Genomic DNA, 57,671 nt, shown 5'->3' with positions numbered 1-57,671 from the left:
CTATCCGCAGAGTGCCGGTGGGCCGGGTACGCCGCCGTCGGCGCCCGCGCCGGGTGCTACGCCGCCTCCTCCGCCTGGGCCGGGTGCGCCGTCCTACGGTTACCCGCAGGGTGGGCCCGCCGATGGGGCGGGGGTGCCGCAGGCTCCGGGTACTCCGGGGGCTCCCGGTACGCCGGGGCGGTCGCTCGCGCCGAACGCCGGGGACATCGCCGATGCCGCGACGAGCAAGGCGGCGCCTCCGCCACGCGCGCGGGGCGGGGCCACGCCGCCTCCTCCGCCGGGTGCTCCGGGGGTGCCGGGGGCGGGTGCGGGGAGCAGCGCGGGGAGTACGCCTCCTCCGCCGGCTGCTCCGGGCACGCCGGCTGCTCCGGGTGCGCCTGGCGCTCAGGGTGCTCCGGGTACGCCTGCGGGTGGGTATGTTCCGACGCAGCTCGTGTCGGCGCTCGGGCCCGATGGGCCTCAGGGTGCCGCCGGTCCGGGTGCGCCGCAGCCGCCCGGTCCTCCGGGTGCCCCTGGAGCGCCCAGTGCGCCCGGTGCGCCGAACCCGCCCGGTGTGCACCATGCCGCCACGGTGTTCGCCGACCCGAACCAGATGGGCGGCCCGCCGCCGCCGGGCGCTCCTGGCATGCCCGGTGCTCCGGGTGCGCCGAACCCGCCCGGCGCCCCCAACCCGCCCGGCCCTCCGGGTGCGCCCGGCATGCCTGGCGTTCCGCAGCCCCCGGGTGCTCCGGGTGCTCCCGGCGTTCCTGGTGCTCCGCAGCCTCCCGGCACGCCGGGTGGACCCGGCGCTCAGGGTGGCGTTCACCACGCGGAGACGGTGCTGGCCGCGCCCCCGGTGGGCGGCCCCGGGGTGCCTCCGCCGCCACCGGCGCCGGGTGCTCCCGGCGCCCCTGGCGCTCCCGGCGTTGCGGGCGGGCCCGCTGCTCCCGGCATGCCCGGTGTCCCTGGCGCATCTGCCGCTCCCGGTGCTCCTGCCGCTCCCGGAATGCCCGGTGCCCCCGGCATGCCCCCGGGTGCCCCGCAGCCCCCGATGCCGCCCGGTGCCGTACCGCCGCCTCCCGGCCAGCCCGGTCCGGGGCAACCGGGGCAGCCCGGTCCGGGGCAGGCCGGCTCCGGTCAGCCTCCGGCCTACGGCTACCCCCAGCAGCCCCCGGCCCAGCCCACCGTCGGCCCCGGATACCAGGCCGTCCTCCGCTATCGCGCCCAGGACGGCTCGGAGCAGCAGCTGATCCGGCGTTCCGCGCCGGGGACGCCGCACCCGGAGTGGCAGATCTTCCATGAGCTGCGGGGCATGAACGTGCCGCCGGACCAGGTGCTGGAGCTGCACACGGAGTTGGAGTCGTGCGAGCTGCCGGGTGCGTACTGTGCGCGGATGATCCGGGAGCAGTGGCCGCAGGCACGCATCACGTCGATCGCTCCGTACGGCACGGATCACGCGAGCCGGCAGCAGGGCATGCAGCAACTGATCGCCCATCAGGGCGAGTTGCACCAGGTGGCCGACGGGCCCGCCCGCCCGGCACCCGTGCGTGCCCCGCTTCCGCAGGTGCAGGCGGCGCCGCCGATCCCGCCGGAGGGGGTCGCGCAGGAGCTGGCGGCGGCGTTCGGACCCGGCATCTTCCGGTTCGAGCAGGCCGCCGTGTCGCGGCAGGGCGTACCGCCGGTCGTGGCGCACAGCCTGGTCGTCGGCGGGCTGCCGATGGACATGGGCCCGTTCTTCTGGGCGCAGGCCCAGCCGGGGCGGCCCGTTCCGACGCTGGCGGAGCTGGCGCAGGAGCGCGGGGTGCAGCCGGCGTCGGACGCGGGCTCGTACCTCGTCATGGGCAGCGACTTCGGCAGGGCCCTCTGTGTGCAGTACGGGACGGCGAGCATCGTCGCCGTGCCGGTGGAGGCGGGCCCGGGCGGTGCTCCCGTACCGCCGCAGTTCGTGAACACCGGCCTGCCCGAGTTCCAGCGCTGCCTGGCGCTGCTCGGCCGGATGTGGCGGCTGCGCTTCGGTCTGAACCAGGAGCAGGCGGGCCGCTGGACCGTCGACTTCCAGGCTCAGCTCGCCGCCCTCGACCCGGCGGCGCTCGGTTCGCCGGAGAGCTGGTGGTCGGTGCTGCTGGAGCAGATGTGGGACGGCCTGCTGTGACCCCGTCCCCCAGCTGCTTGTCGTGATGTGACATCACCCGGCTGCCGCTGACAGCGGCGTGCGGGGGTGAAAGGGCCGGCTCTCGGTTGTGCGACCGGGGCCGGCCCTTTCGTATGCGCCCGTACGCGCTTTTTGTGGGGGTCTCAGTGCCTCCACCCGTGTCCCATGAGCGGAGTGTCGCGTTATGAACGCTTCCGCCCGATACATCAAGATGTGCGCTAAATCATCATTTTCACATCCGTACCGCGGAGAGGGGCTCCTGGATGAGCGGCGCACCGGTCTCGCTCTACGACTTCGTGGTCGTACGAGGACGCGGCTACCGTCCCGAACAGGTCGACGCCTTCGTCGACGCCCTGTTCCACGACCGTGACGCCGCCTGGGAGCGGGCCGCCCGGCTCACCGTGCTCGCCAAGGAGATGGAGGCGCAGGCGGTGGAGCTGCGGGAAACCGTGGCGGAGCTGGCCCCGCAGACGTACGAGACGCTGGGGGATCGGGCGCGCCGGCTCTTCGAGCTGGTGCAGGAGGAGGCAGAGGCCGTGCGCGAGGCGGCGCGGGAGGAGGCACGGCACACGGCCGAGGAGGCCCAGTCGTACGCCGACGACGTGCGGGACGCGGCCCAGGCCTACGCCGACACCCTGAGTGCCTCGGCCGACGAATGGGCCCGTCAGCGGCTGCTCGCGGCACGCGGCGAGGCGGGCGAGATCCGGATCACCGCCAAGCGTGCCCTGAAGGAGCGGCGCGGGGAGGTGCTCGGCCCGTTGCGCCAGGTGCGGCACCGCACCGACGGGCTGCTCACCGGGCAGGCCAAGGAACAGGCCGAGCGGTGGGCCGAGGTGGAGCGGGAGGCCGAGGAGGGGCTGGCCGCGCTGAACGTGTCGGAGGCGGAGGGCGTCGCGCGCGCCGAGGCCTCGCTGGCCGAGGCGAAACAGGTGCTCGTGGACGCGGAGGCCTCGGCGAAGCGGTTGCAGGCGGAGGCGCAGACGCACGCGACGCAGCTGGTCGAGGCGGCCCGGCAGCGGGCGGTCGAGATCGACCGCGAGACGGAGCAGGTGCTGCGCGAGCACGGGGAGAAGTGGGACGAGGTCCGCACGCACATGGACCAGATGCGCAACAGCCTGACTCTGCTGACGCGTCAGGTGGCCCTTGAGGGCGAGCTGGCGGCCGAGCTTGAGCTGGAGAGCGGCGGCGAAGCCGACAGCGCGACCGGGAGTGATACCGAGCCCGACACCGAGATGCAGGCCACGAAGGGTGAGTGACCCGACCCTTCCCGGGCCGCACCCTTCCCGCCACTCACCGTCGCCCCGGCCCCCCTTGCGCCCGGCCGCTGCCCCGCCTCTCAGTTCCCCCTTCGCACCGCCCCCGCCAGAATCCACCCCTCCACGGACTCGTACTCCCGCCGCTGCTCGTCCGTCTTCCCCCGCCCCGACACGACCGTCCCCAGCCAGCCGAGCAGGAACCCGGCCGGCACCGACACCAGACCGGGTGTCGTGAACGGGAACCAGTTGAAGTCGGCGTCGGGGAAGGCCGCGGCCGGTGAGCCGGACACCAGGTTGGTCCCCGGCATCAGCACGAGCACCACCGCCGAACCGCCGATCAGCGTCCACAGCAGCCCGGCCCTGGTGTACCGGCGCCAGAAGAGGCTGTAGATGAGGGCCGGGGCGATGGCGGAGGCGCCCAGCGTGAAGGACAGGGTCACCAGTGGCTGCAGGCTGCGGTGCTGGACCATCGTCGCCAGCAGGATCGCCGGGACGCCGACCGCCAGCGCCGACAGCCGTGCCAGCGCCATCTCACGGTGTCCGGACAACTCCCGTACCCGCGCGGCGAACAGATCGTGGGCGAGGGAGTTCGCGCAGGCGAGGATCATGCCCGCGACCGAGGCCAGCACGGTCAGGAAGATCGCCGTCGTGACCGCCGTGAACAGGAGGCTCTCCGCGGTCGAGATGTCCGCGCCGAAGGCGGCCCGCGACCCCAGGAGATACGCCGTGTTGCCCCGCGGGTCTTCCCCGGCGATCGCCTCGCGCCCGATCAGCGCCGTCGCGCCGAAGCCGACCACCGTGATCACCAGCACGAACAGCGCCACGCTCGACACCGCCCACGACATGGACCTGCGCACCTGACGCGCCCCGGTCGCCGTGTACATGCGCATCGTGATGTGCGGCAGCACCCCGCCGCCGAGGACGATCGCGAGCTGGGAGGCGATCATGTCGAGGCGCGGATACGGACTGCCCGCGAACTGCAGCCCCGACTGCAGGAACGCCGAACCGACGCCGCTCTGCTGCGCCGCCGTGTCGAACAGCGCGCCCGGGTCCCAGTCGAACCGCCGCAGCATCATCAGGGCGACCACGGCGCCCGATCCGAGCAGCATCACCATCTTCAGCATCTGGATGAGGGCCGTGCCCTTCATCCCGCCGATCGCCGCGTAGCTGATCATCAGCACACCCAGCCCGATGACGCAGCCCGTCTTGAGGGAGTCGCTGGAGAACCCCAGGATGAACGCCAGCAACTGCCCGGTCCCCGCCAGCTGCACCAGCATCAGCGGCACCAGCGCGGCCAGCGTCACCGCGCACGCCGCGACGCGCACGCCCCGCCCCGGCATACGGCGCGCCAGCACGTCGCCCATCGTGAACCGGCCCGCGTTGCGCAGGGGTTCGGCCAGCAGGAACATCAGCAGCATCAGTGACAGGACCGTGCTCAGCGCCAGCACGATGCCGTCGTAGCCGCACAGCGCGACCACCCCGGTCGTGCCCAGCACGGTCGCCGCGCTGATGTAGTCGCCCGCGATCGCCAGGCCGTTGCGCATGGGGGACAGCGAGCTGTAGCCCGTGTAGAACTCGTCCAGGTCGTCCCGGTCCGGGCCCGTCATCACACACAGCAGCAGCGTGATCGTGGCGACGGCAGAGAACGCGACCAGCGACATCGACTGCGCGTTTCCGCTGAAGTCCGTCATCGCCCCGTCCCCCTCTTCCCGGCCTCGCGCTTGGCGTCCACCTCGGACTCCCGTCGGATGCGGTCCGCGAGGGGGTCGACGTAGCGGCCGGCCGTGTACTCGTACAGCCATATCGCCAGACAGGTGACCGGCAGTTGGAGCAGCGCGAGCAGCAGTCCGGCGGGCAGCCCGTCGGCGACGGTGCTCGTCATGAACCCGGGTGCGAAGGCGGACAGGATCAGGAACAGGGTGAAGTACCCGAGCGCGGTGAGCGTCGCCACGCGCCGCTGCCAGCGGTAGGCGGTACGCAGGATCCGCAGATCGCTGTGGTGTCCCAGGGGCGGGTGGTCCGGGGTTCGATGGCGTGGGGGCGTGGGTGGTTCCGGCGGTATGGGGGGTTGCCAGGGGTATGTGGCGGAAGCCGGAGACGTATACGGAGGTGAGGGATACGTCGGCGTGGGGGCCGACGAGTACGGGTCCTGCGGGCGGTACGGGTCGCGCGGGTCGTAGGGGTCGTACGGGGAGGACATCCCGGTGCTCCTTGCGTGGCTCGGGTCCGGTGCGGCGGACCGCAGGGAGGTGGGGGGCGGGCGAGCCATGCACGTTACTTGGGGGTACCGGGAGTGCGCGAGGGTTTCACCAAACTGATCAGTCGGTATGCGCTTACTACGGCATACCCTGCCTGACCTGGGGTGTTACCCCGGTTAACTCGGACTTATGAAGCGGCTGTTGCGCCACGAGAGGCAACCGGCGGTCACGGCGCTACTTGAGGTGAACCAGCGCCACACTCGCGGGCACCTCGCCCCCACCTTCCAGCCTCCCCCTGAACCTGAGCCGACGATCCGTCCGCCGGCTCACCGACCGGCCCGCGACGACCACGAACTCCACGCCGACCCGCCCTCCCACCGGCACCCACACCCGTGTGCCCGCCACCGGCAGCACCGACCACCCCGCCCCCATCGCTTCCGCGGTGACGGTCACATGCCGCCCCGAGTCACCGAAGTTGTAGACATCGACGGTCATGCGCGTACGGCGGCCGAGGCGGTAGCCGTGCGGTGGGGGCGCGTCGCCGTCCTGCTTGCCGGGCGCGGCGCTGCGGGCGGCGTAACGCTGGCTGAGGACGATGTGTTCGGCGGGGGAGAGACGGCGCCGCCCGGAGTGCCCGGTCGCCGGTACGGGAGGCCGATTGCCGGGGGTGCCGGGGGAGACGAGGTAGAGGGGGTCGCGAGAGGCGGTCACGGCCCGGTCGGGCAGCCGACGGCCCATGATGTCGTACGCCCCATCCGTCACCTTGATGCGTACCGGCCGCGTCGCCCACACCACGGTGACCAGCTCACCCCGCCCGCTGTCGAAGACGAACCCCTCGGCACCGGAGGGGAGTCGGGCGGCCCGCCCGACGAACCGGGCCGCACCCAGCAGTGACGTGAGAGCGGCGAAGGCGCTGTACGCGGGCAGCGGGCCGAACTCCCTGTCCATGAGCCCGAAGTACACACCGTCGTCGAGCAGCGGCGGTCCCGCGAACCAGAACTGGCGGGCGTTCCCGGCGGCCAGCCCCTCCACCATCGACCGCACCAAGTACCGGGCTTGGACGCGCTCCTGTGCCGGAGCGAGGTCGCGCGCCTGCCCCGATGCCGTCAGGAAGGCTCCGCACTCCGTCATCCACAGTGGCACGTCATCCGCTCCATGGCGCCGGGCAAGCGCGTGCTGTTCCTCTGCCGCGCCGGGGAACCCGGGGTCGTCCTGGTCGGCCGGATCCGGGTAGCCGTGGAAGGCCCACGCGTCGGCATACCGGACGACGTCGTTCGCGAGCATCAGGTCCTGGAAGGGGCCGGACTGCGCGATGCCGGGGAGGACGACGAGCGGCGGTTCGTCACCGGCGTCCCTGATGCCGAGTGCGGCTGCCTTCACGTACGCGGCGTGGGCGTCGCCGGTGCTACGGGTCGTGTCGACGTCGGGCTCGTTGGAGAGCTGGAGTGCCTCCGGTGCGGCCAGGGCGAGGTGGCGGGCGTAGCGGTAGGCGTGGCGCAGGTCGGCCGGTAGGGGGAGCGAGGCGTCGGTCATCGCCCACTCGGGGGCGGGGGAGAGGACGTCCAGGACCGCGAGGCCGTGGGCGCGCAGGGTGCGGACCGTGCGGTCGTGGCGGGCGGTGTCGTACTCGCCCGGGGCCGACTCCGCCACCGGCCAGGACTGGCCGTCGCGCACCCATCCGGCGCCCATGTCCCGTATGGCGGCGGCGAATTCGGCCAGACGGGAGGGCGGGACGAGGGAGGACGACCAGACGTTGACGCCGAAGCGGTTGCCGGCCGGGGCGGCGACCGCGGGGCGGGCGGGCAGACGCGCGAAGGTGCTGGTCGTGCCGTCGTCGGTGTGGATGCGGTAGTGGCCGGGCGGTAGGTCGGCCGGGAGGGCGACGGTCGTGGTGGTGTGGCCTGCGCGGATGGTCGTACTGCCGTCGGCGACCTGGTGGCCGAAGTAGTCGGTGACGGTGTAGCGGACTGGGTGCGGGCGGGCGGCGTGTCCGTCGAGGGTCAGACGGAGGTGGGCTGGGTCGCCGACGCGATGGCGGCGGACATGGGCCTCGCGGAGAGCCGGGCCGGGCATGGGGCGCAGGGCGAAGTGGTCCAGGGACAGGACATACGCAGTGCTGTTGTCAAGGATCGCGGGCTCGATGACCCGAAACGTGAACGCGTTGTCCCCGCCGCGGAGTTCCCACTCGCCGAGATCCAATTCGGAAAGATCTCCCCAGGCTCGTGACGAGCCGTACCAGTGCGGCTGGGAGCGGGCCAGGTCCGTGAACGGGCCGCCGTTGACGGACAGTTGGAGATACGAGGCGACGGCCTCAGTGTGCGGTGTCTCCACGGGCGCGGTCGCCACGGCGGTGAGCGTGTACACGCCCTCGTGGGGGACATGGACCCGGTAGGTCGCGAACCAGCCGGTGTCCGGCGGGGGCTGCTCGGTCGTGAGCAGCGCGAGATAGCGGCCGCCCGAGGCGCGGCGATCCCGGGCGACCGGGATGTTCGTGCGGGTCGGGGACTCGCCGGGCACGCTGACAACTTCCGGGCCGGCCGCCCGGGCTGTGCGTGTGCCGCCGCCCGTCGTCGCCACCGCCACCGCCGCGCCCACGCCCGCCGCCATCGCCGTACGCCTGTTGAGATCCACGACTCCAGCAGACGCGAACGGACGGCGACGTGGCGTCCTCCCGGAGGGCGGTCCGTCCCGGAACAGGAGGTGGGGGACCTGCCCTAGGTGGTGGGTCGGCGGTCAGCGCGTCGGGTGGGGGAGGAGAGGTGAGCGGAGAAAGCGGATCCCGGGGCGTCCGCCGACGGTGAGGTGCTCCACGGCGGTGAAGGCGTTGCGCTCCAGGACGGCCCGGGACGCGAGGTTGTCCAAGGTGGTGTCCGCGACCAGGGACGTCAGCCCGTACGCCGTACCGGCCACCCGGCACACCTCGGCGACCGCCGCCGTGGCGACGCCCTTGCCCGCCGCTCGTTCGCCGATCCGGTATCCCAGCTCGGCCGATGCGTCGGCCACGTCGACCAGGTTGACCCGCCCGAGAAGGCGGCCGTCGCCGTCCAGTACGACGTGGAAGTGGCAGATCCCGGCGTCCTGTTCGGCCAGCAACGCCTCGTGCCGGGCGGCGAACCCGGCAGGGGTGAAGTAGGCGTCCCCGCGATCCGGCACCGTACGCGCGAAGTACTCCCGGTTCTCCCGCTCGAACGCCACCAGCGCATCCGCGTGATCGGCCCGCAGCCGCTCCAACGTCACCATGAGCCGCAGGATAGGGACACGGACGTGCCCATCCGAACCGATTTACCCGGCAGATCGTCTTGGCAGGCGTGACGTCGACGGTGAGAGCGGTAGCGCCCTGGTGGGCACGGGGGCGGGTGCTCGCCGCGCTCGCCGTGCTGACGGCCGGGCTGCTGGCGTTCCACCGGGTGGTGCCCAACGCCGTGGGGCGGGTGGGGAGCCTGGTGGAAGCCTTCCTGCCGTGGCTCGGCCTGGTGGTCGTAGCGCTGCTGGGGTCGGCCCTGCTGCACCGCTCGGCGCTCGCACTCCTGGCCCTGCTCATGCCGGTGGCGGTCTGGACGTACGACTTCGGCGGGCTGCTTCTGCCCGAGCCGCAGCCACGCGCGCGTGACCTGGTCGTGGTGCAGCACAACGTCAGCGACGAGAACACCGACCCGGCGGGCACGGCCCGCGCCCTGGCCGACGCCGAGCCCGATCTCATCGCGCTGGAGGAGTTGGTGCCGTCGGCGCTGCCGGAGTACGAGAAGGCGCTCGCTCCGGAGTTCCCGTACCACGAGGTCCGCGGCACCGTCGGGCTGTGGTCGAAGCATCCGCTCACCGGTGCTCGGCCGGTGGACATCAAGCCCCGGGGGATCGCGGAGGCCTGGAGCCGTGGGTTGCGGGCCGAGGTCGACACGCCGTACGGCGACCTCGCGGCGTATGTCGCGCACCTGCCCTCGGTCCGGGTGCGGGCGAGCGGCCTCGCGTCCTCCTGGCGCGACGAGAGCGCAGGCCTGCTGGGCGAGGCCGTCGCCGTCGAGAAACTGGGAACGGTGATCCTGCTCGGCGACCTCAACGGCACGGTCGACGACCGTGGGCTGGACCCGCTGACCTCACGGATGAACGTGGCGGAGCGGGGCTTCGCGTTCAGCTTCCCGGCCGCCCTGCCGTTGGCCCGGATCGACCAGGTCATGGCCCGCGAGGCGACGGTCGGCCACATCCGCACGCTGCCCGCCACCGGCAGCGACCATCTGCCGGTCGCCGCGCGCCTCACGCTGGACTGAGGCACACGCGTGTGCCGCGACCTGGGCGGCACACGCGTGTGCCGCCGCGACCGGAGTGCTCGCAGTCAGCTTCCGTCCTCCTTGAGAGCGCCTTCCTTGAGGGCGTCTTCCTTGAGGGCGTCTTCTTTGACGGCAAGGGCCTCGTCCGTGAGTACCGGGAACCGCCTCGGCGCCAGCAGCAACAGCACCAGGAAGGCCAGCGCCGCCGCGCACGACGCGCCCAGATACACGGCGTGCACCGCGTCGGCGATGGCACGCCGCGTGGCCTCCGGTGCCGTACCGCCGGAATCCAGTGCCCGCGTCACCGAGTCCAGGTCGTTCGCGCCGCCGAGCCGCGCCGCCAGCACGCCGTTCGCCACCGCGCCGAAGACGGCGGCGCCCACCGTCTGCCCTGTCTGACGGCAGAACAGCACCGACGCCGTCGCGGTCCCCCGCTCCGACCAGCCCACCGTCGACTGCACGCCCACGATCAGCGGCAGTTGGAACAGCCCCAGCGCCGCCCCCAGCAACAGCATCAGCAACGCCGGCTGCCAGGCCGCCCCGGGATACGGCAGGAAGGGAAACGCCAGCAGGATCAGCGAGGCCGACCCGATGCCCAGCATGGCGGTGTTCCGGAACCCGATCCTTCGGTACACGTGCTGACTCAGCGCGGCCGACACCGGCCAGCTCAACGTCCAGACGGACAGCACGAATCCGGCCGCCACCGGGGCCAGGCCGAGCACCGACTGGGCGTACGTGGGGAGGAAGACCGCGGGCGCCACCATCAGCAGACCCAGCGCGCCCAGCGCCAGGTTCACCGCCGCGATCGTCCGGCGGCGCCACACCCAGCCCGGGATGATCGGGTCGGCCGCCCGGCGCTCCACGGCCACCACGACCGCCGCGAGCGCAAGTCCCGTACCGAACAGCGCGATCGACGGCACCGACAGCCACGGCCACGCCACCCCGCCCTGCACCAGCGCCGTCAGCAGCACGCCCCCGCAGGCGAACACCGCCAGCGCGCCCGCCCAGTCGACACGGGCACGCGTACGCGTACCCGTCGTGTCCGCGGTGTCCGCGGCGCTCGCGTCCCTGTCGGTTTCCCGCCCCGGCTCGTGCAGATGACGCACGATCAGCCACAGCGCCACCGCCCCGATCGGCAGGTTGATGAGGAAGATCCAGCGCCAGTCGGCGTACGCGGCCAGGACCCCGCCCAGCCCCGGGCCGGCGACCGCCGAAACCGCCCACACCGTGGACAACTTGGCCTGGATCTTCGGGCGTTCCTTGAGCGGGTACAGATCGGCGGCCAGGGTCTGGACGGTGCCCTGGAGGGCCCCGCCGCCCAGCCCCTGCACGATCCGGAACGCGATCAGCGCCGCCATGTTCCAGGCCACCGCGCACAGCAGCGAGCCCAGCAGGAACAACGCCGCGCCCGCGATCAGCACCGGCTTGCGGCCGAAGGTGTCGGAGAGCCTGCCGTAGACCGGGAGGGTCACGGTCACGGCCAGCAGGTAGCCGGAGAACAGCCAGGAGAAGACCGAGAAGCCGCCCAGGTCACCGACGATCTGCGGTACGGCCGTGGAGACGATGGTGGAGTCGAGTGCCGCCAGCGCCATCGCGAGCATCAGGGCCGCGACCACGGCTGCTCGCTTCTCTGATCCGGTGTGCTGTGCGGTGTCGCGTATCGCGGGTGTCGTACTGCCCACCGGGTTCCTTCCCCTCGATTTCCCGTGTTGGTGTCCCGTGTCGTTTTCCGTGCCGGTATCCCCGTATTGGTTTCCCCGTGCATCTATCTGCCGCGAACAGCTTCCCACTTGACCCTCACGTCGCGGGAGGGTGGAGCCTGGATGCGTCCGACGGGGGAGACAACCCCTAGAAGTCCTCCACCGGAGGGAGGACAGCCCTTAGGGGTACCTCCGTACTAGGGCTCGGGGAGGCTTCGTACCGGCGGAGGATGAGACATGACCCGGCTCGTCCTTAGCCTGGCTGTACGCCGCTGGGGGGCGGCTGACCGAACCCGCGGGGGTGGGGTTTTCCCCCGCACAAGACGGGGCTGAGCACCAGCGCGCCGGCCCCTCTCCCGCCGCGAGACTGACCGTCGTATCAGTTCTCGTGATTCACCCGCTGAACGACGGATCCACCTGTTGGACCACCCGATTCATTCATTGATCGAAATAGGAGACATACCGTGACATCGGCTGTGACCATTCCCAGGCACGGGGGCACTGGAGGGCGTACGGCCGTTGCCGCGCGGGCGCGGCAGGTCGTCAAGGCGTACGGGTCGGGGGAGACCCGGGTCGTCGCTCTCGACCATGTCGACGTGGACATCGCGCGTGGGCAGTTCACCGCGATCATGGGCCCCTCGGGGTCCGGCAAGTCCACCCTGATGCACTGCCTCGCCGGGCTCGACACCGTCACCAGCGGGCAGATCTATCTCGACGAGACCGAGATCACCGGCCTGAAGGACAAGAAGCTCACGCAACTGCGCCGGGACCGGATCGGCTTCATCTTCCAGGCGTTCAACCTGCTGCCGACGCTCAACGCCCTGGAGAACATCACGCTGCCCATGGACATCGCCGGCCGCAAGCCCGACAAGCAGTGGCTCGCGCGCGTGGTCGACACAGTTGGACTTTCCGACCGACTCAAGCACCGGCCCACCCAGCTCTCCGGCGGTCAGCAGCAGCGCGTCGCCGTCGCCCGTGCCCTGGCCGCCCGTCCGGAGATCATCTTCGGTGACGAGCCGACCGGAAACCTCGACTCGCGCGCGGGCGCCGAGGTACTGAGCTTCCTGCGCAGGTCGGTGGACGAGCTCGGGCAGACCATCGTGATGGTCACCCACGACCCCGTCGCCGCCTCGTACGCGGACCGTGTGCTGTACCTCGCCGACGGCCGCATAGTCGACGAGATGTACAAGCCGACCGCCGACACCGTCCTGGACCGCATGAAGGACTTCGACGCGCGGGGGCGTACGTCATGACCGTCCTGAAGACCTCGATGCGCAACTTCTTCGCGCACAAGGGGCGGATGGCCCTGTCGGCCGTGGCGGTGCTGCTGTCGGTGGCCTTCGTGTGCGGCACGCTCGTGTTCACGGACACGATGAACACCACCTTCGACAAGCTCTTCGCCGTCACCTCCTCCGACGTCACCGTCAGCCCGAAGGGCGCCGAGGACGAGGACGACGGCGCCGGTACGGGCCGGCCGGTCTCGCTGCCCGCCTCCACCGTCGAGCAGGTCGCGGCCGTCGACGGCGTCAAGAAGGCGGAAGGCGCGGTCGGTTCGACGAACGTCACGGTCGTCAACTCCGAGAACAAGAACATGGGTTCCTCCAACGGCGCGCCCACCTTCGCCGGCAACTGGACCCGCAACGACCTGAAGTCTATGGAGATCACCTCCGGGCACGCCCCGCGCGGGCCCACCGAGGTCATGGTCGACGCGGACACCGCCGACAAGCACGACCTCAAGCTCGGCGACGAACTGCGCACCATCGCCGCCACCGGCGACATCCGCGCGCGGATCGTCGGCATCGCCTCCTGGAAGGTGACCAACCCGGGCGCGGCCGTCGTCTACTTCGACACCGAGACCGCCCAGCGCACCCTGCTCGGCGCCACCGGCCGCTTCACCCAGGTCGCCGTCACGGCGGCGGCCGGCGTGAGCGACGCGCAGCTGAAGCGGAACGTCGCCGAGGCACTGGACGGCGCGTCCAGCGGGGCGTCCAACGCGGCGTACAAGATCCAGACGGCCAAGGAGACCGCCGACGAGAACCGCAAGGACGTCGGCGAGTTCATGGACATCATCAAGTACGCCATGCTCGGCTTCGCCGGGATCGCGTTCCTGGTCGGCATCTTCCTGATCATCAACACCTTCTCGATGCTGGTCGCCCAGCGCACCCGCGAGATCGGTCTGATGCGGGCGATCGGTTCCTCGCGCCGCCAGGTCAACCGTTCCGTGCTGATAGAGGCACTGCTGCTCGGCTTCGTCGGATCGGTGCTGGGCGTGGGCGCCGGTGTCGGTATCGCCGTCGGCCTGATGAAGCTGATGTCGATGGCCGGCATGAACCTCTCCACCGACGACCTCACGGTGAAGGTGACGACCCCCGTGGTCGGCCTGATCCTCGGCGTCGTGGTGACGGTGCTGGCGGCCTACCTGCCCGCCCGCCGCGCCGGCAAGGTCTCCCCGATGGCCGCCCTGCGCGACGCCGGAACACCGGCCGACGGCAAGGCCGGCTGGATCCGCGGTCTGATCGGACTCGTCCTGACGGGCGCGGGCGCCTTCGCCCTCTACACGGCCGCCACGGCCGACAAGGCGAGCGACGGCGCGCTGATGCTGGGCGGCGGCGTGGTGCTGTCCCTGATCGGCTTCGTGATCATCGGCCCGCTGCTCGCGGGCGGCGTGGTCCGGGTGATCAGCGCGGTCCTGCTGCGGGCCTTCGGCCCGGTCGGCCGCATGGCGGAACGCAACGCCCTGCGCAACCCGCGCCGCACCGGCGCCACGGGCGCCGCCCTGATGATCGGCCTCGCACTGGTGGCCTGTCTGTCGGTGGTCGGCTCCTCGATGGTCGCCTCGGCGACGAGCGAGCTGGACAAGTCGGTGGGCGCGGACTTCATCGTCATGCGCGGTCAGCAGGGGATCGTCCCGGACGCCGAGAAGGCGATGCGGCAGACGCCGGGCCTGGAGCACGTCAGCCGCTCCAAGGACATCAAGGCGACGCTGACCTCGCCGGACGGCAAGGCCGACGACACGGGGCTCACGGCCGCCGACCCGACGTACGCCGAGGACCTGCGCCGCAAGACGACGGAGGGCACCCTGTCCGCCGCCTACGGCAAGGACGCCATGTCGGTCGGCTCCGACTACGCCACCAAGCACGGCGTGCACGTCGGTGACACCATCTCCGTCGCCTTCAAGGGCGGCGAGACGGCGAAGCTGAAGGTCGCGGCCGTCACGGACGACGACACCTCCTTCGACCAGGGCGCGCGCTACATCAGCATCGAGACGCTGCAGAAGTACCTCCCCGCCGACCGGATCCCGCAGAGCGACATGCTGCTCGGCAAGGCGAAGGACGGCCAGGAGACGGCGGCGTACGCGGCCCTGAAGAAGTCGCTGCACGACTACCCGCAGTACCCGGTCCGCGACCAGACCGACTACAAGGAGGAGCTCAAGGACCAGATGGGCCAGCTCCTGAACATGATCTACGGCCTGCTGGCCCTGGCGATCATCGTGGCGGTCCTGGGCGTCGTGAACACCCTGGCCCTGTCGGTGGTCGAGCGGACGAGGGAGATCGGCCTGATGCGCGCGATCGGCCTCTCCCGCCGCCAGCTGCGCCGCATGATCCGCATGGAGTCGGTGGTGATCGCCCTGTTCGGCGCCCTGCTCGGCCTGGGTCTGGGAATGGGCTGGGGCGCGACGGCCCAGCGGCTCCTGGCCCTGGAGGGCCTGAACGTCCTGGACATCCCGTGGCCGACGATCATCGGGGTCTTCATCGGTTCGGCGTTCGTGGGACTGTTCGCGGCGCTGGTCCCGGCGTTCAGGGCGGGCCGGATGAACGTACTGAACGCGATAGCGACCGAATAGCCACCGCACACGGGGGTTGCGGGGGACGGGCCCGGTCCGGAGGGATTGCCTTCCGGACCGGGCCCAAGGCCGTCACCGCCGCTTGAGGAGTACGACTCCGTAGACGTTGCCCTCGACGGTGTACCGGGCCTCGGGGTGGAGGGAGGCGGCGTAGGCCTCGACGTCGCGGTAGCGCTTGCGGGAGTTGTCGAGGGCGATGAAGTCGGGGTTGATGCCGCGCGTAGTGGTGATCCAGAAGACGCGGCAACGTGAGGTGAGCCGGCTGATCGGCGCGATGTTCGCCTCGACGGAGGCGCCGTCCGGAATCTCGGCCAGCAGTCGTTCGATCGCGGTCACGCGCGCGGGCTTGCGATAGATCTCGCTCTCGGCCAGCGAGGCCAGCGGCAGCGAGGTCGTGAGCGCGAGGGAGGCGGCGGTGACGGCGGCGGGCAGGTGCTGGGCGTAGGAACGCAGCCACGCGCGTGTGCTGTCGCGGGTGCGGTCGAGAGCGTCGACGAGAGCGAGGGACACGACGGGCATCAGGACGGCGCTGTAGTGCCAGTCGATGCCCCAGTACTGCGGATAGGAGGAGACGAAACGCCAGCCGATGGTGGGCAGGGCGACGAGGAGGAGCGGGGACCGCAGGGCGAGCAGTCCGGTCGTGGGGATCAGCAGCCACCCGACCGTGCGGAGCTTGGTGTCGAGCCCGTCGAGCGGCCCGCCGCCCCCCGACTCGTTGACCTTGTTCCAGTAGTCATAGGTGCCGGCGCTGTTGAAGCTCGGTATGACCAGCAGGAGGGTGGCGGCGACCGCCACCACGCCGAGGACGGCGACGCCGGTCGCGTACCGGGCAGCGCGCGGGGAGTCACCGCGTGCGCGCAGGGCGACGACCACGGCGATGGCGGCCAGCGTCATCCCCAGGTCCTCCTTCACGAGGACGAGGGGAAGCGCCCAGAGCAGAGCCGCACGCCAGCGCCGGGCGAGCAGCGCCTCAAGGCTGAAGGCGATGAGCGGTACGGCGAAACAGATCTCGTGGAAGTCGAAGTCGACGGCCTGCTGCAACCCCCAGGACAGCCCGTACGCGACACCGAGCGCCAGCCCGCGCGCCCGCCCGAGCAGCCGGGCGGCGGCACGGGCGACGGGCACGGCGGACAGGGCGAAGAGCGCGGCCTGGGCGACGAGGAGGGTGACGGGCGAGGGGAAGACCCGGTACAGGGGCGCGAGGAGGACGGTGACCGGGCTGAAGTGATCGCCCAGGATGTTGAACCCGGGGCCCTTTAGATCGGCGATGGGCGCCTGGAGATGCGCGTAGGCCCGTATGACCTGCTCGAATATGCCGAGATCCCACGACTTCTGGCCCAGATGCCGGTACCGCCCCACGGAGACGATCGCGTACCCGACGAACAGCGCCGCGGCCAGCAGCCATGGATCACGCCGGCCACCGTCGGGCCGCTCGGTTCCCGAGGAGCGGGACGTGTCCTGCGCCGGTATATGGGGCTCCGTGGAGGTGTCCTTGGTCGTGGACGTGGCGGAGGTGGGCATGAGGGGACCTTACGCGGTGTACATCCGTGGCCTTGACTCGCAGGGGGGACTTCGTCCCGGACCCGGGACGCCGTACCACCGCCATACAGCGCGGTACCGACGCCATACAGCGCGGTCCGGGCGCCATACAGCAGAGAACCGGCGTTATCCACAGGCCCCGCGCCCGCCCGCGCAGCGACGTACGCTGGAAGACCCCGGCCCGTTACCCGCGTCGGGCCCTTCGTGTTGCCCACCCCGGACGGAAGCGCCCCCGAATGAGCCTGCACGGTCTGCTCGACGCCGTAGTCAAGGACACCGCCCTCGCGGAAGCGATCACGGCGGCCGCAGACGGCAACCGCATGCACGTCGACCTGGTCGGCCCCCCGGCGGCCCGTCCGTTCACGATCGCCGCCCTGGCCCGTGAGACCGACCGTCCGCTCCTCGCGGTGACGGCGACGGGGCGGGAGGCCGAGGACCTGGCGGCAGCCCTGCGCTCCCTCCTCCCCGCGGAGGGCGTCGTGGAGTACCCGTCCTGGGAGACCCTTCCGCACGAGCGCCTCAGCCCCCGCAGCGACACCGTCGGCCGCCGCCTCGCGGTGCTCCGCCGGCTCGCCCACCCTCGTACGGACGACCCCGAGACGGGCCCGGTCTCGGTCGTCGTGGCACCCGTCCGCTCGGTCCTCCAGCCCCAGGTCAAGGGTCTCGGCGACCTCGAACCGGTGGCTCTGAAGACCGGCCAGACCGCCGACCTGAACGCGATCGTGGACGCCCTCGCGGCCGCCGCGTACGCGCGCGTGGAGCTCGTCGAGAAGCGCGGCGAGTTCGCCGTACGAGGCGGCATCCTGGACATGTTCCCGCCCACCGAGGAACACCCCCTGCGCATCGAGTTCTGGGGCGACGACGTAGAGGAGATCCGCTACTTCAAGGTCGCCGACCAGCGCTCCCTCGAAGTCGCCGAGCACGGCCTGTGGGCCCCGCCCTGCCGTGAACTCCTCCTCACCGACGAGGTGCGCGCACGCGCGCGTGCCCTCGCCGAGCAGCACCCGGAGCTGGGCGAACTGCTCGGCAAGATCGCCGAGGGCATCGCGGTCGAGGGCATGGAGTCCCTGGCGCCGGTGCTGGTCGACGACATGGAGCTGCTGCTCGACGTCCTGCCCAAGGGCGCCATGGCCGTCGTATGCGATCCGGAACGGGTACGCACGCGTGCCAGCGATCTCGTGGCGACCAGTCAGGAGTTCCTGCAGGCGTCCTGGGCCGCCACGGCCGGCGGCGGCGAGGCGCCCATCGACGTCGGCGCGGCCTCCCTGTGGTCCATCGCGGACGTACGCGACCGCGCGCGCGAGCTGGACATGATGTGGTGGTCGGTCTCGCCCTTCGCGGCCGACGACGAGCTCACGGAGACATTTGCCGCTGACGCGGCGGGGGACACCCTGAAGCTCGGCATGCACGCGCCCGAGTCGTACCGCGGTGACACCGCGAAGGCGCTCGCCGACACCAAGGGCTGGCTCGCCGACGGCTGGCGCACGGTCTTCGTGACCGAGGCCCACGGCCCGGCGGCCCGCACGGTCGAAGTGCTCGGCGGTGAGGGCGTCGCGGCGCGCCTGGAGGCGGACCTGGGGGAGATCTCCCCGTCTGTCGTCCATGTCGCCTGCGGATCGATCGACTACGGCTTCGTGGACCCGGTGCTCAAGCTGGCCGTCCTGACCGAGACCGACCTGTCCGGACAGAAGGCGGCCGGCAAGGACGGCGCCCGCATGCCGGCCCGCCGCCGCAAGACCATCGACCCGCTCAGCCTGGAGACCGGCGACTACATCGTCCACGAGCAGCACGGTGTGGGCCGCTACATCGAGATGGTGCAGCGGACCGTACAGGGCGCCACGCGCGAGTACCTCGTCGTCGAGTACGCCCCCGCCAAGCGCGGCCAGCCCGGCGACCGGCTCTACATCCCCACCGACCAGCTGGAGCAGATCACCAAGTACGTCGGCGGCGAGGCGCCCACTCTGCACCGCCTGGGCGGCGCCGACTGGACGAAGACCAAGGCGCGGGCCAAGAAGGCCGTCAAGGAGATCGCCGCCGACCTGATCAAGCTCTACAGCGCGCGTATGGCGGCGCCCGGGCACGCCTTCGGCGGGGACACTCCCTGGCAGCGCGAGCTGGAGGACGCCTTCCCGTACGCCGAGACGCCCGACCAGCTGACGACCATCGCCGAGGTCAAGGAGGACATGGAGAAGTCGGTCCCGATGGACCGTCTGATCTGCGGCGACGTCGGCTACGGCAAGACGGAGATCGCGGTCCGCGCCGCCTTCAAGGCCGTCCAGGACGGCAAGCAGGTGGCCGTACTGGTCCCCACGACCCTGCTGGTGCAGCAGCACTTCGGGACGTTCTCCGAGCGCTACTCGCAGTTCCCGGTCAATGTGCGCGCCCTGTCCCGCTTCCAGACCGACACCGAGGCGAAGGCCGCCCTGGAGGGCCTGCGCGAGGGCTCGGTCGACATCGTCATCGGCACGCACCGGCTGTTCTCGTCCGAGACCAAGTTCAAGGACCTGGGCCTGGTCATCGTGGACGAGGAGCAGCGCTTCGGCGTCGAGCACAAGGAACAGCTGAAGAAGCTGCGCGCGAACGTCGACGTGCTGACGATGTCCGCGACCCCGATCCCCAGAACCCTGGAGATGGCGGTCACCGGCATCCGCGAGATGTCGACGATCACCACTCCGCCCGAGGAGCGCCACCCGGTCCTGACCTTCGTCGGCCCGTACGAGGAGAAGCAGATCGGCGCCGCGATCCGCCGCGAACTGCTGCGCGAGGGCCAGGTCTTCTACATCCACAACCGGGTCGAGTCCATCGACCGCGCGGCCGCCCGCCTGCGCGAGATCGTCCCCGAGGCGCGCATCGCCACGGCGCACGGTCAGATGTCGGAACAGGCCCTGGAACAGGTCGTCGTCGACTTCTGGGAGAAGAAGTTCGACGTCCTGGTGTCGACCACGATCGTCGAGTCCGGCATCGACATCTCCAACGCCAACACCCTGATCGTGGAGCGCGGCGACAACTTCGGCCTGTCCCAGCTGCACCAGCTGCGCGGCCGGGTGGGGCGGGGAAGGGAGCGCGGATACGCCTACTTCCTGTACCCGCCGGAGAAGCCGCTCACCGAGACCGCCCACGAGCGCCTCGCCACCATCGCCCAGCACACGGAGATGGGCGCGGGCATGTACGTCGCCATGAAGGACCTGGAGATCCGGGGCGCCGGCAACCTGCTGGGCGGCGAGCAGTCCGGCCATATCGCGGGCGTCGGCTTCGACCTGTACGTCCGGATGGTCGGCGAGGCGGTCGCGGACTACCGGGCCTCGCTGGAGGGCGGGGTCGAGGAGGAGCCGCCCCTTGAGGTCAAGATCGAGCTCCCGGTGGACGCCCATGTCCCGCACGACTACGCGCCGGGCGAGCGGCTCAGGCTGCAGGCCTACCGCTCCATCGCCTCCGCCAACACGGAGGAGGACATCAAGGCCGTACGAGAGGAACTCACCGACCGCTACGGCAAGTTGCCCGAGCCGGTGGAGAACCTCCTCCTGGTGGCGGGTCTGCGGATGCTGGCACGCGCGTGTGGCGTCGGCGAGATCGTCCTGCAGGGCAACAACATCCGCTTCGCGCCGGTGGAGTTGCGTGAGTCCCAGGAGCTGAGGGTCAAGCGGCTGTACCCGGGCACCGTCATCAAGCCGGCGGTGCATCAGGTGCTGGTGCCGCGTCCGAAGACGGCGAAGGTGGGCGGGAAGCCGTTGGTCGGGCGGGAGCTGCTCGGGTGGGTCGGGGAGTTCCTGGCGTCGATTCTGGGGTCGTGAGGTCGGCGGGCTCTGCGGGGCCTGCGGTGCCCGCGGCTCCTGCGGCTTCTGTGGTGTCAGCCGTTTCTGTGGTGCCGGTCGTTTCTGGTCGGGCTTTCTAGTCGGCCCGCACCTCGGTGTTCTGGCAGGCGTGCAGCAGCCACCGTCCGTCGTCCTGCCTGGTCATGACGTACAGCGGGGCGCCCTCGGTGTCGCCCTGCGGTGAGTGGTAGACCTGCCGGACCTTGACGGCCGCCACGTCGGGCCGCAGGAACTGCGTGTGCACCACCTCGTAGGTGACCTCGCCGTCCCAGGTCGCGGCGGGCAGTACGGCGCGGGTGAACTCGGCGATCGCGTCGAGGCCGATGAGGACCTTGCCGTGGCCGGTGGTCCAGAGCGCGTCGGGGTGGAAGAGGGCGAGGAAGCCCTCGGGGTCCTTGGCGCGCTGGGTGCTCTCGACGGTGGCGACGACGTCCTCGATGGCCTTCAAGTCCGCCTGTCCGGTGATGCTTTCCGCTTCGGTGTTCATGCGGATCACTCTGGGACCTCAAGCGGACTTGAGGTCAAGCCCCGTCTCGGGGCTCGCTCCGGAACAGCGTCGCCGCCAGTGCCCGGAACACCTCCTCGGGGTCCTTGTCGCCGACGGGACCGTCGAGGTTGTGGCTGAGGAGCAGCGTGGCGAAGCCGTGGGCCAGGGACCAGGCGGCAACGCCGGCCAGGCGGCTGTCGATGCCGAGGCCCTCGGGCCGTACGGCGGAGACGGCGCCGCGCAGTGCGTCGCCGGCGAGGGCGCGGGCCGTGGTCAGTTCGAGGTCGTCGGCGCGCAGCAGCTCGGGTGTGAACATCACCTGGAAGTGGGCGGGGTGCTCGCGTGCGAAGCGGACGTAGCGGACGCCCGCGTCCTTGAGGTCCCCGGCTTCGTGGAGGGTGCCCGCGAGCAGGCCGAACCCTTCGGCGGCGATCGCCGTGAGCAGTCCGGTGCGGTCCTTGAAGTGATGCGCCGGCGCCGCGTGCGAGACGCCTGCCCGGCGGGCGAGGTCGCGCAGGCTGAGAGCGGAGGGGCCGTCGGCGGCGATGACGTCCAGGGCCGCGGTGAGGATGGCGCGGCGCAGGTCGCCGTGGTGGTAGGGGCGGCTGGAGGACGGCTTCTGGGCGGCGGACGGCTGCCTCTGGGCGGGCGGTTGTTGTGCGGGGGCCATGTCATCAGCGTACGCGGAATCTAGGCATTGACAAGTTCGGCGGTGCCGGGCAATCTTGTCGGTGTCAAGTTCTGAGACTCGGGCCCGGGCTTCGGGTCTCGTGATGTCGAACTGGGGGAGTTGCGTCATGGTGAAGCACGAAGGCGGTCTGGATTCGGGTCGGGTACGTCAGCTCTGGCACCTGCTGGAACCGCTGCATGCGGTGCTGTACTACGCGCCGGAGGTCTTCGAGGAGGCGGCCGCGCTCGGTTACGGCACGGCGGAGCGCTGGCCGACTTACTTCCCCTACCGGGCTGCGCCGTTGGGGGCGGTCGGTGCGGAACAGGTCACGTCGGCCTTCTACAGCTTCAGCCCGCGCATGGTCGCCGAGCACATCGGCCCCGCGTGGAAGATCGCGAGCCCCGAGGCCCTGTTGCGGGCGAGGGTGAGGGGCATGGATCGTGCGTACCGCGCGATATTCGGTGACCGGGTGGACAGCCCCGAGTTGGCGGAAGCCGCGGCGCTCGCCCGCCGCGCCGCCGAGGCGGCCGACACCGCGGGCCGCCCGCTCGCCGCGGCCAACGCCGCCCTGGACTGGCCGCAGGCCCCGCACCTCCAGTTCTGGCATGCGGCGACCGTCCTGCGGGAGCACCGCGGGGACGGCCACATAGCGGCCCTGCAGGTGGCCGGCCTCGACCCCGTCGAATCGCTCGTGTCCTTCGCCGCGATAGGCGCCGCATCCGTCGAACGCTTCGAGAGCCGGGGCTGGAACCCCGAGGAATGGACGGCCGCCCGCGACCGCCTGGCCGCCCGTGGTCTGGTCGACGCCGCCGACGGTACGGCGACGGAGGCGGGCCGCGAACTGCGCCGCACCGTCGAGGAGCACACCGACCGACTCGCAGCCGCGCCCTGGCGGGCCCTGACGCTTGAGGAGGTCGACCGCCTGGTGGAACTGCTGGGCGAGTTCTGGGTGGCGGTGCTGTCTTCCGGTCTGCTGCCTTCGGAGACGACGTTGGGGATCGGGAAGGTGTGAGGAGAGGCCTGTCTGGTTGAGGGTTGCCGACGGCGCGAAGCCGCCCGCAAGAGGTGGGCCTCCGCGGACGGCCTCTGTTCGCAAGGTGGTTCAGTGAAAGCTTGGCTGTGACCCCGACTGTGAGTCGTGCTCCTCCGTGGGTCTGAGGTCCTATGGCTGCTCGGGCTTGTCGCGGTCCATGCCGAGTCCGCGCTCCATCCGCTGCTGCGCGTCGTCGACCTGGCGCTCGTACTTGTTGCCCGTCTTCTCGTTGACCTTGCGTTCCGCGGCGTCGGACATGTCCCTGGCCTTGTCCTGTGAATGCCGGTTCTTGAACCTGTCGAAGATGCCCATGCAGAGCTCCTTCCGCTCCTCCCGGAGGTGATTCCCCACCGACGATACGCCCGGGTTGCGAGGTATGCGCGACAGGCTCGTTGTGGTCTGTACCTCCGGTCTGAACCCTCGGTCCGAACCTCTTGAATGCCGCCGTGCGCCGGGTCGCTACCGTGTTCGCGACGGTGTACGAGGGAAGACCGCCTGTGCGGGGCGGAACGGGCTAGCAGGGGAGGGGCGCACAGTGATGCGTCTGAGGGGCGGGGCGGCGAGCGCCGCGGCGATGCTCGGCATGGTGCTGGTACTGACGGGCTGCGAGAACGTCGACCTGTCCGTGGACGACGAGGCCTCCGGCTCCGCGGCCCCGGGCGCCGGCTCCGGCCGCGCGGTGAGCCCACTCGACAACCCCGACGGCACGAAACCAGGACTGGCACCGCTCACCTCGGACGCCGACCGGGCCGAGGGGCGGGCCCTCATCGAGAAGGTGGCGACGAAGGGACGCGGCCCCAAGACGGGTTACGACCGGGACAAGTTCGGCTACGCGTGGATGGACTCGGCTCCGGGCGGCATCCCGTTCGCCCGCAACGGCTGCGACACCCGCAACGACCTCCTGAAGCGCGACGGCGAGGACGTCCGTTTCCGCTCCGGCTCGGACTGCGTGGTGGCCTCCATGACGCTGGACGACCCGTACACGGGCCGGACGATCGACTGGACCAAGTCCCGCGCCACGACCGTACAGATCGACCACGTCATGCCGCTGTCGTACGACTGGCAGATGGGAGCCTCCCGCTGGTCGAAGGGCAAACGCCAGGACATCGCCAACGACCCCCTGAACCTCATACCCGTCGACGGTCCCACCAACAGCTCCAAGGGCGACTCAGGCCCCGCGTCCTGGCTCCCCCCGAACAAGAAGATCCGCTGCTCGTACGCGGTGCGCTTCGCCCAGGTGTCGCTGAAGTACGAACTGCCGGTGACGGCTGCCGACAAGGAGATGATGCTCGGCCAGTGCGGCGGGTGACGGGCGCCCCGGGGCGTGCCGGGCTGTCGGGCGGTGCGTGGAAAACGGCTTTCCGGCGCCGTCGCCCGCGCCTACGGTGACGCGCATGGAGTTGAAGGTATCGAGCCTCGCCGAGCGTCCCGAGATGCTGGAGCGGGTCGTCGACATGGCGGACACATGGCCGGAGTTCATGGTTCAGGACCTCGTGGGCAACGCCCACTACGGCCGGATCGCCCGTGAACTCCCGGAGTACGTGCTGTTCGCCGAGGACGAGACGGGTGAGGTCGTCGCCCATGCCTACAGCGTGCCGTTCGTCCTCGCTGCCGAGGGGCGCGGACGGCTGCCCGCCCGGGGCTGGGACGAGGTGCTGGTGTGGGCCTTCGCCGACCAGCGCGCCGGGGTCCGCCCCGACACGGTCAGCGCCATCTCCGTAGTCATCGCCCCGCACGCCCAGGGCGCCGGCCTGTCCGCCCGGATGCTCTCCGCGATGCGCGACAACGCCCGAGCCCACGGCTTCAGCGAGGTCGTCGCCCCGGTCCGCCCCAGCGCCAAGCACCTCGAACCGCACACCCCCATCGAGGAGTACGCCCACCGCGTACGCCCCGACGGCCTCCTCCACGACCCGTGGCTGCGCGTCCACGCCCGCGCCGGCGCCACCATCGACTCCATCGCCCCGGCCTCCATGACCGTCGCCGGCTCACTGGACCAGTGGCGCGACTGGACCGGCCTGCCCTTCGACACCCAGGGCGACATCGAGGTGCCCGGCGCGCTGGTACCGGTGCGGTGCGAGCCGGAGCGGGGCTACGCGGTGTACGTCGAGCCCAATGTGTGGATGCGGCACCCGCTGTGAGCCGGCCCCGCGGCGTACGTCGGCCTGAGGGACGGGACCGGCGCGCCCGCTGATCCGGAGGCGGAGCCTCCGCGACCTGGGATGTCGTGCGGAGTGATCAGCACGACAACGGTTCGGTACAACCGGTGACCGTATGTCGGTGTCGACCTATACGCTCGAACCGACAATCGCACGAGCGAGGTTGCCGCGCACCGGGCAGGGGCGGTCGATCTCGTCGCTCACTTCAGGCATCAGGAGCAGCCATGCAAGGCCACGGCTATACGCAGCCGGTGAAGCAGCCGCCGCCGACGGGGTTGCTGGTCTTCCTGCGCGTGCTCTTCGTCGTGCTCTCGGTGTGCAGCTTCGGCCTGCTGATGTGGGCGATGATGCTCCGCCTGGCCATCGTGACCCGAAAGCCGCTCGACTGGGGCCTGTTCGCGGCGTCGATCGTGGTGGAGTTCCTCGGCTTCTACCTGATGGGCTCCGAGCCCGGCGACGAGATCCACACCGCCGGCGGCTGGACGGGCTTCGCGCTCCTCCTGGGCGGCATCGTGCTCTCGGTCTCGTACTACCTCGCCGCGGACATACGCCACTTCCACCAGCTCAGCTTCCCCGGCTACCCCGCACAGCGGGGCCCGGCCCCGGCCTACGGCTATCCGCAGCCCCAGTCGCCGTACACCGCCACGACCGTGCCGCAGTCGCCGCCGATACCCCACACCCCGATACCGCACACGCCGATGCCCCACACACCGGTGCCGCAGACCCCGGCACCGCCGTCGACGGCACCGCGCGACGCCGCCCCCCACACCCCCGCACCGCCGCCCCCGCAGCGCCCGGCGCCCGCCCGTATCGACCAGGTGCGTGCCGAGCTCGACGAGCTCAGTGACTACCTGCGCCAGCACGACGGCCGGCAGGACGGCAACCACGAGGGCGGAAGGTGACCGTGGCGACAGGACGAGTCGTCGCCGGCCGCTATGAACTGTCCACGCTCATCGGACAGGGCGGCATGGGACAGGTCTGGACGGCGTACGACCAGCGGCTCGACCGGCGCGTGGCGGTGAAGCTGCTGCGCCCCGACAAAGTGGCCGGACAGGAGGCGGACGAGCTGCGCCGCCGTTTCGTGCGCGAGTGCCGGGTGACCGCGCAGGTCGACCACCCCGGGCTTGTCACGGTGCACGACGCGGGCAGCGAGGGCGAGGAACTGTTCCTCGTCATGCAGTACGTCGACGGCGCCGACCTCTCCGACCATCTCGCCGAGCGCAACCCGTACCCGTGGCAGTGGGCGGTCGCGGTCGCCGCGCAGCTGTGCGCCGTACTGAGCGCCGTGCACGCCGTGCCGATCGTCCACCGCGACCTCAAGCCGCGCAACGTGATGGTGAAGCAGGACGGCACGGTCACCGTCCTCGACCTCGGCGTCGCCTCCGTCATGGACGCCGACACCACCCGCCTCACCCACACCGGCACCCCGATCGGCTCGCCCGCCTACATGGCCCCTGAGCAGGCGATGGGCGGCGCGGTCGGCCCGTACACCGACCTGTACGCACTCGGCGTACTCCTGCACGAACTCCTCAGCGGAGACGTGCCGTTCTCGGGCTCGACGGCCCTCGGTGTGCTGCACCGGCATCTGTACGAGCCCCCGCTGCCCGTGCGCCGGACCCGCCCCGAGGTCCCCGAGGCACTCGAAGCCCTGGTCCTGCGCCTGCTCGCGAAGGACCCGCAGCACCGCCCCGCCTCCGCCCAGGAGGTCTACGAGGACCTGGAGCTCCTCCTGCCCGCGCGCGGGACGCCCACCGGAGCGCCCCTCGATCCCACCCGCCCCTTCCTGCGCCCCCACGCCCCCTGGCCGGACCGCGCCCGCACCCCCGCGCCCCAGCCCGTCCCCGCCACCCCGGTCACACCCGCCGACGAGAAGCCGGACGTCGCCCGTGCCGTCGACGAGGTCAAGCGCCTGCTCGGCGAGGGGCGTATCACCCAGGCCGTCGACATCCTCGGCGCGATCCTGCCCGCCGCCGCCGAACAGCACGGCGAGCACTCCCCGGTCGTGCGCACCCTGCGCAAGCAGTACGCCGCCACGCTGATGGACGACGGGCAGTACCGGCGCGCGCTCCCCGAACTGCGCCGCCTCGCCGATGAACGCGCGGCCGAGGCCGGCCAGGCCGACCCCCAGTCCCTGCGCTTCCGCTACGACGCCGCCCAGTGCCTGGAACAGCTCGGCGAACCGGCGGCCGCGCTCACCGAGTACCGCGCGCTGCTGCCGTACTACGAGAACCAGTACGTGTCCGGCGACCCCGAGCTCGCCCACGACGTCCGCCGCCGCATCGGCCACCTCCTGCTCGCCGTCGGCGACCGCCCCGCCGCCCACGACACCCTGGCCCGCCTGCTGCTCGACGTGGAGCGCCTGCGCGGCCCCGGCCACCCGCTCGCGACCGAGGTGCGGCGGACACTGCAGTGGCTGGGGCAGGTGCGCGGCTAGGGCCCGCGACGCCGGCTGATCCAAACGACAGGCCGTAGTTCCGCACACCACCACCGCCGAACGGCCCGGGTGGGCCGGCCGGGGGTGCTTCGGCGAGGTTCGGTGCCCGAAGTCCTGGTGAATCGTTGGTCGAATGGGTTGGCCAGAGCTTGCCCACTGCCTACCATCGATCACCGCAAGACTTTGTGCACCGTCGCACAAGCTCTCCTCGGGAGGTCCCCTTGCACCGCCGCCGTCGCACCGCGCTCCTCCTCTCCGTCGCGATCGCCGCGGCCCCGCTCCTCACCGCCTGCGGAAACGACGCGCACCCTGGCGCGGCCGCCGTCGTCGGCGGTGAGCGGATCACCGTCTCGCAGCTGGAGAACCGGGTGAGCGAGGTGCGCGCGGCGCAGCGCGCGGCCGTGCCGGACGACGCCCAGTACGCGCAGGTCATCGCCAAGTCCGGCACCCTCCCGCGCGACGTGCTGCACACCATGGTCCTCGACCAGGTGCTGCACCGCGCCGCCCAGGACGCGGGCGTGACCGTCAGCCGCAAGGAGCTCCAGCGGATGCGAGGCGGCCTGGAGGAGCAGGTCGGCGGCGCCAAGGCGCTGGAGGCCGCCTGGCTCCAGCAGTACGGCATCCCCCCGCAGCGCGTGGACGAGAACCTCCGCCTTCAGCTGGAGGCCCAGAAACTCGCCACCACGCTCGGCACCGACACCGGCAAGCCCGCGTTCTGGAACGCCCTGTCCGAGGCGTCCAAGAAGCTCGACATCGACCTCAACCCGCGCTACGGCACCTGGGACGTCCAGAAGAGCAGCCGGGCCGACGCACAGACGCCGTGGGTGCGCGAGGTGACGGCGGCGGGGGTTCAGCAGACGGCGTGACGGTACGGGCGCAGCCGCCTCCCCTGTGGATAGCGGCGGAGCCCGGCCCCGGCCCGTGGACAAGGGCGGAGCCCACTCCGGCCTGTGGATAACTCGGGGTGTCGTCGGCGTCGTGGGTTACGTTCGGATCGTGAACGCAACCAGTCCCGAGGCCGCCCCCGGCCGTATCGTCCTGCTCACCACCAGCCACCGTGTCGCGCCCGGCCTGCTGTCCTGGCCCGCGTGGCAGGCACTGCACGCGGCCGACCGTGTGCTCTGCGCGGACGGCGCACACCCGCAGCTGCCCTATCTGCGGGAGGCCGGGATAACGGTGGACGAGGCCGCCCCGACCGCCCAGGACCTGATCGACGCGTGCACCGGCGGCCGCACGGTCGTGGTCGTGGCCACCGGCGAGGGCGAGCCGGCCCTCACCGACGGCCTCGCCCGTCTGGCCGGCACCGGCCGCATCCGGATGCCGGAACTGGAACTCCTCCCCGCCTCCTACGACCTGCCCGGCGCCCGCCTCCTCGACCTCGTCCAGGTCATGGACCGCATCCGCACCGAGTGCCCGTGGTCCTCCCAGCAGACCCACAAGGGCCTGGCGAAGTACGGCATCGAGGAGGCGTACGAACTCGTCGAGGCGATCGAGGACGGCGACCGCGACGAGCTGCGCGAGGAACTCGGCGATGTCCTGCTCCAGGTCGTCTTCCATGCCCGTATCGCGGAGGAGGGCCGCGCCGAGGACGGGGCCGCCCCCTTCTCCATCGACGACGTGGCCGGCGGCATCGTCGCCAAGCTCATCCACCGCCATCCGCACGTCTTCGGCGACGAGACGGCGACGACCCCCGAGGAGGTCAAGGAGCACTGGCTGCGCACCAAGGCCGTCGAGAAGCAGCGCGAGTCGGTGACGGAGGGCATACCCCTGGGCCAGCCGGGACTCGCCCTCGCGGCGAAGCTGGCGTCACGGGTGCGCACGGCGGGACTGGAGGTGCCGCTGCCCACCGGTGAGGGCATCGGCTACGAGCTCCTCGCGATGGCGGTCCGCGCGGAGGCGGCCGGGGTGGACCCGGAGGCCGCACTGCGGGTTGCCGCGCGGGCCTATCGGGATGCGGTGCGGGCTGCTGAGGGGGTGTCCTCTTAGTACCGTTGGGGCAACGGGTGGGTGCGAGGCGTGGGGGCCGGTGTGGCAACGGAGTTGGAGGAGCTGCGGGACGCGCTGGTGCGTGTGATGGGCAGCTCACCGGATGCGTCGCGTCGGATCGCGGAGGCGCTGGATCAGTCGGGTGTTCCCGGGGCGGTGGAGCTCTGGTTCCGGACCCCGGGAGGGGCGGTCCCGGACAGTACGCTCGCCCGTGAGTGGGTCAGGTTGCTGGCGGCTCTGCGCAGAAACCATCCCAAGGAGTTCTCCGACCTCCAGACCGTCGCGGCCGAGCGCACCGACGAACCCGCACCGCCCGGGCCCGCCTCCGGTGTCACGGCTGCCGGACCCCGTTCCATCGCGGCGGGCGGTGACATCGGCGTCGCCGTGACCGGTGACAACGCCCATGTGGTGACCGGTGGCGTCACGCACCACGTCGCCGGTGACCACATCGACTTCCGCGAGTCCACGTTCCACGACCGTGTGGTCGGCGTGCAGCACAACCACTACGGTGCCGTGCCCGCGCCGGCGGACTGGCGGCCGATCCTGCAGGTGGGGGCGCTGGAGTTCGGCGTACGCCCCACCCGGCCCGTGCCAGGGGTGCCCGATGTGCCGCCGTACGTGAAGCGCGACTGCGACGAGGACTTACGGGCCAAGCTCACCGGCCACGGCCTGGTGGTGATCCTCGGCGAACCCTGCGCGGGCAAGTCGTACACCGCGTGGCGCGCGGTGCGCTCGCTGAAGGGCCCGCGACGCCTGTACGCCCCCGACGCCGGGGAGGACCTGCGCCCCTTGGTCGCCGCGCTCCAGGGCGACCCCGGCGCGTACGTGGTCTGGCTGGACGAGCTGACCGGCCATCTCGGCGCGGGCGGCCTGGATCTGCGGCTGCTGGGACGGCTCAACCATCTCGGGGCCGTCGTGCTCGCCACGATGAGCCCCGACGAGTACTACCGGCGGCGGGCCGGGACCACGCCGGGCGACCGGGTCGTGGCCGCGGCGCGCACGGTGGAGCTGGCGCGCGAGTGGAGCGACGCGGAGCTGGCACGGCTGGCGGCGCTCGACGATCCGCGCGCGTATCCGGCGTACATGTGGAGCGGCCGGGAGGGTGTGGCCTCGTACTTCGCCGTCGGGCATCACCTGTACGACGAGTGGCGTCGCGTGGGTACCCAACTGGAGCACCCGCGTGGGCAGTTACTGGTCCGGGCGGCGGTCGATCTGGCCCGCTGCGGGGTCACGGCGGCGGTGCCGACCGAGTTGCTCAGGAAGGTCCAGGAGCAGTACCGGGCGGAGGACCGGGAGTCGTTCGAGGACGCTCTGGCCTGGGCGACGGCGCCGATGTTCGGGGCCTCGGGGCTGCTCGTCGCGGGTGCGGAGGAAGGTACCCGGCGGGCGTACGGGGCGCTGGTCGCGGAGGCGCTGCGGTCGGGCGACCTGGAACCGGTGCCGGACGAGGTGTGGTGGACGCTGCTCGACGCGGCCCGGGATCCGGGTACCTCGCTCGATTTCCCCGCCGTCCTCGACGCGGCCCGCACTGCGCTGTCCTCCCGCGTGGAGGCGGGCGACCCGGCGGTGGCACTCGGATTCGCCCGGCGCACCGAGGGCGACGAGCGTGAGGTCTGGCTGCGGCGGGCGGCGGAGGCGGGGGATGCGTGGGCGGCCGTGGAGCTGGCGGAGATCCTGCGGGAGCGGGGGGAGGAGAACCGGGCTCTCTCCTACCTGGAGCGGGCGGCGGAGTCGGGCAGCGAGAAGGCCGCGGCCCGGCTGGGCAGCCTGTTGCGGGACCGGGCCGAGTACTGGTTGCGCAGGGCGGCCGAGGCCGGTGACGCAGCGGCGGCGCACGAACTGGGCGACCTGCTGGTGAGCCGCAGCCCGAGCGAGACGCTGCGTTGGTACCAGCTGGCCGCATCCGGGGGGCGACACGAGGTGGCGGGGAGCATTGGTATCCAGCTTGCCCTGGGTGGACACCCCGGGGCTGATACCTGGCTTCGCTACGGGGCCGAACGGGGAGACGCGCGTGCCGCAGCCATGCTGGCCGCCCGCCTCCGAAAGGAGAGTCACTCTGACGGTGCCGAGGTGGAGCGTCTCTACCGGCGGGCGGTAGAGGGCGGATCAGCGCCTGGGGCGCGCAGCCTCGGCACGATCCTGGAAGAGCGAGGTGAGCTTGACGAGGCCATGGAGATGTACCTCCGGGCTCACCAGGGAGGCGCCGTCGGCGTCGAGAGGTATATCGGTTACCTGCTGCTGCAGCAGGGCAAGGTCGAGGAAGGCGAGGAATGGCTGCGCAGAGCTGCGGCCGCGAGCCTGACGAGCCTTCCCGACACCTTCCTCGCCCCACCTGGCTCCGCCCCCGACAGCCCTCCGGATACCGTCAAGGAGTGACCAACCAGCCCCACCCCCCGACCCCCACCCCCCCGGCCCCCGAACTCTTCACCTGGGAGTTCGCCACGGACCCCTACCCGGCCTACGCCTGGCTCCGGGAGCACGCCCCCGTGCACAGGACGCGGCTCCCCAGCGGGGTGGAAGCCTGGCTGGTCACCCGGTACGCAGACGCCAAGCAGGCCCTCGCCGACAGCCGTCTCTCCAAGAACCCGGCTCACCACGACGAGCCCGCGCACGCCAAGGGCAAGACCGGTATCCCCGGGGAGCGCAAGGCCGAGTTGATGACGCATCTGCTGAACATCGATCCGCCGGACCACACCCGGCTCCGCAGACTCGTCTCCAAGGCCTTCACCCCGCGCCGCGTCGCCGAGTTCGCCCCCCGCGTGCAGGAGCTCACCGACCAGCTCATCGACGGGTTCGCGCAGCGGGGGAGCGCCGATCTCATCCACGAGTTCGCCTTCCCGCTCCCCATCTACGCCATCTGTGACCTGCTCGGCGTCCCCCGCGAGGACCAGGACGACTTCCGGGACTGGGCGGGCATGATGATCCGGCACCAGGGCGGCCCGCGGGGCGGCGTCGCACGGTCGGTGAAGAAGATGCGCGGCTATCTCGCCGACCTCATCCACCGCAAGCGCGAGGCACTCCCCGACACGCCCACCCCCGGCGAGGACCTCATCTCCGGCCTGATCCGCGCCTCCGACCACGGGGAGCACCTCACGGAGAACGAGGCCGCAGCCATGGCCTTTATCCTCCTGTTTGCCGGATTTGAGACGACCGTAAATCTCATCGGCAACGGCACCTACGCCCTGCTCACCCACCCCGAGCAACGCGCCCGCCTCCAGAAGTCCCTGGCCCCTCACGACACCGCCACCCACGACACCGCCGCCCCCGACACCGCCCTCCTCGAAACCGGCATCGAGGAACTCCTCCGCTACGACGGCCCCGTCGAACTGGCCACCTGGCGCTTCGCCACCGAACCGCTCACCCTCGGCGGGCAGCGCATCGCCGCCGGCGACCCCGTCCTCGTCGTGCTGGCCGCCGCCGACCGGGACCCGGAGCGGTTCGCCGACCCCGACGTCCTCGATCTCGGCCGGCGCGACAACCAGCACCTCGGCTACGGCCACGGCATCCACTACTGCCTCGGCGCCCCGCTCGCCCGCCTGGAGGGCCAGACCGCCCTGGCGACGCTCCTCACCCGGCTCCCGGATCTGGAACTCGCCGTGGATCCGGCCGAGTTGCGATGGCGGGGCGGCCTCATCATGCGCGGACTGCGTACCCTTCCGGTGGAGTTCACCCCAGTTGGGTGAGTGCGTCCACCCCGGCAAACGTGACACGCACTCATGTCTGTGATCTTCACGTGATCTACGCGGCATTAACTTGTGACAAGTGATCGTCTGCCTATACGTTCACGGATCAACGTCGGCGTCCAGGTTTCACGCGCCGCGGGTCACTGCTGTCTCGCGAAAGGTCCCCGCATGCTCTCCGGGAACGGTCGTCACCGTCGCCCCCGTCAGGCCCCGGCTCTCCTCGTCGCGGCCGGAGTGACCGGGTCAGCCATCGCCATCCCGCTCCTCGGCGCCACCGGCGCGAGCGCGGCCGAGGGCAACGTCTGGGACAAGGTGGCCGACTGTGAGACCGGCGGCTCCTGGAGTGCCGACAGCGGCAACGGCCGTTACGGCGGGCTGCAGTTGACCCAGGACGACTGGGACAAGTACGGCGGCCTCGACTACGCCCCGAGCGCCGACCTGGCGAGCCGCTCGCAGCAGATCGCGGTGGCCCAGAAGATCCTTGAGAACCAGGGCGTCGGTGCCTGGCGCACCTGCGGACTGCTCAGCGGGCTCACCCAGGAGTCCGGTTCGGTCGACCTGGACACGGGCGTCGAGGAGGACTCGCCGTCCGAGGTGTCCGGATCCTCCGGATTGCTCGATTCGTCCACGTCGTCTGGGTCGTCCGAGTCCAAGGGCTCGTCCGGCGGCTCCAGCGACTCCGACGACTCCGGCGACCCCTCGAAGTCGCCCAGCGGCTCCTCGGACACTTCGTCCGAATCCTCCCAGGATTACTCCGCTTCTTCCTCTTCACCCTCTTCGTCTTCTTCATCCCCTGAGGCCGACAACTCCTCCAAGTCCGACACGTCCTCCGGCGCAGATGTCTCGCAGTCGCCCGACAGCTCCCCCACGCTGACGCCCGACAGTGACAATCAGGACAACTCCGCACAGGACGAGGGCTCCTCGGGCCTGGTCGACACCGGGGCGTTCGACGTCGGAACGGACGACACGGCGGCCGACGCCGAGGCCGGCACCGGGCGCCACCGCGGCCCCAGCGCCGACGAGAGCGAGGGTGCCGACAGCGCCACCAAGCCCTCCGGTCGCCACGCCTCGTACACCGTCCGCGCCGGCGATACTCTCGCCTCCATCGCCGACTCCCTTGACCTCGACGGCGGGTGGCGCGCGCTGTACAAGGCGAACAAGAGCGCCATCGGTGCTGACGCGGACCACATCTTCCCCGGTCAGACCCTGGACGTCCCCGCCGAATAGGTACCGAACAGGGCGAAAAACAGCCGGAGTTCGCGTCACGGTTCGCGTGTAATGTCCGTTTTGAATGCAGTGAGAGATAGATCTCAGAAGCCCTGATCGTCTTTGTAATTCCGGGAATCGCTTGTCTACGGTCGTGATCGCTCGTCACCACGAGCCCCGGCTGCCGCAACGCCGAATCCTGCCAGCGGCCGTACGGGAACAGTCGTCGCGTAAAGCGCCGTAGGCAGGAGCGGGGGACCCAAGGTTTGCGCCGGGTCCGGCAGTTGAGGCCCTTCGGGGCCGGACGGCCGGAGTCGGCTTGGGGTGAAGCCGCGCAACGGGAGCCGAGAGGCGAGCGTGCGCGGCCGGGCAACTCAACCGGCCCGAACCCGACAGCTCACCTCGCAGGCGTCGGTGAGGGGATCTCTCCATGCTGTTCTCCAGCAAGGGCAAGCACCGTCGTCCGTCCAAGGCCGCTCGCGCCATCGCCGTCGTCGGCGTCACCGGTGCCGCCGCCGTCGCCGCTCCGCTGATGGCCGCAGGCAGCGCCTCCGCCGCCACCACCTCCGAGTGGGACGCCGTCGCGCAGTGCGAGTCCGGCGGCAACTGGTCGATCAACACCGGCAACGGCTACTACGGCGGTCTGCAGTTCTCCGCCTCCACCTGGGCCGCGTACGGCGGCACGGCGTACGCCTCCACCGCCAACCAGGCCACCAAGGCCCAGCAGATCGAGATAGCCGAGAAGGTCCTCGCGAGCCAGGGCAAGGGTGCCTGGCCGAGCTGCGGTGTCGGCCTGTCCGGCGCCTCCCCCAGCGGCTCCTCCTCCAGCGGCTCCTCGCAGAGCAGCGAGAGCACCACCCGCTCCTCCGAGCAGCAGTCGGCCTCCCGCTCCACGGACCGCCCGGCCGCCAAGAAGAGCACCAAGACCGTCACCACCCCGACCGGCAAGAAGGTCAAGAAGGGCGACGGCGAGTACAAGGTCGTCAAGGGTGACACCCTCAGCTCCATCGCCGAGAAGCACGACGTCAAGGGCGGCTGGGAGAAGCTCTTCAAGCTGAACAAGGACATCGTCGAGGACGCGAACCTGATCTACCCGGGTCAGCAGCTGCACCTGAAGTAAGGGCCGCGCCCGAAGTTGTACCCGGGCGACAGCTGAACCACAGCGCCCTCACATCCGTGGAAGTGAGAGTGAGGGCGTCGTGAGGTTCACCCCCGTCCCCACGAACTCCCCGCCTCGGTGCGTCTTCCCCCGTACGCACCGGGGCGGGGCTTTTTGTACCGTGTCTTTGTTTCGTTCGGAAACAATTTACTCTCGGTTCTGTCCACGGGGCGGTCGACCAGTGGCTGAAGCCCCGGAGCCGGTTAGGCTCGTCTCGCAGTACCCACCACGGTCTGCGTACCCGCGTCACATCCCATGAAGGAGATGCTCGTGCCGTCCATCGACGTCGTCGTAGCCCGGGAAATCCTGGACTCCCGAGGCAACCCCACGGTCGAGGTCGAGGTCGGCCTCGACGACGGCAGCACGGGTCGTGCCGCCGTTCCGTCCGGCGCTTCCACCGGCGCCTTCGAGGCCATCGAGCTCCGCGACGGTGACCCCAACCGCTACCTGGGCAAGGGTGTCGAGAAGGCCGTCCTCGCCGTCATCGAGCAGATCGGCCCGGAGCTCGTCGGCTACGACGCCACCGAGCAGCGGCTGATCGACCAGGCCATGTTCGACCTGGACGCCACCGACAACAAGGGCTCCCTCGGCGCCAACGCCATCCTCGGCGTCTCCCTCGCCGTCGCCCACGCCGCCTCCGAGGCCAGCGACCTGCCGCTGTTCCGCTACCTGGGCGGCCCGAACGCGCACCTGCTGCCGGTGCCGATGATGAACATCCTGAACGGCGGCTCGCACGCCGACTCCAACGTGGACATCCAGGAGTTCATGATCGCCCCGATCGGCGCGGAGTCCTTCTCCGAGGCCCTGCGCTGGGGCACCGAGGTCTACCACACCCTCAAGAAGGTGCTGAAGGGCCGCGGCCTGTCCACCGGCCTCGGCGACGAGGGCGGCTTCGCCCCGAACCTCGGCTCCAACCGCGAGGCCCTCGACCTCATCCTTGAGGCCATCAAGGAGGCCGGCTACACCCCGGGCGAGCAGATCGCCCTGGCGCTCGACGTCGCCGCGTCCGAGTTCTACAAGGACGGCTCCTACACCTTCGAGGGCAAGAGCCGCTCCGCCGCCGAGATGACCGAGTACTACGCCGAGCTCGTCGCGGCGTACCCGCTCGTCTCCATCGAGGACCCGCTGTTCGAGGACGACTGGGACGGCTGGAAGACCATCACCGACAAGCTCGGTGACAAGGTCCAGCTCGTCGGCGACGACCTGTTCGTCACCAACCCCGAGCGCCTCGCCCGCGGCATCGACGACGGCGCGGCCAACGCCCTGCTGGTCAAGGTCAACCAGATCGGCTCGCTGACCGAGACCCTGGACGCCGTCGAGCTCGCCCAGCGCAACGGCTTCAAGTGCATGATGTCCCACCGCTCCGGCGAGACCGAGGACGTCACCATCGCCGACCTGGCCGTCGCCACCAACTGCGGCCAGATCAAGACCGGCGCCCCGGCCCGCTCCGAGCGCGTCGCCAAGTACAACCAGCTGCTCCGCATCGAGGAGATCCTCGACGACGCCGCCGTCTACGCCGGCCGCAGCGCCTTCCCGCGCTTCAAGGGCTGACCCCGGCTGACCCCACCTGGGTAAGCCTTAGCCAGTCGTACGTACGTCCCTGTACTCGGTCCCGTACCGTGTGCGGGGACGTACGCACGTGAGAGGGGAGGCGGAGAGCCGATGGCCGTCAAGGACCGGGACCGTTTCTCCACCGCGACCAGGATCCGGTTGCTCGGCGAGCAGACGGCGGCCCGTGTCTACCGCTCCCAGACCAAGCGGCAGGCCCGGCGCTCCAGGCTCACCGGACGCGCCGCGCTGCTCGCGCTGGTCCTCTGCTCCATGGTGGTGGCGCTCGCGTACCCGATAAGGCAGTACGTCTCCCAGCGCGCCGAGATCGCCGATCTGCGGCGGCAGAAGGAGGAGGCGGCCGAGCGGGTCGAGCAGCTGCGCGACCGCAAGGCACGCTGGCAGGACGACGCGTACGCCGAGCAGCAGATCCGGGAGCGGCTGCACTATGTGATGCCCGGGGAGACCGGCTACATCGTGGTCGACCCGGACGCCGCCAAGCAGTCGCGGACCGAGCTGGGGGCGGCCGACCGGCCCTGGTACTCGAACATCTGGGACGGGGTCGACAAGGCCGACGCCGCCGGTCAGTGAGAGCCGCCGCCGACCAGTGAGAACCGACCGCCGGGACCGAACGACAGATCTCCGGCGAGAACCGATAGAAAGACAGGCATGCAAACGCCCCCGCCGCCCACCCCGCGCACCGAGCCCACCGACGCGGACGTCGAGGCTTTCAAGCAGCAGCTCGGACGGCCCCCGCGCGGGCTGCGCGCGATCGCGCACCGGTGCCCGTGCGGACAGCCGGACGTCGTCGAGACGGCCCCGCGCCTGCCCGACGGCACGCCCTTCCCGACGCTGTACTACCTGACGTGCCCGAAGGCGTCGTCGGCGATCGGCACGCTGGAGGCGAACGGCGTGATGAAGGAGATGTCGGCGCGGCTGGAGACCGACCCGGAGCTGGCCGCCGCGTACCGCGCCGCGCACGAGGACTACATCCGGCGACGCGACGAGATCGAGGAGCTCAAGGGGTTCCCCAGCGCGGGCGGCATGCCGGACCGGGTGAAGTGCCTGCACGTTCTCGTCGCGCATTCGCTGGCGGCCGGGCCGGGGGTGAACCCGCTGGGGGACGAGGCCCTCGCGATGCTGCCGGAGTGGTGGCGCAAGGGAGCCTGTGTGACGCTCCCGGCGGAGTCCGAGAAGTCCGAGGGGGCCGCTCAGTGACCCGCGTCGCCGCCATCGACTGCGGTACCAACTCCATCCGGCTTCTCGTCGCCGACGTCGACCCGGCCACCGGGGACCTCGTCGACCTGGACCGCCGTATGACCATCGTGCGCCTCGGTCAGGGCGTCGACCGCACGGGCCGGCTCGCGCCCGAGGCGCTGGAGCGCACCTTCGCCGCCTGCCGAGACTACGCGGCGATCATCAAGGAGCACGGCGCCGAACGGGTGCGGTTCGTCGCCACCTCCGCTTCCCGGGACGCCGAGAACCGGGACGAGTTCGTGCGCGGGGTCATGGAGATCCTGGGTGTCGAGCCCGAGGTCATCACCGGGGATCAGGAGGCCGAGTTCTCCTTCACGGGGGCGACCAGGGAGCTGGCGGGCCGCGAGGATCTGCACCGGCCCTACCTCGTCGTGGACATCGGCGGCGGGTCGACCGAGTTCGTCGTCGGGGAGCAGCACGTCCGCGCGGCGCGCTCCGTGGACGTCGGGTGTGTGCGGATGACCGAGCGGCATCTCGTGCGGGACGGCGTGGTCTCGGATCCGCCGTCCGAGGAGCAGATCGCGGCGATGCGGGCCGACATCGAGGCGGCCCTCGACCTCGCCGAGAAGACCGTGCCGCTGCGCGAGGCCAGGACGCTGGTGGGGCTCGCCGGGTCGGTCACGACCGTGTCGGCGATCGCCCAGGAGCTGCCCGAGTACGACTCCGTACGGATCCACCACTCCCGGGTCGGCCACGACCGGGTGCGGGAGATCAGCGAGTGGCTGCTGCACTCCACCCACGCGGAGCGCGCCGCCGTACCGTCCATGCATCCGGGGCGGGTTGACGTCATCGCGGCCGGCGCCCTGGTGCTGCTCGCGATCATGGAGCGGATCGGTGCCGAGGAGGTCGTGGTGAGCGAGCACGACATCCTCGACGGCATCGCCTTCAAGGTGGCGGAGGACGCGCAGGACTCGGAGGACGCCAGGCGCGGTGCCTGACGCGCGCGTCGACGCGGAACGGCCCCGGATCCTCGTGGTGAGGAACCGGGGCCGTCGTATGGGCCCGTGCGGGCTGTCCATCAGTTGCAGAGGAGCACCAGCAGACCGCTGCAGCTCCCCCCGTCACCATCGTCGCCGTGGTGATGTCCGTGGCCGTGGTGGTGGCCGTGGCCATGGTCGCCGTAGGCCACCGTGGACTTCGCGGCGATGGGTGAGGCGGCGGCGGATGCGGCCGTCGCCGCCCCTGCTGCGAGCGCGATGCCGAGGGCAGCGCTGACCGTGACTATTCGAGCGGTGGCCCGCTTGAGGGCCTTCTGTGAGGTGATCATGGCTGCACGCTATGCACACTTTTATCCAGGCGCGCGCGGAATGTGGCTGACGGGTGAACGGTGATCCAGATCGCCGCCGGAGGGTGGCCCGGGTCTCGTTTGTTACTGCGCAGTAGCCATCGGTTGAGCAGGTCGGCTAGCGTATGAGCACCTCCTGGGGGCGCATTCGGGCCCCTTCACGACCTCCGCACGAGCCCTGCGAACGGCCTGCGGGAGAAAGTTCGTGAAGTTCTTCACAAGGAAATCGGCCCAGTCGAAGCGCGGATGGGTGCCGGTTGACCCTTCCGAGGGGCGAACAGGCCCTTGAACATGTTCAGATGGACGGTGTAAGGAGGGTCCAGGAGGTCGGCTCCGGAGGGTGTTTCGGTCCGCTCACGGAGGGCTCGACGAGGCAGAGAGGCAGCTCACGCGGCATTGACAACGGGTCGGACCCGGACCCGGTTCCCGATCGTGACCATGACCTGCGTCACGAGGGCCGGGGAGTGTAGCACGAGGCCTGCAAGAGCTTGTGAAGGGGCGCACGAGCGACCCCCCTGGGGCGGGTGGATACTCGATGGCATGAGCACCACGGAGCGTCCCAGGATCCTCGTAGTAGGCGGTGGGTACGTAGGCCTGTACGCAGCTCGGCGCATCCTCAAGAAGATGCGCTACGGAGAGGCGACCGTCACGGTCGTCGACCCCCGGTCGTACATGACCTACCAGCCCTTCCTTCCCGAAGCCGCCGCCGGCAGCATCTCCCCGCGCCACGTCGTCGTCCCGCTGCGACGCGTGCTGCCCAAGGCGGAGGTTCTCACCGGCCGGGTCACCACCATCGACCAGGACCGCAAGGTCGCCACGATCGCCCCGCTGGTCGGCGAGGCGTACGAGCTGCCCTTCGACTACCTGGTGATCGCGCTCGGCGCGGTCTCCCGTACCTTCCCGATCCCCGGCCTCGCCGAGCAGGGCATCGGTATGAAGGGCATCGAGGAGGCCATCGGCCTGCGCAACCACGTCCTTGAGCAGCTGGACAAGGCCGACTCCACGACCGACGAGGAGATCCGCCGCAAGGCGCTCACCTTCGTCTTCGTCGGCGGTGGCTTCGCGGGCGCGGAGACCATCGGCGAGGTCGAGGACCTGGCCCGCGACGCGGCGAAGTACTACACCAACGTGTCCCGTGAGGACATGCGGTTCATCCTCGTCGACGCCGCCGACAAGATCCTTCCCGAGGTCGGCCCGAAGCTCGGCCAGTACGGCAAGGAGCACCTGGAGGGCCGCGGGGTCGAGGTCTACCTCTCCACCTCCATGGACTCCTGCGTCGACGGCCACGTCGTGCTGAAGAACGGGCTTGAGGTCGACTCGAACACGATCGTGTGGACGGCCGGCGTCAAGCCGAACCCCGCCCTCGGCCGTTTCGGTCTGCCCCTCGGCCCCCGCGGTCACGTCGACTGCGAGACGACGCTCCAGGTCAAGGGCACCGACTACATCTGGGCCGCCGGCGACAACGCCCAGGTCCCGGACCTCGTCGGCCGCAAGGCGGGCAACGAGAACGCCTGGTGCCCGCCGAACGCCCAGCACGCGCTGCGCCAGGCCAGGGCCCTCGGTGACAACGTGATCTCCGGTATGCGGGGCTTCCCGCAGAAGGACTACGAGCACGCCAACAAGGGTGCGGTGGCCGGTCTCGGCCTCCACAAGGGCGTGGCGATGATCGTCATGGGCAAGATGAAGATCAAGCTCAAGGGCCGTCTCGCCTGGTACATGCACCGCGGCTACCACGGTCTGGCCATGCCGACCTGGAACCGCAAGGTCCGCGTCTTCGCCGACTGGACCCTCGGCATGTTCCTCAAGCGCGAGGTCGTCTCCCTCGGTGCGATGGAGCACCCGCGCGAGGAGTTCTACGAGGCCGCCAAGCCGGTGCCCGCGGCGCTGAAGCCGGAGAAGACCGAGGCGAAGGCCTCCTGACCTCTTCCGGTCGCTGAACCGAACCGAAGGACCTCCCGCCATCCGTGGTGCGGGAGGTCCTTCGGCGTTCCTGCCGGACGGGCTAAAAGAACGCGCGTGAGGGACTGTGTCCGGGCCCGTCAGGTGTTTACGTGGTGTTGGACATTCCGGGGTCCCTCATCACGGAGGTGTGCGCCATGGCCGACGCCGCGGTGCGGCTGAAGGGTCTTCTCGAACAGGTGCTGGGAGCGCCGCTCCCGGTGGGCATCCGCGCCTGGGACGGTTCGCGGTCGGGGCCGCCGGGCGCGCCGACTCTCGTCGTACGGAACCGGCGTGCGGTGCGCCGGCTGCTGTGGAAGCCCGGTGAGCTGGGGCTCGCCCGGGCCTGGGTCGCCGGGGACCTCGAAATCGAGGGGGATCTGTACGCCGCCCTCGATCTGCTCGCGGGGATCGTGTGGGAGCGGGGCGAGGACGACGCCCGGAGCCTGGCTCAGGCGCTCCGGGACCCCGAAGTACGGGCCGCGGTCCGCGGCCTGGTCCGGCTCGGCGGGCTGCCGCTGCCGCCCGCGCCGCCTCCCGAGGAGGTCCGCCGGCACCGCGCCCATCTGCACACCAAGCGCACCGACAAGCGCGCCATCAGCCACCACTACGACGTCGGCAACGACTTCTACGAGATCGTCCTCGGGCCGTCCATGGTGTACTCCTGCGCCTACTGGCCCGCCCCGCCCCCGCAGGGCACCCTCGAAGCCGCCCAGCGCGACAAGCTCGACCTCGTCTGCCGCAAGCTCGAACTCCGGCCCGGCCGGCGGCTGCTGGACGTCGGCTGCGGCTGGGGCTCCATGGCCGTGCACGCGGCCCGCGAGTACGGCGTGCACGTCGTCGGCATCACCCTCTCCCAGGAGCAGGCGGCGTACGCCCGCAAGCGCGTCGCCGGCGAGGGGCTGACGGACAAGGTGGAGATCCGCGTCCAGGACTACCGGGACGTCACCGACGAGTCGTACGACGCCGTCTCCTCCGTCGGGATGGCCGAGCACGTCGGTGCCGACCGGTATCTGGAGTACGCCGATGCGCTGTTCCGGCTGCTGAAGCCCGGCGGCAGGCTGCTCAACCACCAGATCGGGCGGCGGCCGCAGCGCGACGAGTCCACGTACGAGGTCGACGAGTTCATCGACGCCTATGTGTTTCCCGATGGCGAGCTCCAGCCCATCGGCGTCACGGTCACCCAGCTCGAACGCGCCGGGTTCGAGGTGCGTGACGTGGAGTCGATCCGGGAGCACTACGCCCTGACGCTGCGGCGCTGGGTCGCCAACCTGGAGGCGGAGTGGGCGCGGGCGGTCAAGCTGACCAGCCCCGGGCGGGCCCGTGTCTGGCGGCTGTACATGGCCGCCTCCGCGCTGGCCTTCGAGCGCAACCGCATCGGCGTCAACCAGGTGCTGGCGGTCAGGACACCCGATTCCGGTGACTCGGGGATGCCGCTGCGAGCCCGTACCTGGGGCTGACACGCCAAGGGCCCCGCTCCTTCCCAGGAGCGGGGCCCATGTGCTCGTACCGCTATTCCGCCTTGATCGCGTTCAGCATGTTCAGCCGCGCGGCATTGCGGGCCGGCCACAGTGCGGCCAGGACGCCCACCAGTCCGGCCAGCACCAGGAAGATGCCGATCCGGTCCCAGGGCAGGACCAGCCGGTAGCCCGGGATCTGGTCCGCGAAGGTCTCGCCGATCGCCCAGCCGAGGAACGAGCCGAGACCGATGCCGACCACCGCGCCGAACACCGAGATGACCACGGCCTCCAGCCGGACCATCCGCTTCACCCGGCGCCGGTCGAGCCCGATCGCCCGCAGCATGCCGATCTCCTGCTGCCGTTCGAAGACCGACATCGCGAGGGTGTTGACGACACCCAGCACCGCGATGATCAGGGCCATCGCCAGCAGGCCGTACATGATGTTCAGCATGGTGTTGATGACGCCGCCGAACTCGTTGCGGATGTCCTGCCGGTCCATGACCGTGATCGCGGGGTTGTCGCCCAGCGCGTCGATGAGGACCTTCTCGTTCGCCGCGGACTGGCCGCCGTCCACCTTCACGAAGATCTGCCGGATGTACGGCGTCGTCTCGTGCGCGTTCACCACCTTCTTGTCGACGAGGACGGGGGAGAGGAACTCGCTGTCCTTGTAGACGGCGCCGACCGTCAGCGTGGCCTTCTTCTCGTCGGCGAAGGTGAAGGCGATGCTGTCGCCGGGCTTCCAGCCCTTGCTCCTGGCCGTCTTCTCGGCGACCGCGATCTGCCCCTTCGCGAGCGAGTCGGCGCTGCCGCTGACGACGTCCACGTTCAGGACCTGCTGGATGTCGCCCGGGGTGACCGCGGAGGCGGAGACGTAGTCGTCGTCGGCCTGGAGGTAGGCGTCCTGCTGCGGCGAGACCGCGGAGACGCCCTTGGCCTTCTCCAGCGCCGTCAGCGCGGACTGGTCGAGGTCGCCGCCGTTCGCCATCGAGACCATGTAGTCGGCCTTGATGTTGTCCGTGGTCATCTTGTCGATGGCCGTGCCGACCGTGATGCCGAGCACCGACAGACCGGTCACCAGCGTCAGCCCGATCGCCAGTGCGGAGGCGGTGGCGCCGGTACGGCGCGGGTTGCGGACCGCGTTCTGGCCGGCCAGCTTGCCGGCCACCCCGAAGGGGCCCACGAGCAGCGGACGGACGAGCGCGATCACGGGCCGGGACAGCAGCGGGATCAGGATGATCACACCGACCAGTGCGAAGAACGCGCCCGCCGCGATGTACATCCGGCCGTCGTCGCCGCCGGTCGAGGCACCCAGCACGATCCCGGCCGCGCCGAGGGCGGTGATGGCCGCGCCGATGGAGTTGCGCACCACCAGCGACTTGGTGGTCGCCACCGCGTGGACGCTGCTCATGGCCGCCACCGGCGGGATCTTCGCGGCCCGGCGGCCGGGCAGCCAGGCGGCGAACATCGTGATCAGCACACCGACCGCGACCGCGGCGAGCACCGGCGTGGCGGACAGGATCAGCGGGCCGTCCGGGATCTTCATCTCGAACGCGGCCATGCCGGACCGCAGTCCGACCGCGAGGCCGATACCGAGGGCGAAGCCGATCACCGAGGCGACGAAGCCCACCACGGCGGCCTCGGCGAGCACCGAGCGGGTGATCTGCTTGCGCGACGCACCGACGGCGCGCATCAGGGCGATCTCCTTGGTGCGCTGGGCGACCAGCATCGTGAAGGTGTTGGAGATCAGGAAGATCCCGACGAACAGCGCGATGCCCGCGAAGCCCAGCAGGACCTGCTTGAGCGAGCCCAGACCCTGCTCGATCTGCTCGGCCTGCTGGTCCGCGAGCGCCTGGCCGGTCTCGGCGTCGGCGGTGTCCGGCAGCAGCGGCTTGACCGCGGCGAGGACCTTGGCGTCGTCGGCGCCGGGGTCGGCGGTGACGGTGACGCTCTCGAAGTAGCCCGGCTTGAGGTACTGCTTCTGGGCGACCGCGGTGTCGAAGAGGACGAGGCTGCCGCCGGCGTTCACGGCGCCGTCCTCGGTGGTGAAGACACCGCTGAGGGTGTACTCCTTCACCGGGCCGTTGGTGGCGACGCGCACCCGGTCGCCGACCTGGTACTCGCCCTTGGTCGCGGACTCCTCGTCCAGGGCGATCTGATCGTCCTTCACCGGTCCGGAGCCGTCGGTGAAGGTGTAGGCGCTGTCCTTGCCGTCCTTGCCGGGGGCGAAGTTGGAGCCCTTGTTGGACCAGCCGACGCCGATCAGCTTGCCGTCGGGGTCGGCGACCCCGGCGAAGCCCTCGACGCGGCCGTACGCGCCGGTGACGCCGTCCACGGCGGAGATCTTGTCGAGGGTCTTCCGGGAGAGGCCGGGCTCTTCCTTGGGGTCGTCCGGGTCGGCGTGCGAGGTGACGGAGACGGCGACGTCGTCGTAGCTCTTCGCCGACTGGTTGCGGAAGGCGTTGGAGAGGGTGTCGGCGAAGACCAGGGTGCCGGAGACGAACGCGACGCCGAGCATGACGGCGAGCACGGTCATCAGGAGCCGGGCCTTGTGCGCGAGTACGTTGCGCAGGGCTGTGCGGAACATCAGCTGGTGCGGCCCTTCGCGTCGAACTGCTTCATGAAGTCGAGGACGTTGTCCGCCGTCGGCCGGTACATCTCGTCGACGATCCGTCCGTCGGCCAGGAACACCACGCGGTCCGCGTAGGCCGCGGCCACCGGGTCGTGGGTCACCATCACCACCGTCTGCCCCAACTCCCGTACGGAGTTGCGCAGGAAGCCCAGCACCTCGGCGCCGGAGCGCGAGTCGAGGTTTCCGGTCGGCTCGTCACCGAAGATGATCTCGGGCTTGGAGGCCAGGGCGCGGGCGACGGCCACACGCTGCTGCTGGCCTCCGGAGAGCTGGGCGGGGCGGTGGCTCAGCCGGTCGGCGAGGCCGACCATGCGGATCACCGAGTCCAGCCACTGCTTGTCCGGCTTACGGCCCGCGATGTCCATCGGAAGGGTGATGTTCTCCAGTGCGGTCAGCGTCGGCAGCAGGTTGAACGCCTGGAAGATGAAGCCGATCTTGTCCCGGCGCAACTTGGTGAGCTGCTTGTCCTTCAGGGAGCCCAGCTCGGTCTCGCCGATGCGCACGGAGCCGGAGGAGAAGGTGTCCAGACCGGCCACGCAGTGCATCAGCGTGGACTTGCCGGAGCCGGAGGGGCCCATGATCGCGGTGAACTCGGCCTGCCGGAACTCGACGGTGACGCGGTCCAGGGCGACTACCTGGGTCTCGCCTTGTCCGTAGATCTTCGACAGATCCGTGGCACGCGCGGCCACGGTGGTGGTCCGGCCGGCGATGGATGCGGTGGTCACGAGAGGAACGCTCCTGAAGGACGACGGTGTGTTCGAAGGACTCGTCCATCGTCCCGGCCGGGAACCGCCGTGTAGTCCATCCCTGTTCTGGTTCCGAAGGCAGACTGCGGACGGACCACGGGCGCCTGTGTCATACCTGAGGATGACGAGCGACCCTGACGGGCGTTCACGTCGGGAACAGGTGGAGCGTCCTTGTTTGGACGGTGAAATTCCGTCATTCCGCATGCACCGCCGACCGCCGCACGCAAGGCTATTGGCAAGTGCGGATGGCGTGTTCCGCGGGCTGATGCACCCTCAGACGTCAATAAAATAAGACAACATCGGTCCGCCCGTCCGCTGTTCGGGGGACGTATCCCGATAGGCTCGGAACCTCGATGCGGAAGCCCATGGCCTGCCCAGATGGTGGAATGCAGACACGGCGAGCTTAAACCTCGCTGCCCCTTCGCGGGCGTGCCGGTTCAAGTCCGGCTCTGGGCACTTCCGACGTTCGTCGATCCCTGCAGCATTCATTGACACCTCATGACGAGGGGGGCACACTCCTGTTCGGAAGTTGGTGAATTAAATTTCACCACACGAACAACGGGAACAGAGAGGTTCGGCGATGCGCACCACCGTCGGCATCATCGGAGCGGGCCCCGCCGGCCTCCTCCTCGCCCGGCTGCTCCACAACGCCGGCATCGACTCGGTCGTCCTGGAGAGCCGCGACCGCGCCTACGTCGAGCACCGTCAGCGCGCCGGAATCCTGGAGCAGGGCACGGTCGACGTACTGCGCGCGGCCGGCGCCGGGGAGCGCATGGACCGCGAGGGCCTGCGGCACGACGGCATAGAACTGCGCTACGACCGCAAGCGCCACCGTGTCGACTTCCCCGCCCTCACCGGCGGCCGGTCCGTGACGGTCTACGCCCAGACCGAGGTCTGCAAGGACCTCATCGCTCTCCAACTCAAGGAGGGCGGCCCGCTGTTGTTCGAGACGGAGGCCCTGGTGGTGGAGGGCGCCGAGACCGACAGCCCGCGCGTGCGCTTCCGCCACAAGGGCGTCGAGGGCGTCGATGGCGTGGAGGACGTGGAGGACGTCCTCGAATGCGACTACGTCGTCGGCTGCGACGGCTTCTGGGGCGTGTCCCGCATGGCGATCCCCGCCGAGCTGACCCGGGTCTTCGAGCGGACGTACCCCTTCGGCTGGCTCGGCATCCTGGCCGACGTCGCCCCCTCCCACGACGAGTTGGTCTACGCCCGCCACGACCGAGGCTTCGCGCTCCTGTCCATGCGCTCCCCGTCCGTCTCCCGCCTCTACCTCCAGGTGCCCGAGGGCACGGACGCCGAGGCATGGCGCGACGACGAGATCTGGACGGAGCTGGAGCGCCGCTTCGAGACCGCCGACGACTGGCGCCTGGAACGCGGCCCCATCACCCAGAAGTCCGTCACGCCCATGCGCTCCTACGTCCACGAGCCCATGCGCCACGGCCGCCTGTTCCTGGCCGGGGACGCGGCGCACATCGTGCCGCCGACGGGCGCGAAGGGCCTGAATCTGGCCGTCGGTGACGTCGTCACCTTCGCGCGGGCACTGACGTATGAGAGGGAGACGGGTTCGTCGGAGCTGCTCGACGGCTACTCCGCGACCTGTCTGCGGCGCGTCTGGCAGGCCGAGCGGTTCTCCTACGACATGACGACGCTGCTGCACCGCGCCCCCGACGCCACGCCCTTCGAGGACCGGCTCCAGCTGGCGCGGCTGGAGCGGATAGCCGGGTCGAGGGCCGCCGAGACGGACCTCGCCGAGGCGTACACCGGGTTCCCGTTCGGGTGAGCGGGTGCCGGGGCCGGGCGGGTGATCTCCGATCGATTCCGGCCACGTACCAGGTTCGTCATGAATGGGCCCCTCCGTGGCTGGGAATCACCCGGCCGCGTAGCGTGTTGCGCACCACGACGAGGGAAAGATCCTCCCCAAGCACTAGGGTCAATCCTTTGCCTACCTATTACTCTTGAGCCAAGGCCGCGCACGGCGGCCATGGAGGAGTGAAATGAGGAGCAGCAACCCGGTCTTCTCGCGACGGGGGTTCAGCCGCGACAACGGCTACGCGGGCTTCAACACCGCGCCGCAGGCCGGGGGCGCCGCTGTCGGCACGCAGGGCAACCCGTACGCCCAGCCGCAGGCCGGCAACCCGTACGCCCAGAACCCGTACGCCCAGCAGGGCGTGCAGTACGGCGCGCCGCCGCAGGCCCCGGCCGCCACCGGCCGGATGACGATCGACGACGTCATCCTGCGCACCGGCACGACGCTCGGCACGCTGATCGTCACGGCCGCGCTGGCCTGGGCCCTGCTGCCGGTCGACGACGCGAACATCAGCCGGTCCTACGGCATCGCCATCGGCGCCGGTCTGATCGGCATGGTGCTGGCGCTCGTGCAGTCCTTCAAGCGCAAGGCCTCGCCCGCGCTGATCCTGTCGTACGCCGCGCTGGAGGGTGTCTTCCTCGGCGTCGTCTCCAGCGTCGTCGACAACCGCATCGCCAGCGGTGCGGCCATGCAGGCGGTGATCGGCACGATGGCGGTCTTCGCCGCGGTGCTGGTCGCGTACAAGGCGGGCTGGATCCGCGTCAACCGCCGGTTCTACGGCTTTGTGATGGCGGCCGCGCTCGGCTTCATCCTGCTCATGGCGGTCAACCTGCTGTTCGCCGTCTTCGGCGGCGGTGACGGCCTCGGCTTCCGCAGCGGCCCGCTCGGCATCGTCTTCGGCATCGTCGGCATCCTGCTCGGCGCCGCGTTCCTCGCCCTGGACTTCAAGCAGGTCGAGGACGGCATCGCCTACGGCGCGCCGCGCGAGGAGGCCTGGCTGGCGGCCTTCGGTCTCACGATGACGCTGGTGTGGATCTACATGGAGTTCCTGAGGCTCATCTCGATCCTCAACAACGACTAGCCTCCGGCGCTCGCGCGGCAGTTGCGCGGCAGTCGGCAGTCGTACAGCGAAGGGCCCCGGGTTCGTCCCGGGGCCCTTCGTCGTCTGCGCGCGCCTAGAGGAATTTGCGCGCCGCCCTCCTCAGGTCGTACTCATGAACGATCGCCTTCGCGTGGCCGTACGCGAGGTCGTATTCGTGGCGAAGCCAGCTGACCTTCTCCTCGAAGCGGATGAGAGCCGGTCCTTCTTCTACGGTGCGGAGCCAGTCGGAGACTTCACGACCGGTGCAGTGGGGGATGCGGGCGAGCATGTTGCGGTGGGTCTCCTCGGAGAGGACGTGGGACATCGGCGCCTCCGGACGCAAAGGGGATGTAAGCCGGTCCTTCAGGTCACCGTGCCTGAGCGTTCGCCCGTTGGCAACAGTCGCGTACGCTCACGGCGTGGTTGATACGACGCGTTTGACCCGAGCCGTGGAGCACTTCGCCGATCGTTTGAGGGCGGCGCCGCAGAGTCGGCTGCAGAGAGGTGGGGCGACGGAGGCCCTGCACTTGGCCAGAGAGCTGGCTCGGCGGGCTCAGGTGCTGGAGGCGCCCGGGGTGGAGCCCCGGGAGATGCCGGATGCGGGGATGTTTGCCGCGGCCGATCAGATCACCGTTGCCGTGCATGATCTGGCGGTCGTTGTCGAGGATGACGACCAGGTCGCCGACGCGGTGCGGTTGGTGGAGGAAGCGCAGAAGCGGGCGGGGGTCTAGGGCCGTCGGCGGCTGCGGGTTGTGGGGGCTTGTCGCGCAGTTCCCCGCGCCCCTTGAGGGCGTTGCAGAGCCTGTGCGCCCAGGAGAACCGCCCCTTACAGGCTCGCTATGACCCTGTCCGCCAGGATGTAGACGTTCTCCTCGCCGCACGCGAAGGTCAGGGTGTACGCGCCCGAGATTCCCGAACCGCCCAGCAGGACCGGGGTCTCGCCCGCTCGCAGGGCGGTGGCGAGGCGTTCGGCTGTTTCGCGGTGGCCCGGGGTCATACAGAGGGTGGTGCCGTCGGCGAAGACGTAGACGTCGAGGGTGCCCAGGGGGCCGGGGCGGACGTCGGTCAGTTCGGTGGCGGAGGCGGCCAGGTCCTCAAGGGTGGCGACCGTGCGCTCGTGATCGTTCACGACCGGTGACTGCACCGGGACGAAGTCCGGGTGGGAGGGGTGACGGCGGCGGGCCGCGGCCAGCTCGGGGGACTCTCCGGCGAACTCGTCCGTGTCCGCGGTCGGCTCGGTGACCGGCTCCAGATGCTCCAGGCCCGAGAAGTCGGCCTGGCGGGGCAGGAAGAGCTCGCTGTCGGACAGGCCCAGCAGCGTGGGCGAGTCGGAGGCGTCGCGGGACTCCTGGGCGGCCCAGAAGGCGCGCGCCTCGGCCAGCTCCCGCTCCCGCTCCTCGGCGAGCGCCTCGGCCACCGCGGCGCGTATCTCATCGGCGTCGGCGGCGTGGCGGGCCTGCGGGACGAGACCGCGGGCCGCTGCGGCGTTGTTCTGTGCCAGCTCGGTGTGCAGGGCCGCGACCTGTCGGCGCAGCACCATGAGGGTGCGCAGGACGGCGACGCCCACGGCGCCGGTGGCGGCCGTGGTGAGCAGCAAAGCGATCGGCATGGCGCTCACTGACGTACTCCCGGTTCAAAGTCGACCCCCGACTTCCTACATCAGCTTGAAGGGCGGACTATCCAGCTGTCAGTGCGTAACGTCACGAAACGGACAGGGTTTTGGGCCTGATGTTTGGTGGTGCAACGGCTCTGAGCTGCGTAAATCCCTCCGCAGAGGGAGATAGGTCACATCCTGGGGGAGATTGGATCACAAAACGGCCCAGAACCTTGGAGTTTCCCGGGTTCTGGGCCATTGGCTCACGGTGGGTCGTGAGTTGACTACTGAGAGGCTAGCGGCGAGGGGTCAGCTCAGGCGCTCGATGACCATCGCCATGCCCTGGCCGCCGCCGACGCACATCGTCTCCAGACCGAACTGCTTGTCGTGGTGCTGGAGGGAGTTGATGAGCGTGGTGGTGATGCGGGCGCCGGTCATGCCGAAGGGGTGGCCGACGGCGATGGCACCGCCGTTGACGTTCAGCTTGTCGATGTCGATGCCCAGGTCGCGGTAGGAGGGGATCACCTGGGCGGCGAACGCCTCGTTGATCTCGACCAGGTCGATGTCGTCGATGGTGAGACCGGCGCGGCGCAGGGCCTGCTGGCTCGCCTCGACCGGGCCGAGGCCCATGATCTCGGGGGAGAGGCCGGAGACGCCGGTCGACACGATGCGGGCGAGCGGGGTGAGGCCGAGCTCGCGGGCCTTGGTGTCGGACATGATGACGAGCGCGGCGGCGCCGTCGTTCAGGGGGCAGCAGTTGGCGGCGGTGACCAGGCCGTCGGGGCGGAAGACCGGCTTCAGGCCGCCGACGGCCTCCATGGTGACGCCGGCGCGCGGGCCGTCGTCCTTGCTCACGACCGTGCCGTCGGGGGTGGTGACCGGGGTGATCTCACGCTCCCAGAAGCCGTTCTTGATGGCTTCCTCGGCGAGGTTCTGCGAGCGGACGCCGAACTCGTCCAGCTCCTGGCGGGTGATGCCCTTCATCCGGGCGAGGTTCTCGGCGGTCTGGCCCATCGCGATGTAGGCGTCCGGCACGAGGCCGTCCTCGCGCGGGTCGTGCCAGGTCGTGCCCTCCTGCTGGGCGACCTCGGCGGTGCGGGCCTCGGCCTCGGCGAAGAGCGGGTTGTGCGTGTCCGGGATGCTGTCGGAGTTGCCCTTGGTGAAGCGGGAGACCGTCTCCACACCGGCCGAGATGAAGACGTCGCCCTCACCGGCCTTGATGGCGTGCAGGGCCATGCGGGAGGTCTGCAGGGAGGAGCTGCAGTACCGGGTGACGGTGCAGCCCGGGAGGTGGTCCATGCCCATCTGCACGGCGACGATACGGCCGAGGTTGTTGCCCTGCTCGCCGCCGGGCAGACCACAGCCGAGCATCAGGTCGTCGATGTCGCGGGGGTCCAGCTCGGGGACCTTGGCGAGGGCGGCCTGGATGATGGTGGCGGTGAGGTCGTCCGGGCGCAGGTCTTTGAGGGAGCCCTTGAAGGCGCGGCCGATGGGGGAGCGGGCGGTCGAGACGATCACGGCTTCGGGCATCACGGCTCCATTGACGTACGGGGTCAGGCAGGGCTGTGAGGGAAGTTACCCGTACGTACGTATCGGGTCACGGGAATAGGGGTGTGACCCTGGCCGCAATTTTCTAAGCGCTTGCTTACGGTGAGGGTGTCGCCGGGGAACGGTCCGGCTCCGGAACCCGCCGACGGCGCCGGCGCTTGAGCAGTGCCCATGGCCCCTTCGGCCCCGTCGGCATCGCCGCCGTGACCTCCGTACCCGCCTCCGAGGCGGCCTCGGCCGCGGCCCGGGCGACCGGGAGGAAGCCCTCGCGGCGGGTGACGTCGGGGCGCTCCTCCTCGGCCGGCCAGAGGCCGAGGGCCGCGCAGACCGTGGGGAGCACCGCCATCGCCGCTGTGGCGTAGCCCTCCGCCGAGGGGTGGTAGTTGTCGGGGCCGAACAGTTCGCGCGGGTTCGCCGCGAACTCCGGGCCGAGCAGGTCGCCCAGCGACACCGTGCGGCCTCCCTGCTCGACCGCGCCGATCGTCTGGGCGGCCGCCAGCTGGCGTGAGGCGCGCCGGGCCAGCCAGCGCAGCGGCTGCTGGACCGGTTCGATCGTGCCGAGGTCGGGACAGGTGCCGACGACCACCTCCGCACCGGCCGTGCGCAGCCGCCGTACCGCCGCGGACAGGTGACGGACCGACCGTGTCGCCGGCATCCGGTTCGTGACGTCGTTCGCGCCGATCATGATCACGCAGATCTCGGGCACCAGCGCGGGATCGGCGAGCACCAGGGCCACCTGGCGGTCCAGGTCGTCCGAACGGGCCCCCGGCAGCGCCACGTTGCGGAAGTCGACCGGCCGTTCCGCCACCGCCGCGAGCCCCGACGCCAGCAGTGCGCCCGGCGTCTCCCCCGCCCGGTGCACCCCCTGGCCCGCGGCCGTCGAGTCACCCAGCATCGTCAGCCGCAGCGGCGGCTCACCGGGGGTGTCGTACGTGCGGCCGTACCGTCCGTCGGCGCTCGGTACGTGGTTGCTCGTGCCGTTGCCCACATGGCGCCTGGCCAGCCGCACCTCGGCGAGGACGACACCGACGGCCGCCGCGCCGACCAGGCCGATCCCGCCTCCGCCGTACGCGGCGCCCGCCGCGATCCGCCGGGCCACCCGCGCCCTCGACATGCTCGTCATGCGTCGCAGCCACCTCCTCGAAGCCGTACATCCACTGCTTGCCCCGCACGGACCGTGGCCCAATCCCAACGGCGCGTGAACGACCTTCACGGGCCCCTGCGGGCCACCGGGCCTTAGGCTGGCGGAACCACTACGACCACCCTTTTTGCAGCATCCGGAGACAACGGTGCATTTTCACGATTCGATGATCAGTCTCGTCGGCAACACCCCGCTGGTGAGGCTCAACAACGTGACCAAGGGCATCCGGGCAACCGTCCTGGCCAAGGTCGAGTACTTCAACCCGGGCGGTTCCGTGAAGGACCGCATCGCCCTGCGCATGATCGAGGCCGCGGAGGAGAGCGGTGCGCTCAAGCCCGGCGGCACGATCGTCGAGCCGACCAGTGGCAACACCGGTGTCGGGCTCGCCATCGTGGCCCAGCAGAAGGGCTACAAGTGCATCTTCGTGTGCCCCGACAAGGTGAGCACCGACAAGATCAACGTCCTGCGGGCGTACGGGGCCGAGGTGGTCGTGTGCCCCACCGCGGTGGATCCCGAGCACCCGGACTCCTACTACAACGTCTCCGACCGGCTCGTGCGCGAGACGCCCGGCGCGTGGAAGCCGGACCAGTACTCCAACCCCAACAACCCGCTCTCCCACTACCACTCCACCGGCCCCGAGCTGTGGGAGCAGACGGAGGGGAAGATCACCCACTTCGTGGCGGGCGTGGGCACCGGCGGCACCATCTCCGGCACCGGCCGCTATCTGAAGGACGCCAGCGACGGCAAGGTGCAGGTCATCGGCGCCGACCCCGAGGGATCGGTGTACTCCGGCGGATCGGGGCGGCCGTATCTCGTCGAGGGCGTCGGTGAGGACTTCTGGCCGACCGCCTACGACCGGACCGTCGCCGACGAGATCGTCGCCGTGTCCGACAAGGACTCCTTCCAGATGACCCGGCGCCTGGCCCGCGAGGAGGGCCTGCTGGTGGGCGGCTCCTGCGGTATGGCCGTCGTCGCCGCGCTGAAGGTCGCCGAGCGGCTCGGGCCCGACGACGTGGTGGTCGTCCTCCTTCCCGACAGCGGCCGTGGCTACCTCAGCAAGATCTTCAACGACGAGTGGATGGCCGACTACGGATTCCTGGAGGACGAGGGCCCGAGCGCGCGCGTCGGTGACGTCCTGAGCGACAAGGAGCACGGCGCCATCCCGTCCCTCGTCCACATGCACCCGGACGAGACGGTCGGCCAGGCCATCGAGGTCTTGCGCGAGTACGGCGTCTCGCAGATGCCGATCGTGAAGCCGGGCGCCGGTCACCCGGACGTGATGGCCGCCGAGGTCGTCGGGTCCGTCGTCGAACGGGAGCTGCTGGACGCCCTGTTCACCAAGCGGGCCTCGCTGGACGACCCGCTGGAGAAGCACATGTCGGCCCCGCTGCCGCAGGTCGGCTCCGGTGAGCCGGTCGGTGACCTGATGTCCGTGCTGGGCGCGGCCGACGCGGCGATCGTCCTCGTCGAGGGCAAGCCGACCGGTGTGGTCAGCCGGCAGGACCTGCTGGCGTTCCTCGCCAAGGGCGGGAAGTAGCGGCAAACCTGCGGTGAACGTGCCGTGTCCGCGGCGAACTTGCGGTGACCGGGGCCGCTCGGGCTGTCGCGGAACTGGTACGAGCGCGACACGTTCACGCAGCACCCGCTTAACACGGGTCGGGCACATTAGTGGATGTCGGCAGGGCGGGAGCGGCTCCCCGCCCCGGCCGGCGCCGAACGTCCAAGGACCTCCGGAGCGGCTCCCGGACCTCCATGGACGCCACGGACGCGCAAGCCCGGCCCTGACCCGGCCCGCGTCCCTCGCGGGGACCGCCGTCGTCCCGCCCCCCGGCAACGGGGGTGCGGCGGTCCCCGCGGAATACTTTTGTGACCGACGGCCGGCTACACCTCCGCCGTGGTCCAACTCCCCAGCAGTGCCAGCTTCTCCGCCGCGTCCGAGCCCCGCTCCGGCGTGTACACCACCACCGTCTGCTCCGGGTCCGTCGGCACGGTCAGGGTCTCGAAGGGGAGGGACAGCAGGCCCGTGAGCGGGTGGTGGATGCGCTTCGTGCCGGACATACAGGCCTTGACCTGGTGGTCCGCCCACAGCCGGCGGAAGTCGGGGCTTCTGACGGACAGTTCGCCGATGAGGGCGTCCAGCCGTGCGTCATCGGGGCGGTGCCCGGCGTTCAGGCGCAGGTGGGCGGCGGCCTGGGCGGCGATGTCGGGCCAGTCCGGGAACGTGGTGCGGGCCTCGGCGCCGAGGAAGACCTGCCGGGGGATGTTGCGGTCGGCCGGGGCCGTACGGCTGTAGCCGTTCATCGCGTCGGCGAGGGAGTTCCAGGCGAGGATGTCCATGCGGGCGTCGATGACGAAGGCGGGCGTGCGGTCCATGCCGTCCAGCAGTGCCTGGACACCCGGCCGGACCCGGGCCGCTTCCGGCCTGCGCACATCCCGCCCGCGCCGGGGCCGGGCCACCGTACGCAGATAGGCGTGCTCCGTCTCGTCCAGCCGCAGCACCCGCGCTACGGCGTCCAGGACGGCGTCCGAGACGCTCCGCCCCCGGCCCTGTTCCAGACGGACGTAGTAGTCGACGCTCACTCCGGCCAGCTGCGCCACCTCCTCGCGGCGCAGCCCCGGCACACGGCGCCGCCCGTACGAGGGCAGCCCCACCTCCTCCGGCTGGATCCGGCCTCGGCGCGAGCGCAGGAAGTCTCCCAGGTCCCCGTCCATGGCTTCGAGCGTAGCCGCGCGGCGGGACGTGAGCCTGGTACTGCCAGACACAGGAACAACGCATCCCTGGGTAGGGCGGGCGCGGCGGCCGAGGGTGGGTGATGCCGCCGGGCGGGTCCCGGTGGCTCCCCAGCACAGACAGACCGAGACACGGAGGACCCCCCATGTCGTACGAGAACCTGACCGGCCGTACCGCCGTCGTGACCGGAGCCGCCAGCGGGATCGGCGAGGCCATCGCCGTGCTGCTCGCCGAGCGGGGCGCGCGGGTGGCGCTGCTGGCCCGGCGCGAGCAGCGGCTCGGCGAGGTCGCCGCGAAGATCACGGCCGGCGGCGGTGCGGCGCTGGCCGTCGTCGCCGATGTCACCGACGACGCGTCCGTGGACGCCGCCGTGGAGCGGATCCACGAGGCGTACGGGGCCGTCGACCTCGTCGTCAACAACGCCGGCGTCATGCTGGGCAACCCCGTGGAGGCGGGGCGGTTCGAGGAGTGGCAGCGGATGATCGACACCAATGTGACCGGGGTGCTGCGCGTCGTCCGGGCGTTCACCGGTGATCTGGTGGAGGCGGCGGGCGAGGGTCGCACGGCCGACCTGGTGAACATCTCCTCCGTCGGCGCCCATCTCGCCTTCCCCAACTACGCGGTGTACGGGGCGACCAAGGCCGCCGTCACGCATCTCTCCCAGTGCCTGCGCACCGAGTTCGGGCCGCGTGACGTACGGGTCACCAACATCGAGCCGGGGTTCGTGGAGAGCGAGCTGCGGCTGCACACCGACAACGCGGAGGTGTCGGGGCAGGTCGACGGCATGCTCGAAGCCGTGGGCGCCCTGGCCGCCGAGGAACTCGCCGATGTCGTGGCGTACGCGGTGAGCCGCCCGCGGCATGTGAACCTGCGGCAGATCATGGCGATGCCCACCCGGCAGGCGTGAGCCCGCCTCTCCGCCGGGGAGGTCTGCCAGGGGAGGCTCAGTCCTCCCAGCGGTCCTCGTCCTTTGCCGACTTGCGGTGCCAGCCCCGGAACAGTCCGGGGTTGGTGCGGGCCGCCTGGACGACGTTGACGCCGACGATGCCTGTCCAGGTGACGAGCAGGCCGGGCAGATGGGCGGTGCCGGCGCCGATGGCGGACAGCGGGACCGCCAGGACCAGCGAGACGATGCCGAAGCCGAAGCGCTCGCCGAAGGAGTCCGTCGGCCTCGGCGACCGCGCGCCCCTGGCCACCACCATCTGCTGCTCGGCCAGCTGCCGCCGCATCCGGCGCTCGACCGCCCCGTCGAGGGGGGGGGGGGGGGGGGGAGATCAAGATATCGAACTCCCCGCCGGGGTCTCTAAAACCCCCCCACACCCCGCGCGGCAGCGCTCGGGGTGTGTG

45 protein-coding genes, 1 tRNA gene, 1 pseudogene and 1 riboswitch (1 of these 48 running past the window's edge) are annotated in these 57,671 nt (G+C 70.7%); of the genes and pseudogenes, 29 read left to right on the top strand and 18 right to left on the bottom strand.

All coding sequences use genetic code 11. From position 1 onward, the window contains the following. Positions 1 to 2,131, top strand: partial view of an SUKH-4 family immunity protein gene (locus ACFWYS_RS18260; protein WP_384769398.1) — the 3' portion only. The gene continues 893 nt to the left of window position 1, outside the view; only the last 2,131 of its 3,024 coding nucleotides appear in the window; its start codon lies off the left edge, out of view; the stop codon is at positions 2,129 to 2,131. A gap of 263 nt (positions 2,132 to 2,394) precedes the next feature. Further along, positions 2,395 to 3,387: a cellulose-binding protein gene (locus ACFWYS_RS18255; protein ID WP_384769395.1), complete on the top strand. Its 993-nt coding sequence runs from the start codon at positions 2,395 to 2,397 to the stop codon at positions 3,385 to 3,387. Positions 3,388 to 3,467: 80 nt separating this feature from the next. Here ACFWYS_RS18255 and ACFWYS_RS18250 read toward each other — a convergent pair whose 3' ends face one another. The 4 genes from ACFWYS_RS18250 to ACFWYS_RS18235 all read right to left on the bottom strand — a co-directional run bounded on the left by ACFWYS_RS18250 (position 3,468) and on the right by ACFWYS_RS18235 (position 8,825). Then, a complete protein-coding gene (locus ACFWYS_RS18250) occupies positions 3,468 to 5,078 on the bottom strand; it encodes a cation acetate symporter (protein WP_384769393.1) in 1,611 nt (536 codons plus the stop codon). Next, a complete protein-coding gene (locus ACFWYS_RS18245; RefSeq protein ID WP_384769390.1) occupies positions 5,075 to 5,587 on the bottom strand; it encodes a DUF485 domain-containing protein in 513 nt (170 codons plus the stop codon). The genes ACFWYS_RS18250 and ACFWYS_RS18245 overlap by 4 nt, the downstream gene beginning before the upstream one ends. Positions 5,588 to 5,819: 232 nt before the next feature. Next, a complete protein-coding gene (locus tag ACFWYS_RS18240; RefSeq protein ID WP_384769387.1) occupies positions 5,820 to 8,216 on the bottom strand; it encodes a hypothetical protein in 2,397 nt (798 codons plus the stop codon). 102 nt (positions 8,217 to 8,318) lie between these two features. Then, positions 8,319 to 8,825 carry a GNAT family N-acetyltransferase gene (locus tag ACFWYS_RS18235; RefSeq protein WP_384769386.1) on the bottom strand — a complete coding sequence of 169 codons (507 nt, stop codon included), beginning with the start codon at positions 8,823 to 8,825 and terminating at the stop codon, positions 8,319 to 8,321. Between the two features lie 68 nt (positions 8,826 to 8,893). On the opposite strand from ACFWYS_RS18235, the gene ACFWYS_RS18230 reads away from it, so the two are divergent. Beyond that, complete coding sequence (locus ACFWYS_RS18230) at positions 8,894 to 9,847, top strand: endonuclease/exonuclease/phosphatase family protein (RefSeq protein WP_384769383.1); 954 nt, start codon at positions 8,894 to 8,896, stop codon at positions 9,845 to 9,847. A 65-nt stretch (positions 9,848 to 9,912) separates the two neighbouring features. Here ACFWYS_RS18230 and ACFWYS_RS18225 read toward each other — a convergent pair whose 3' ends face one another. Beyond that, positions 9,913 to 11,529, bottom strand: coding sequence for an MFS transporter (locus ACFWYS_RS18225; protein ID WP_384769380.1), 1,617 nt, complete (start codon positions 11,527 to 11,529; stop codon positions 9,913 to 9,915). A gap of 482 nt (positions 11,530 to 12,011) precedes the next feature. Between ACFWYS_RS18225 and ACFWYS_RS18220 the strand changes: the two genes are divergently transcribed. Both ACFWYS_RS18220 and ACFWYS_RS18215 read left to right on the top strand, forming a co-directional pair. Beyond that, positions 12,012 to 12,800 (top strand): ABC transporter ATP-binding protein, encoded by a 789-nt coding sequence (locus ACFWYS_RS18220; protein ID WP_384769377.1) that lies wholly within the window; start codon positions 12,012 to 12,014, stop codon positions 12,798 to 12,800. Further along, positions 12,797 to 15,391 carry an ABC transporter permease gene (locus ACFWYS_RS18215; RefSeq protein WP_384769374.1) on the top strand — a complete coding sequence of 865 codons (2,595 nt, stop codon included), beginning with the start codon at positions 12,797 to 12,799 and terminating at the stop codon, positions 15,389 to 15,391. The genes ACFWYS_RS18220 and ACFWYS_RS18215 overlap by 4 nt, the downstream gene beginning before the upstream one ends. Positions 15,392 to 15,463: 72 nt before the next feature. Here the strand turns inward: ACFWYS_RS18215 and ACFWYS_RS18210 are convergent, their stop codons facing one another. After that, positions 15,464 to 16,912 carry a DUF2079 domain-containing protein gene (locus ACFWYS_RS18210; RefSeq protein ID WP_384769371.1) on the bottom strand — a complete coding sequence of 483 codons (1,449 nt, stop codon included), beginning with the start codon at positions 16,910 to 16,912 and terminating at the stop codon, positions 15,464 to 15,466. 254 nt (positions 16,913 to 17,166) lie between these two features. On the opposite strand from ACFWYS_RS18210, the gene mfd reads away from it, so the two are divergent. Beyond that, a complete protein-coding gene (gene mfd, locus ACFWYS_RS18205) occupies positions 17,167 to 20,721 on the top strand; it encodes a transcription-repair coupling factor (protein ID WP_384769368.1) in 3,555 nt (1,184 codons plus the stop codon). 97 nt (positions 20,722 to 20,818) lie between these two features. Here the strand turns inward: mfd and ACFWYS_RS18200 are convergent, their stop codons facing one another. Both ACFWYS_RS18200 and ACFWYS_RS18195 read right to left on the bottom strand, forming a co-directional pair. Next, the gene (locus ACFWYS_RS18200) at positions 20,819 to 21,229 is read right to left on the bottom strand and encodes an SgcJ/EcaC family oxidoreductase (RefSeq protein WP_384769364.1); all 411 of its coding nucleotides are present in this window, start codon (positions 21,227 to 21,229) and stop codon (positions 20,819 to 20,821) included. A gap of 34 nt (positions 21,230 to 21,263) precedes the next feature. Further along, on the bottom strand, positions 21,264 to 21,899 hold the full coding sequence (locus ACFWYS_RS18195) for a TetR/AcrR family transcriptional regulator (RefSeq protein ID WP_384769361.1): 636 nt from the start codon (positions 21,897 to 21,899) through the stop codon (positions 21,264 to 21,266). 127 nt (positions 21,900 to 22,026) lie between these two features. Between ACFWYS_RS18195 and ACFWYS_RS18190 the strand changes: the two genes are divergently transcribed. Then, a complete protein-coding gene (locus ACFWYS_RS18190; protein WP_384769358.1) occupies positions 22,027 to 22,911 on the top strand; it encodes a hypothetical protein in 885 nt (294 codons plus the stop codon). Positions 22,912 to 23,061: 150 nt separating this feature from the next. Here the strand turns inward: ACFWYS_RS18190 and ACFWYS_RS18185 are convergent, their stop codons facing one another. Further along, positions 23,062 to 23,244 (bottom strand): Rv0909 family putative TA system antitoxin, encoded by a 183-nt coding sequence (locus ACFWYS_RS18185; RefSeq protein ID WP_384769355.1) that lies wholly within the window; start codon positions 23,242 to 23,244, stop codon positions 23,062 to 23,064. Positions 23,245 to 23,506: 262 nt separating this feature from the next. Here ACFWYS_RS18185 and ACFWYS_RS18180 point away from each other — a divergent pair, with 262 nt between their 5' ends. The 14 genes from ACFWYS_RS18180 (at position 23,507) to ACFWYS_RS18115 (ending at position 39,299) form a co-directional block, all read left to right on the top strand. Continuing rightward, positions 23,507 to 24,241 (top strand): HNH endonuclease family protein, encoded by a 735-nt coding sequence (locus ACFWYS_RS18180; protein WP_384769655.1) that lies wholly within the window; start codon positions 23,507 to 23,509, stop codon positions 24,239 to 24,241. Between the two features lie 85 nt (positions 24,242 to 24,326). Next, the gene (locus ACFWYS_RS18175; RefSeq protein ID WP_384769352.1) at positions 24,327 to 25,070 is read left to right on the top strand and encodes an N-acetyltransferase; all 744 of its coding nucleotides are present in this window, start codon (positions 24,327 to 24,329) and stop codon (positions 25,068 to 25,070) included. A 242-nt stretch (positions 25,071 to 25,312) separates the two neighbouring features. Beyond that, positions 25,313 to 25,990 (top strand): hypothetical protein, encoded by a 678-nt coding sequence (locus tag ACFWYS_RS18170; RefSeq protein WP_384769349.1) that lies wholly within the window; start codon positions 25,313 to 25,315, stop codon positions 25,988 to 25,990. 38 nt (positions 25,991 to 26,028) lie between these two features. After that, a complete protein-coding gene (locus tag ACFWYS_RS18165; protein WP_384769652.1) occupies positions 26,029 to 27,522 on the top strand; it encodes a protein kinase in 1,494 nt (497 codons plus the stop codon). A 221-nt stretch (positions 27,523 to 27,743) separates the two neighbouring features. After that, entirely contained in the window at positions 27,744 to 28,388 is a 645-nt protein-coding gene (locus tag ACFWYS_RS18160) for a SurA N-terminal domain-containing protein (RefSeq protein WP_384769346.1), read from the top strand. Between the two features lie 130 nt (positions 28,389 to 28,518). Next, positions 28,519 to 29,508: a nucleoside triphosphate pyrophosphohydrolase gene (locus tag ACFWYS_RS18155; protein ID WP_384769343.1), complete on the top strand. Its 990-nt coding sequence runs from the start codon at positions 28,519 to 28,521 to the stop codon at positions 29,506 to 29,508. 42 nt (positions 29,509 to 29,550) lie between these two features. Further along, positions 29,551 to 31,884 carry a hypothetical protein gene (locus tag ACFWYS_RS18150; protein WP_384769340.1) on the top strand — a complete coding sequence of 778 codons (2,334 nt, stop codon included), beginning with the start codon at positions 29,551 to 29,553 and terminating at the stop codon, positions 31,882 to 31,884. After that, the gene (locus ACFWYS_RS18145; RefSeq protein WP_384769338.1) at positions 31,881 to 33,191 is read left to right on the top strand and encodes a cytochrome P450; all 1,311 of its coding nucleotides are present in this window, start codon (positions 31,881 to 31,883) and stop codon (positions 33,189 to 33,191) included. Before ACFWYS_RS18150 ends, ACFWYS_RS18145 begins: the two co-directional genes overlap by 4 nt. Positions 33,192 to 33,359: 168 nt before the next feature. Beyond that, positions 33,360 to 34,418, top strand: coding sequence for a transglycosylase family protein (locus ACFWYS_RS18140; protein ID WP_384769335.1), 1,059 nt, complete (start codon positions 33,360 to 33,362; stop codon positions 34,416 to 34,418). Positions 34,419 to 34,623: 205 nt separating this feature from the next. After that, positions 34,624 to 34,823, top strand: a riboswitch (cyclic di-AMP (ydaO/yuaA leader). A 4-nt stretch (positions 34,824 to 34,827) separates the two neighbouring features. Continuing rightward, on the top strand, positions 34,828 to 35,517 hold the full coding sequence (locus ACFWYS_RS18135; protein WP_384769332.1) for a transglycosylase family protein: 690 nt from the start codon (positions 34,828 to 34,830) through the stop codon (positions 35,515 to 35,517). 309 nt (positions 35,518 to 35,826) lie between these two features. Beyond that, complete coding sequence (eno, locus tag ACFWYS_RS18130) at positions 35,827 to 37,107, top strand: phosphopyruvate hydratase (protein WP_384769329.1); 1,281 nt, start codon at positions 35,827 to 35,829, stop codon at positions 37,105 to 37,107. A 111-nt stretch (positions 37,108 to 37,218) separates the two neighbouring features. Next, entirely contained in the window at positions 37,219 to 37,695 is a 477-nt protein-coding gene (locus tag ACFWYS_RS18125; RefSeq protein ID WP_384769326.1) for a septum formation initiator family protein, read from the top strand. A 78-nt stretch (positions 37,696 to 37,773) separates the two neighbouring features. Further along, positions 37,774 to 38,322: a DUF501 domain-containing protein gene (locus ACFWYS_RS18120; protein ID WP_384769324.1), complete on the top strand. Its 549-nt coding sequence runs from the start codon at positions 37,774 to 37,776 to the stop codon at positions 38,320 to 38,322. Further along, positions 38,319 to 39,299, top strand: a complete 981-nt coding sequence (locus ACFWYS_RS18115; protein WP_384769321.1) for an exopolyphosphatase — start codon at positions 38,319 to 38,321, stop codon at positions 39,297 to 39,299. Before ACFWYS_RS18120 ends, ACFWYS_RS18115 begins: the two co-directional genes overlap by 4 nt. 80 nt (positions 39,300 to 39,379) lie before the next feature. Here ACFWYS_RS18115 and ACFWYS_RS18110 read toward each other — a convergent pair whose 3' ends face one another. Further along, on the bottom strand, positions 39,380 to 39,628 hold the full coding sequence (locus tag ACFWYS_RS18110; RefSeq protein ID WP_384769318.1) for a hypothetical protein: 249 nt from the start codon (positions 39,626 to 39,628) through the stop codon (positions 39,380 to 39,382). Between the two features lie 558 nt (positions 39,629 to 40,186). Here ACFWYS_RS18110 and ACFWYS_RS18105 point away from each other — a divergent pair. After that, a complete protein-coding gene (locus ACFWYS_RS18105) occupies positions 40,187 to 41,566 on the top strand; it encodes an NAD(P)/FAD-dependent oxidoreductase (protein ID WP_384769316.1) in 1,380 nt (459 codons plus the stop codon). Positions 41,567 to 41,742: 176 nt separating this feature from the next. Further along, entirely contained in the window at positions 41,743 to 43,044 is a 1,302-nt protein-coding gene (locus ACFWYS_RS18100) for a class I SAM-dependent methyltransferase (RefSeq protein ID WP_384769313.1), read from the top strand. 52 nt (positions 43,045 to 43,096) lie between these two features. Here the strand turns inward: ACFWYS_RS18100 and ACFWYS_RS18095 are convergent, their stop codons facing one another. Both ACFWYS_RS18095 and ACFWYS_RS18090 read right to left on the bottom strand, forming a co-directional pair. Next, positions 43,097 to 45,628, bottom strand: coding sequence for an ABC transporter permease (locus ACFWYS_RS18095; RefSeq protein WP_384769311.1), 2,532 nt, complete (start codon positions 45,626 to 45,628; stop codon positions 43,097 to 43,099). Continuing rightward, a complete protein-coding gene (locus ACFWYS_RS18090; RefSeq protein WP_384769308.1) occupies positions 45,628 to 46,398 on the bottom strand; it encodes an ABC transporter ATP-binding protein in 771 nt (256 codons plus the stop codon). Before ACFWYS_RS18090 ends, ACFWYS_RS18095 begins: the two co-directional genes overlap by 1 nt. A 393-nt stretch (positions 46,399 to 46,791) precedes the next feature. On the opposite strand from ACFWYS_RS18090, the gene ACFWYS_RS18085 reads away from it, so the two are divergent. The 3 genes from ACFWYS_RS18085 (at position 46,792) to ACFWYS_RS18075 (ending at position 49,310) form a co-directional block, all read left to right on the top strand. Beyond that, positions 46,792 to 46,875 (top strand) — tRNA-Leu (locus tag ACFWYS_RS18085). Positions 46,876 to 46,999: 124 nt separating this feature from the next. Then, positions 47,000 to 48,202: a 4-hydroxybenzoate 3-monooxygenase gene (locus tag ACFWYS_RS18080; RefSeq protein WP_384769305.1), complete on the top strand. Its 1,203-nt coding sequence runs from the start codon at positions 47,000 to 47,002 to the stop codon at positions 48,200 to 48,202. A 214-nt stretch (positions 48,203 to 48,416) separates the two neighbouring features. Continuing rightward, the gene (locus ACFWYS_RS18075; RefSeq protein ID WP_384769302.1) at positions 48,417 to 49,310 is read left to right on the top strand and encodes a Bax inhibitor-1/YccA family protein; all 894 of its coding nucleotides are present in this window, start codon (positions 48,417 to 48,419) and stop codon (positions 49,308 to 49,310) included. A 94-nt stretch (positions 49,311 to 49,404) separates the two neighbouring features. Here the strand turns inward: ACFWYS_RS18075 and ACFWYS_RS18070 are convergent, their stop codons facing one another. Beyond that, positions 49,405 to 49,635, bottom strand: coding sequence for a DUF4287 domain-containing protein (locus ACFWYS_RS18070; RefSeq protein ID WP_272114907.1), 231 nt, complete (start codon positions 49,633 to 49,635; stop codon positions 49,405 to 49,407). A gap of 94 nt (positions 49,636 to 49,729) precedes the next feature. Between ACFWYS_RS18070 and ACFWYS_RS18065 the strand changes: the two genes are divergently transcribed. Continuing rightward, entirely contained in the window at positions 49,730 to 50,041 is a 312-nt protein-coding gene (locus tag ACFWYS_RS18065) for a hypothetical protein (RefSeq protein WP_384769300.1), read from the top strand. A 95-nt stretch (positions 50,042 to 50,136) separates the two neighbouring features. Here the strand turns inward: ACFWYS_RS18065 and ACFWYS_RS18060 are convergent, their stop codons facing one another. From ACFWYS_RS18060 to ACFWYS_RS18050, 3 genes are all read right to left on the bottom strand, one after another. Continuing rightward, positions 50,137 to 50,919 carry a hypothetical protein gene (locus ACFWYS_RS18060; RefSeq protein WP_384769297.1) on the bottom strand — a complete coding sequence of 261 codons (783 nt, stop codon included), beginning with the start codon at positions 50,917 to 50,919 and terminating at the stop codon, positions 50,137 to 50,139. A gap of 294 nt (positions 50,920 to 51,213) precedes the next feature. Then, positions 51,214 to 52,434 carry an acetyl-CoA C-acetyltransferase gene (locus ACFWYS_RS18055; RefSeq protein ID WP_384769295.1) on the bottom strand — a complete coding sequence of 407 codons (1,221 nt, stop codon included), beginning with the start codon at positions 52,432 to 52,434 and terminating at the stop codon, positions 51,214 to 51,216. Between the two features lie 115 nt (positions 52,435 to 52,549). Next, positions 52,550 to 53,575 (bottom strand): SGNH/GDSL hydrolase family protein, encoded by a 1,026-nt coding sequence (locus ACFWYS_RS18050; protein WP_384769292.1) that lies wholly within the window; start codon positions 53,573 to 53,575, stop codon positions 52,550 to 52,552. Between the two features lie 166 nt (positions 53,576 to 53,741). Between ACFWYS_RS18050 and ACFWYS_RS18045 the strand changes: the two genes are divergently transcribed. After that, positions 53,742 to 55,130: a cystathionine beta-synthase gene (locus ACFWYS_RS18045; RefSeq protein WP_384769289.1), complete on the top strand. Its 1,389-nt coding sequence runs from the start codon at positions 53,742 to 53,744 to the stop codon at positions 55,128 to 55,130. Between the two features lie 344 nt (positions 55,131 to 55,474). Here the strand turns inward: ACFWYS_RS18045 and ACFWYS_RS18040 are convergent, their stop codons facing one another. Further along, positions 55,475 to 56,305, bottom strand: coding sequence for a helix-turn-helix transcriptional regulator (locus tag ACFWYS_RS18040; protein ID WP_384769286.1), 831 nt, complete (start codon positions 56,303 to 56,305; stop codon positions 55,475 to 55,477). A gap of 164 nt (positions 56,306 to 56,469) precedes the next feature. Between ACFWYS_RS18040 and ACFWYS_RS18035 the strand changes: the two genes are divergently transcribed. Continuing rightward, the gene (locus ACFWYS_RS18035) at positions 56,470 to 57,231 is read left to right on the top strand and encodes an SDR family oxidoreductase (protein WP_384769283.1); all 762 of its coding nucleotides are present in this window, start codon (positions 56,470 to 56,472) and stop codon (positions 57,229 to 57,231) included. 37 nt (positions 57,232 to 57,268) lie between these two features. Here the strand turns inward: ACFWYS_RS18035 and ACFWYS_RS18030 are convergent. Further along, positions 57,269 to 57,577 (bottom strand): annotated as a pseudogene (locus tag ACFWYS_RS18030) (hypothetical protein); the annotation flags it as partial. Positions 57,578 to 57,671 lie beyond the last annotated feature (94 nt).

Source organism: Streptomyces sp. NPDC059010 (assembly GCF_042740355.1).
Lineage (GTDB): Bacteria > Actinomycetota > Actinomycetes > Streptomycetales > Streptomycetaceae > Streptomyces.
The sequence above is the reverse complement of the archived record's forward strand: the minus strand, read 5'-3'. Positions and strand labels throughout refer to the sequence as shown.

What these genes read in the sequence shown, in the direction of transcription:
- ACFWYS_RS18175 (WP_384769352.1), top strand. Translation starts at nt 24,327, where the DNA reads ATGGAGTTGAAGGTATCGAGCCTCGCCGAGCGTCCCGAGATGCTGGAG.
- ACFWYS_RS18255 (WP_384769395.1), top strand. Translation starts at nt 2,395, where the DNA reads ATGAGCGGCGCACCGGTCTCGCTCTACGACTTCGTGGTCGTACGAGGA.
- ACFWYS_RS18195 (WP_384769361.1), bottom strand. Translation starts at nt 21,899, where the DNA reads ATGGCCCCCGCACAACAACCGCCCGCCCAGAGGCAGCCGTCCGCCGCC.
- ACFWYS_RS18170 (WP_384769349.1), top strand. Translation starts at nt 25,313, where the DNA reads ATGCAAGGCCACGGCTATACGCAGCCGGTGAAGCAGCCGCCGCCGACG.
- ACFWYS_RS18210 (WP_384769371.1), bottom strand. Translation starts at nt 16,912, where the DNA reads ATGCCCACCTCCGCCACGTCCACGACCAAGGACACCTCCACGGAGCCC.
- ACFWYS_RS18190 (WP_384769358.1), top strand. Translation starts at nt 22,027, where the DNA reads ATGGTGAAGCACGAAGGCGGTCTGGATTCGGGTCGGGTACGTCAGCTC.
- ACFWYS_RS18135 (WP_384769332.1), top strand. Translation starts at nt 34,828, where the DNA reads ATGCTGTTCTCCAGCAAGGGCAAGCACCGTCGTCCGTCCAAGGCCGCT.
- ACFWYS_RS18040 (WP_384769286.1), bottom strand. Translation starts at nt 56,305, where the DNA reads ATGGACGGGGACCTGGGAGACTTCCTGCGCTCGCGCCGAGGCCGGATC.
- ACFWYS_RS18070 (WP_272114907.1), bottom strand. Translation starts at nt 49,635, where the DNA reads ATGTCCCACGTCCTCTCCGAGGAGACCCACCGCAACATGCTCGCCCGC.
- ACFWYS_RS18215 (WP_384769374.1), top strand. Translation starts at nt 12,797, where the DNA reads ATGACCGTCCTGAAGACCTCGATGCGCAACTTCTTCGCGCACAAGGGG.
- ACFWYS_RS18235 (WP_384769386.1), bottom strand. Translation starts at nt 8,825, where the DNA reads ATGGTGACGTTGGAGCGGCTGCGGGCCGATCACGCGGATGCGCTGGTG.
- ACFWYS_RS18200 (WP_384769364.1), bottom strand. Translation starts at nt 21,229, where the DNA reads ATGAACACCGAAGCGGAAAGCATCACCGGACAGGCGGACTTGAAGGCC.
- ACFWYS_RS18075 (WP_384769302.1), top strand. Translation starts at nt 48,417, where the DNA reads ATGAGGAGCAGCAACCCGGTCTTCTCGCGACGGGGGTTCAGCCGCGAC.
- ACFWYS_RS18100 (WP_384769313.1), top strand. Translation starts at nt 41,743, where the DNA reads ATGGCCGACGCCGCGGTGCGGCTGAAGGGTCTTCTCGAACAGGTGCTG.
- ACFWYS_RS18125 (WP_384769326.1), top strand. Translation starts at nt 37,219, where the DNA reads ATGGCCGTCAAGGACCGGGACCGTTTCTCCACCGCGACCAGGATCCGG.
- ACFWYS_RS18250 (WP_384769393.1), bottom strand. Translation starts at nt 5,078, where the DNA reads ATGACGGACTTCAGCGGAAACGCGCAGTCGATGTCGCTGGTCGCGTTC.
- ACFWYS_RS18120 (WP_384769324.1), top strand. Translation starts at nt 37,774, where the DNA reads ATGCAAACGCCCCCGCCGCCCACCCCGCGCACCGAGCCCACCGACGCG.
- ACFWYS_RS18055 (WP_384769295.1), bottom strand. Translation starts at nt 52,434, where the DNA reads ATGCCCGAAGCCGTGATCGTCTCGACCGCCCGCTCCCCCATCGGCCGC.
- mfd (WP_384769368.1), top strand. Translation starts at nt 17,167, where the DNA reads ATGAGCCTGCACGGTCTGCTCGACGCCGTAGTCAAGGACACCGCCCTC.
- ACFWYS_RS18185 (WP_384769355.1), bottom strand. Translation starts at nt 23,244, where the DNA reads ATGGGCATCTTCGACAGGTTCAAGAACCGGCATTCACAGGACAAGGCC.
- ACFWYS_RS18140 (WP_384769335.1), top strand. Translation starts at nt 33,360, where the DNA reads ATGCTCTCCGGGAACGGTCGTCACCGTCGCCCCCGTCAGGCCCCGGCT.
- ACFWYS_RS18035 (WP_384769283.1), top strand. Translation starts at nt 56,470, where the DNA reads ATGTCGTACGAGAACCTGACCGGCCGTACCGCCGTCGTGACCGGAGCC.
- ACFWYS_RS18245 (WP_384769390.1), bottom strand. Translation starts at nt 5,587, where the DNA reads ATGTCCTCCCCGTACGACCCCTACGACCCGCGCGACCCGTACCGCCCG.
- ACFWYS_RS18080 (WP_384769305.1), top strand. Translation starts at nt 47,000, where the DNA reads ATGCGCACCACCGTCGGCATCATCGGAGCGGGCCCCGCCGGCCTCCTC.
- ACFWYS_RS18105 (WP_384769316.1), top strand. Translation starts at nt 40,187, where the DNA reads ATGAGCACCACGGAGCGTCCCAGGATCCTCGTAGTAGGCGGTGGGTAC.
- ACFWYS_RS18180 (WP_384769655.1), top strand. Translation starts at nt 23,507, where the DNA reads ATGCTCGGCATGGTGCTGGTACTGACGGGCTGCGAGAACGTCGACCTG.
- ACFWYS_RS18060 (WP_384769297.1), bottom strand. Translation starts at nt 50,919, where the DNA reads ATGCCGATCGCTTTGCTGCTCACCACGGCCGCCACCGGCGCCGTGGGC.
- ACFWYS_RS18095 (WP_384769311.1), bottom strand. Translation starts at nt 45,628, where the DNA reads ATGTTCCGCACAGCCCTGCGCAACGTACTCGCGCACAAGGCCCGGCTC.
- ACFWYS_RS18050 (WP_384769292.1), bottom strand. Translation starts at nt 53,575, where the DNA reads ATGACGAGCATGTCGAGGGCGCGGGTGGCCCGGCGGATCGCGGCGGGC.
- ACFWYS_RS18110 (WP_384769318.1), bottom strand. Translation starts at nt 39,628, where the DNA reads ATGATCACCTCACAGAAGGCCCTCAAGCGGGCCACCGCTCGAATAGTC.